This window comes from Dyadobacter diqingensis (genome assembly GCF_024220585.1).
Taxonomy (GTDB): Bacteria; Bacteroidota; Bacteroidia; order Cytophagales; family Spirosomataceae; genus Dyadobacter; species Dyadobacter diqingensis.
Window position 1 is genome coordinate 1 of sequence record NZ_JAMXKF010000007.1, and the last position, 57,671, is coordinate 57,671.

Here is a 57,671-nt window from a genome sequence, read left to right on the forward strand (position 1 = left end):
TCTATAAACCCAAACTCACTTTTCCAGAAATTATTCACATAAAATAAAGAGGGTGCCTCACCATAGTTTTGAGACACCCTCTTTTTTTATTCCAATTTCACTTTCAGCCAAACCAGCCGGTGGTCAGAACTGGATTCTCTTTTTTCGACCAGCTCGGATAATGGCTCGCCCTTGGCCGGCCAGAAAACCCCGTTATCTAAAAATCTGAACCCAAGTTTCGACGGCAGGACATAATCTGCCCGCATCCTCCAGAACGCCGTATGATTTTTGGCAAACGGATTATTCGGTGTATGCTCAGCCCCTCCCTTACTGGCAGGTGCATTTTCGCTATTTATTTTCGGACTGGCCAGCAAAGATTTTATGCCTTCTGCCACAGCGTTTCCTTCAACCGGGGAAGCATTCTGATCCCCCATGATAACAAACGACGCATTTTTGATCAGTCCGCCTTTCTTTCCTTTGTCGTCGTAGATGTATTCATTTCCCGAGTCACTGATATAATCTTTCCAGAACCGGATCTCATCATGATTCCTTTTTCCATTACGGTCTTCTGCTCCGTCAAACGACGGTGGTGTCGGGTGACTGGCCAGAACATGGATCGTTTTACCACCCACAAGTACCGGAACATCCCAATGCGATTTCGAAGACAGGGGGAAACTGGCCCAGGCCTCTGCACTGTACCAGTCGGTCCCGTCGGCTTTAACTGTTTTCAGCGCGCCGGGCATATCCTTCCATTTGAAATGCTGGAAGGTGCGTACATTGGCCAGATCAATCGGGTATTTTGACAATAACATCATCGCATACTGCCCGGGATACAGGCCAAAACCCCAGGCATCTGCACCGGTTTTGCTCGCCACCCCGTTGTTATCCAGATCATAAGGACTTGGCTGCCCGGTGTTCACCGTCCCGTAATAATGATAAGGATAAGTAATTCCTTTGATCCCGTTATCGCCCTTTTCAAGATATCCCTTAATAAATTGCAAGACACCGTCCTTCGGATCCTTGATGTAATCAAATTCGTTTAAAAGGATCACATCCGGCCTCACCGTCTGGATAATTCGGGCTATATTTTTGATCTGCGCATTATTGCCGGAAGCAAGTTCCTTGATCAGCACCTCCTCGGAAATACCCGTCGTACCTTTTTTCACATAATTTTCGGCCTCCATGCTTACGTTATACGTAGCAAAAGTCAACTCCGTTGTTTTGTTTTGCGCCTGCATTTCCATCCCTGAACAAAGTATAGCGAAACCAATCGCGGCCACCTTTATCGTATCAAATTTCATATATCGTTTTATTAATCTGGTGGCAAAGTTAAGACAGGCAAACGACTATCATCGCGATTTGAGGTTACATTTAGGTTAAAAAACAAAACGAGCTGATCCATTACTGAACCAGCTCGTTTCTATATCCTCTTCCTCAACAGATCAATGAAAGAAATCTTTCATTTTGTCGAAAAATCCTTTCTCATTTTTACCTGGTTTTGGCTGGAAATTCGGAGAATTCCGAAGCGATTCCAACGTCTCGCGCTCGTCAGATGACAATTGCTGAGGCGTCCACACGCTGATATGCACCAGCTGATCTCCTTTGCCATAACCGTTAAGATCCTTGATTCCTTTACCTTTCAGACGAAGGATTTTTCCTGCCTGCGTACCAGGTTCAATATTGATCCTTGCTTTTCCGTCAATCGTTGGAATTTCAGTTGAAGTTCCCAAAGCCGCATCGATGAAGCTCATGTGCATGTCAAACACCACATTATTGCCATCCCGTTTAAGATTCGGATCTTCTTCTTCTTCAATCACAATCAGCAAATCGCCGGCAACTCCGCCTCTTGAAGGAACATTTCCTTTGCCTGACATCGAAAGCTGCATACCTTCTGCCACACCACCCGGAATGTTCAGCGTAATCAGATCGTCCTGTAACAAACGCCCTTCTCCCGCACAGGAATCGCAACGTTCGCTGATAATTTTACCATCACCGTTACAAGTCGGACAAGTTGTGGTAGATACCATTTGTCCTAACATTGTACTCACAACTTTACGCACCTGGCCCGTTCCGTTACAACCCGTACAGGTCGTTAACGCCGTACCATGTTTCGCACCATTGCCGCCACAGGTATTACAGCTTACATGACGTTTTACCTTTATTTTTTTCTCAACACCGTTGGCAACTTCTTCAAGATTAAGTTTCAGCTTAATACGTAAATCGGAACCACGACGAACTCTGCGACCATTTCCACCGCCTGCACGGCCAAAAATATCACCGAAAGGACTGCTGTCGCCTCCGAAAATATCGCCGAACTGAGAGAAAATATCATCCATTGAAAATCCTCCGCCAAAACCACCAGCTCCGGCGCCACCGCCTCCGTTGCCCACACCGGCGTGACCAAACTGGTCATAACGCTGACGTTTGTTTTCATCACTCAGGATGCTGTAAGCCTCAGCAGCTTCTTTGAACTTATCCTCCGCCGTCGGATCGTCAGGGTTTTTATCAGGGTGAAACTTAATCGCAAGCTTGCGGTAAGCCTTCTTGATCTCGTCCGCAGCAGCGCCACGATCCACCCCAAGAATTTCGTAATAATCTCTTTTCTTTGCCATTTTTTGATTTACAATGAGTAATGTATGCAGTCTTTACCGCAGTAAAATTTAATAATGGATGTCCGTTACAGCATACATTACCATTATTTATTGATCATTTGATTACGCGCCAACAATTACTTTGGCGTAGCGAATCACTTTATCATTCAGATAATATCCTTTTTCGATTTCGTCGATAACCTTTCCTTTCAGGTCTTCTGTCGGGGCCGGGAACTGAGCGATGGATTCGTGGATTTCAGCATCAAATACTTCACCTTTAGACTGCATCGGTTTCAAACCTTTTGCTTCCAGGGTTTTGTATAATTTGGAATAAATCAGATCCACACCTTCCTTTAATGCTTCGATTTCTGTTGAAGAATCAAATGAAACCTTGGCACGCTCAAAATCATCAACGATTGGCAAAACAGATTTTATTACGTCAGCACTAGCGCCCGAAATCATTTCCAGTTTTTCTTTGGCAGTGCGTCTGCGGAAATTTTCAAAGTCAGCATACAGACGAAGATATTTATCTTTCAATTCTGCAACTTCTGATTTATGTGCTTCTGCCGGATCTGTTTCTTCAATTTCACCGATTACTTCACCAGCATTGTCCATTGGGAGGCCATTTTCTGCAACTTTTTGTTCTTCATTTACCACATTGTCAGTATTTACTGCTTTGGCATCCTCATTTACTTGGTTTTCCATGTCCTTATCTATGTTGTCTTCTGTATTTTTCGGCATAGTTTTCTTTCACCTGCATGAATTTTCATCTACCAGGGTATACTAAATTACTTTGCCAGCGCAAAAAAACTGACAAGATGACATTCCCAAAGCATTTCGTAACTTTGCAGTATGACTACAGAGGATCTCATACGCACGGAACGAAGCCAGTTTATTAAATCGAAAGCAGCCGAAATTGGTTTCGATTTTTGCGGAATTTCCAAAGCCGAGTTTCTCGAAGCAGAAGCGCCCAGACTGGAAAACTGGCTGGATCGTAATTATAACGGAGCGATGGGCTACATGGCCAATCATTTTGACAAAAGGCTCGATCCCCGAAAACTGGTTGACGGAGCGCAATGTGTCATCTCCGTGCTGCTCAATTATTACCCTTCCGAGCGGCTTCCCGAAGGCCCGGAAGATCTGAAACTTTCAAAATACGCTTACGGAAAAGATTACCATTTTGTACTGAAAGAAAAACTTCAGTTATTGCTGGAAGCCATTCAGGAGGAAATCGGTGAGGTCAATGGGCGTATTTTTGTAGATTCTGCTCCCGTAATGGATAAAGTCTGGGCTGCGAAAAGCGGTCTCGGCTGGGTTGGCCGTCATTCCAACTTGTTAAACCGCGATATGGGCAGTTTTTTCTTTATCGGCGAAATCATCTGCGACCTGAAACTTGCTTATGACGGTCCCGTCAAAGACTACTGCGGAACCTGCACCCGTTGTATTGATGCCTGCCCCACCGACGCGATCACAGAACCTTATGTGGTTGATGGCAGCAAGTGCATCAGTTATTATACGATTGAACTAAAAGACGCCATTCCGGAAGATGCCAAAGGAAAATTTAACAACTGGATTTTCGGTTGTGATATCTGCCAGGATGTTTGCCCATGGAACCGATTTTCCCAGCCTTCAAAAACACCCGAGTTCTCTCTGTCTCAGGAGTTAGGCGCATTCAAAAAAAGCGACTGGGAAGAAATTACTGAAGAAGTTTTCCGTGAACTATTCAGGCGCTCGCCTCTCAAGCGGACGAAGTATGAAGGTTTAAAAAGAAATATTGACTTTCTTAAACCGTTACAATAAGAAGACAATTGATTCTCCGGGTATTTATATCTGGCCCCGGGAATCCCTTTTGATGACTGAACAAAACACTCTGACATGAGAAAACAATCCGTCAATCTTTGGGCTGTATTGGTTTGCGTGGTGATTGGACAAATCATACCTGCTTTATGGTACAACTTCTTTTCCGAACAATGGATTGCCCTGAATGGATTCAACAAACAGCAGCTGGAAGCGGCGACAAGTCCTGTCCCCTATCTTGCCAGTATTGTGTCCACTTCCTTTATGGCTTACAGCATAGCCTGGGTTTTTACAAAAATTCCGATCAAATCCGGTTTTACGGGATTTCTGGTTGGGTTACTTTTCGGTATCGTTTTTATTCTCTTTGAAACCATCGTAAAAGATATGTTTTCGATGCGCCCGCTTGAACTTTCACTGATCGACGGAGGGGTAAGCGTTGTCGTATACAGCATTACCGGATTTATTCTGGGCTTCTGGCGCAAATACGAATAAAACATGACTAAAATCATAGCCGTTTGGCACTATTCTTTACAATTTCATCACACGTTGTAAGAACTATTGAAGTAATATTGGAATATTCAAAATGCCAACAAACTGAGACGATTATGAACAGGATATTAATCCCCATCGATTTTTCCGAAAATGCTGAGCGCGCCCTGGCCGCAGCAAAAATCATTGCAGATAAAAAAACAACCGAACTTATCATCCTGCACGCTTACCAGCCTTACATCCCGGATGTGAGTGTGATGCCTGGCAGTGTGTTACCCGGAATCGGCTCGCCGGACTATTCTTCTCTGGCCGGTGATCTGGAAAGCAGTTTCCGCAACCAGCTGGATGAATATGTGTCGACCATTGCTGCCGAAGGTTATAAAACCGAGGCCGTCTGGACGGTAGGTGGTGTTCAGTCGGCCGTTGAAGATGCCATTGAAGATTACAAACCCGACCTGATCGTCACGGGAAGAACCGGGACCGGCGGATTTTTTGATAAACTGATCGGCAGCAGTGCCACGCATATAGCTTTGCATTCACCTTGCCCGGTATTGATTATCCCGCCACAGGCAGAACCAAAAAAATTCAGTGAGGTGGTTTATGCCACACAGCTGGAATACTCAGAAAATGATGTGTTGCGGGAAGTTTTCGTATTGATGAACCGGCTGGGAAGCAAGTTGACATTGTTAAAAGTCGATGCGGCACATCAGCCCAACATACAGCCTGATAACCAGTATCTGAGTGAAATCAAACAGGAATTTGTGATCAGCGATGATACGGTCGTTTTCAGAAGTGCCAAAAATGTGCTGGATGGTATCGAAAGTTATTGCGACGAGATCCACGCGGATTTGTTAATCATGTCAACACGCGAACGTTCCTTCATTGAGGAATTCCTGATCAACCCGAGCCTTACCAAAAAACTTGTCGTGGATACGCATGTTCCGTTACTAATTTACCATCTTAGCGAATAATTTGGTAGAAAAATTGATCATCCAACCAGGTAATATCGTCTGACTTAATCGCATGTCGAAAAGGAAACATCGTCCGAAGCGTGAAAACTTGCTAACATCACCGGGTACACTAACGTACATTGGACCGGATATCCAGTTAAAAACAAAAGTTCGCAAGCTTCAGTATAATGAGAAGTTTTACACAAACGAAGCGGTTACCAGTCTTGCCGAGTGTTCGATTAATACGACACTTGAACCACATATTACCTGGCTGGATGTAGATGGCATCCATGAAACTTCATTAATCGGGAAAATCGGGCAGATCTATCATCTGCACCCGCTTATTCTCGAAGATATTGTCAATACGGAACATAAGCCGAAACTGGAAGTTTATGACTCGAGTTATATCTTTTTAACGCTTAAAATGCTCCATGTGGACTCAGAAGAGCCGCTGGAAATTTCAGCGGAACATGTCAGTTTCGTAGCAGGCAATGATTATCTGATCTCTTTTCAGGAAGAGCGGTCCGATGATATTTTCAACCCTGTTATCGATAGGTTAAAAGCATCCGTTGGTAAAACGCGCAGGAACGGAACGGATTATCTCGTTTTTGCCCTGATGGATATCATCGTTGATAATTATTTTCTGGTACTGGAAAAATTCGGAGAAAAGCTCGACACCATTGAGGAAAGTATTATCAGCGGATCAAAAAAACACTCTCTCAACGACTTATACGGATTAAAACGTGAGCTTACTTTTGTTCGCAGGGCGATCTGGCCGCTGCGGGACATGATCAATCAGCTCATCCGTGAGGATAATTCACTGATCAGCAAGGATGTTGTCCCTTACTACCGCGACTTGTATGATCACACCATGCAGGCGGTGGATACCATCGATTCTTACCGTGAATTGCTGGCCAGCTTGGCGGACGTACACCTCTCTACCATCAGCAACCGTATGAATGCGGTGATGAAAACCCTGACGATTTTTTCAGCGATTTTTATGCCCCTGACTTTTATTGTGGGCGTGTATGGAATGAACTTCGACAATATGCCGGAATTGAGACATCACAACGGATACTTCTACACCTGGGGCGTGATGATTATCGTAACCATCGGTATGATCCTGTATTTTAAATTAAAAAAATGGATGTAGCCCTCGGCCGCTGATTAATTTACTTTACACAGATAAATCGGCAGGCCTTTCAGGTCATTCAGAATATATAAAAATACCTCACAAAAACATCATTCTTTAATACCTTTGCGCTTTGCAAATATTACTGGAATGATTCTGACCGAAAATAGTACCGCATCCATAGAAACCAAAGCGACCTACCTGCTCACCGATAGCCGCCAACTCTCATTTCCTGAACAAAGTATCTTTTTTGCCATCAAAGGGGAACGCCATGACGGGCACCAGTTCCTCAAAGAACTCTATAACAAAGGCGTAAGGGAGTTTGTGATTGAAGAAACTTCACTGAACGATGCACTGCGCGCCGAGATCGAAACCTGGCAAAATGCGACAGTCTGGACGGTTTTTTCCAGTATCAGGGCATTGCAGAAAATTGTAGCGGCGCATCGCAGCCAGTTTTCTATACCGGTTCTGGGTATTGTAGGCAGCAACGGGAAAACAATCATCAAGGAATGGCTGGCGCAGTTAACCGCGCCGGGCGAAAGGGTTATTGCCAGTCCCAAAAGTTATAACTCGCAAATTGGTGTACCGCTTTCGGTCTGGAACTTAAAAAAAGAGCATACACTGGCCATTTTTGAGGCGGGGATTTCCCGTGCGCACGAAATGGAATATCTTCAGACCGTCATCCGTCCTACCGTTGGAATCTTTACCAACATCGGCTCAGCACATGATGACGGTTTCAGGAGCCGTAAACAAAAAATCACGGAAAAACTCCGTCTTTTCACCAAAGTCAAAACCCTGATTTACTGCAAAGACTACACAGAAGTTGATGAAGAAATAAAACTAATACTCCGCCCGGTTAACCCGTTCCTGAAAACCATCAGCTGGGGAAGCAGATCTGACGCGGCAGTCAACGTCTCATATGATTCGCGGAAAGATAAAACACAGATAAAACTGTCCGGATTGTTCGGAGAAATGAGTTTTGAAACCCCGTTCCGCGACGAGGCTTCACTGGAAAACCTTACCAATTGCATTTTGTTTCTGCTGGATTTCGGGCTTGCGGCGCCGGTCATTCAGGAGCGGATTCTGATGCTTCGCCCGGTTTCCATGCGTCTGGAATTGAAGGAAGGTATCAATAACTGTTACGTTATTGACGACACCTACAACAATGACCTTCAGGGGCTCACCATGGCGCTGAACTTCCTGACACAACAGGAGCAAAGAACGCACAAGACTGTTATTTTATCCGACGTCCTTCAGACAGGACAGGTACCGGCAGAACTTTACGGCGTGATCTCCCAGCTCCTGCGAGAAAAGAAAATTGACAGGTTGGTGGGTATAGGACCGGAAATGAGCAGACAAATCGCTCAGTTTGATATGCCGGAGAAAGACTTTTATGAGGACACCAATTCATTCCTGAAAGATTTCCCATTTAATTCCCTGAACAACAGCCTTATCCTTGTCAAAGGCGCCAGACCGTTTTCGTTTGAAAAAATCGTACACCGTCTTCAGCAGAAAGTACACGGGACGGTATTGGAAATTAACCTGGATGCGTTAACCAATAATCTTAATTTTTACAGGACTAAAATTGGTTCTGACACGAAAATTATGGTCATGGTAAAGGCTTTTGCTTATGGCAGCGGAAGTTCGGAAGTCGCGAGTTTACTGCAATACCATCGGGTGGATTATTTGGGTGTGGCCTATGCCGACGAGGGTGTTTCGCTGCGCCAAAGCGGGATCACCTTACCGATTATGGTGATGAATTCCACCGCACCCACTTTCGATACACTTCTTCAATATCATCTGGAGCCGGAAATTTACAGCCGCCGGATGATGACAGACTGGATTGAATTTGTGAACCGTAAAAACAATTCTGCCGACATTCCATCTGTTCATTTGAAACTGGACACCGGCATGCACCGCCTGGGATTTGTGGAGGACGATTATGAATGGCTTACGCAACAGCTGACGAATAACCCGTCCATCCGCGTTTCGACAATTTTCAGTCATTTGGTGGGTGCAGATGAAGGTGTGCACAACAGTTTTTCTCAGCTTCAATACGAGCGTTTTATAAAAGGATCAACCCTTATTCAGGACGTGCTCGGCTATAAGATCACGCGGCATATACTAAATTCGGCCGGCATCGTCCGTTTCCCTGAATTTAAACTCGACATGGTCAGGCTGGGAATTGGCTTGTACGGAGTAGAAGCCACGGGACAGCAGCAAAAATTTTTACAGTCTGTCGGGACACTCAAAACCGTTATCTCGCAGATCAAATACCTGGCAGCAGGTGAAACCGTGGGTTATAGCAGACGTGGTCACATCGAACACGATTCCGCTATTGCGACGCTCGCTATCGGTTATGCCGATGGTTATGACAGAGGCCTCGGGAACGGCGTTGGGCACGTTTGGGTCAATGGCACATTATGCCCGACCATCGGCAATGTCTGTATGGATATGACGATGATTGATGTAACGAATGCAGTGGCCGAAGAAGGCGACGAGGTTATTATCTTCGGGAAAGAGGTCATGATCACCGACCTTGCAGCACGTATCGGCACCATCCCTTATGAACTATTAACCGGAATCGGTGAAAGAGTTAAAAGAGTTTTCTTTAAGGAATAAAGTAAAAAAGCCGTTTGAGATTGTCTCAAACGGCTTTTTTACTTTATTAACTTACTCAGCTACCTGCTGCTCAGGCTCCGCTGACTGTTGTTGTTTGGCTATATCTTCTTCGATTGTGTCGGCCGGTTTCTGATCCGGAACAAACAGTTTTACTTTCAGAACATCTTCCAGCGTCACATCAAAAAATGCTTTGTGAATATTCAGCGGCTCTTCACCAGGCTCTTTGCATTTGACATAACTTCCGTCCTCCTGCATTTCATAGGCATTGACATTGTCCATCAAACTGAAATAGAGAATGTGAATCGCTTCCTGCTTCACACGGATGTCCACAAGCTTAAACAGCGATTCGATACGGCGGTCGAAACTGCGTACCATGGCGTCAGCACTGCCTCCGTACACCAAAGGCTCTCCGTTCTGGTGGAAATAGAATATCCGGGAATGTTCCAAAAAGTCACCAACCAGTGATCGCACCGAAATATTTTCACTTAACCCTTTTCTTCTCGGGCGCAGACAACACATACCACGCACGATCAGCCGCACGGGAACTCCCGCCTGCGACGCAGTGTACAACTCCTGGATTGTCTCCCGATCTTCCAGCGAATTTATTTTAATACAAATTCCGCATGGCAATCCCGCCTTCGCATTTTCGGCCTCATTGCGGATAAGCTCAATAAGCTTGTTACGCATGTAACGCGGTGCGGTGATCAGGTTCTGATATTCAGTAGGACTTGAATGTCCGGTAATTACATTAAAGAACTCCGAGATATCCTGGGTGTATTCTTCATTGGTAGTCAAAAGCCCCGTGTCGGTATATAATCTGGACGTATCCTCATTATAATTCCCACTCGACAAATGCGCATAACGGAGTACTTTATTGCCTTCATTACGAACGATCAGCAAAAGTTTCGTATGCGTTTTTAACTGACCGATACCATAAATTACAAAACAACCTGCTTTTTGAAGGCGTTGCGCTTCACGGATATTATTCTCTTCGTCAAACCGTGCTTTTACTTCAAACAAAACCGCTACGTGTTTGCCATTTTCAGCGGCGCGAAGCAACGCATCCGTCACGCGTGAGTTTTTAGCTAAACGGTAAATTGTCAGTTTTATAGAAAGTACCTTCGGGTCATCCGCAGCTTGTTCCAGCAATTGCAGAACAGGCTCGAAGTTATTGTAAGGATGGTGCAAAAGGATATCCCTTTCTTTCATTGCCTCAAAAACATCGGGAATACGCTCTCTTTCCAGTCCCAACGGTGGCACAGGCGCACGTACCGGCGGAATCTGATCTTTGAATTCAGGATGTTTTACAATGGCCCAAAGTGAAGTATAATCAATAATACCTTCAACGCGGAAAACGTTGTAATCATCAATTTCCCAACGTTTCTTGATCAGGTTCAAAAGATCGGGATTCGTATCCGGCTCAATACAAACACTCACTACACGCCCCAAACGACGATTTTTTATTTTTTGTTTGATTTCATCAATGAAATCAGACTCCATATCATCACTCTCTTCCAATGAGAAATCACCATTTCTGATGATCCTGAAAAGATTTGTAGAAACGATATCCACGTTGCGGTAAAGCTTGTAAATATGCGCTCTTACAATTTTTTCAATTGGAAGGAAAAGAATTTCATTTTCACGCTCAATCACATAAAAACGAGGCAGATTGAGCGGCAACTGTACAAAAGACAGTTTACGGTCTTCCTCGGAAGTAGTCCCTTTCACCTGCGTGATTACCCCCAATACCAATACCTTAGCCAGAAGCACCGGAAAAGCATGGGTATAGTCAAACAACATCGGGGTAAGCATCGGGTACACTGTCCGCTCAAAATATTCCTCAATATCGGCAGTTTCATCCCCAGAAACATCTTCCATCCCCACCACACGAAAACCGTGCTGTGCAAAAAGTGGTTGAAGCTGGTTGGTATAACATTCATTCTGAAGGCGCACAAATTCATGCAGTTCTTTCATGAGCATCTTCCTGAACGGGATTTCCCTTAATCCGGAATAGTCAACACGCTCTTTCCCATAGTCAAGATAATTGTATAAACTCCCCAGCCTGATCGTAAAAAATTCATCAAGATTGGATGACGTGATGGCCAGAAATTTCAGTCGGTCGAAAAGGTTTCTTTCCTCATTTTTTGCCTGATCCAACACCCGGTCGTTAAATTTCAGCCAGCTCAGATCACGACTTATGAAATCGCTCTGCTGGACCAAAGTATTCACCTTTTCCGTGGGACTTACCAGTTTTGCGTCGTCCATAGGGGTTTCTTTTGGGTTTTTAAAGAAGGAAAACAAACTTGAAAGTTTTCCTCTCCTTTCATGATTTGATATTGGATCGGTATGGTCAGGCATAATGAAAATAAAAAATTAGGCAATCCGCGCATTAGTGTGCCACAAAATGCAACGAATCTGATTATATATTGTTTTCAGCAAGATGAAGTTTCTGTTATCATTTAATAAAAAAACGGACAACTGCACATAGTCAGCCATCCGTTTCTATATACTCACTACGGGAGCTGACTCTTACACGTCTACACGAGCGTATTTTGCATTCTTCTCAATAAAATCGCGCCGCGGCCCAACTTCATCACCCATTAACATTGAAAATAAGTGATCTGCCTCAGCTGCTGACTCTACTGAAACTTGTTTAAGGCTTCTTCCATCAGGATTCATGGTTGTGCTCCACAACTGCTCGGCATTCATTTCTCCCAAACCTTTATAACGCTGAATATTTACAAGATCTTCACGTCCATTACCAACTGCTTTAACTGCTTCCTCGCGTTGTTGTTCTGTCCAGCAATATCTTTCTTCTTTTCCTTTTTTAACAAGGTATAAAGGCGGCTGCGCAATGTAGATATAACCGTTGTCGATCAATATCTTCATGTAACGGAAGAAGAATGTCAGGATCAGGGTACGAATGTGACTACCGTCAATATCCGCATCCGTCATGATCACAATTTTGTGATAACGAAGTTTGTCAATATTCAACGCTCTTTCGTCACCGTCTTTTCCGATCTGCACACCCATTGCGGTGAACATATTCTTGATCTCCTCGTTTTCGTAGATACGGTATTCCTGTGCTTTTTCAACATTAAGGATTTTACCTCTCAATGGTAATATCGCCTGGAATGCACGGTTACGGCCTTGCTTAGCCGTTCCACCCGCCGAATCCCCTTCGACAAGGTACAATTCGCAAATTGCCGGATCTGTTTCAGAACAATCTGAAAGTTTTCCTGGCAATCCTGTTCCCGTCAAAATATTCTTACGCTGCACCATTTCACGAGCCTTCTTCGCTGCGATACGGGCTTTGGCTGCAAGAATTACCTTATCAATAATCGTCCTGGCTTCCTTAGGGTGTTCTGCAAGATAGGTGTCAAGCATTTCTGCCACCACCTGACTTACCACACTCACTACTTCGGAGTTACCAAGTTTCGTTTTTGTTTGTCCTTCAAATTGCGGCTCGGCAACTTTAACAGAAATAACCGCTGTCAGACCTTCACGGAAGTCGTCTCCGCTGATCTCGATTTTTTCTTTTGCCAGTACCCCCGACTTATCTGCGTAATTTTTTAGTGTTCTGGTCAATGCAGCCCTGAACCCCTGTACGTGCGTACCACCTTCGATGGTGTTAATGTTGTTTACATAAGAAAAAACATTTTCCCCGTAAGAAGTGTTGTACATCATCGCAATTTCCACAGGCACCGATCCTTTGGTGTTTTCCATGTAAATCGGTTCAGGAATTAATGCCTGACGAGTACCTTCAAGATACAGAACAAATTCGTTCAAACCAATTTGCGAATGGAATTCTTCACCACGAGGAACGCCATTTTCATCCAGTTCACGTTTGTCCTGCAACGTGATACGAATGCCTTTATTCAAAAAGGACAGCTCACGCAAACGGGTCGCAACAGTTTCGTATTTGTATTCTGTTACCGTGAAGATCGTAGCATCAGGCTTGAAATGAATAAACGTTCCCGTTTTTTCAGAATCTCCGATCACACGAACGGGATATAAAGGTTTCCCTTCGCTATATTCCTGTTCGAATATTTTACCCTCTCTGTGAATTTCTACACGGAGATGGATAGATAACGCATTAACGCAGGAAACCCCCACACCATGCAAACCACCTGAAACTTTATAAGTGTCTTTATCAAATTTACCACCAGCGTGCAGTACGGTTAAAACAACCTCAAGTGCTGATTTTTTCTCTTTCGCCATGAGCCCGGTAGGAATCCCCCGGCCATTATCCTGAACAGTAATGGAATTATCTTCTTCTATCGTAACGTTGATGGTGTCGCAGTAGCCAGCCATTGCTTCATCAATGGAGTTATCAACGACTTCCCAAATCAAATGGTGAACTCCCTTAAAACCAGTGTCACCAATGTACATAGCCGGACGTTTACGTACGGCTTCTAACCCTTCAAGAACCTGGATGTTATCGGCTGAATAATTATTTACTTCAATCGCTGTTTCGTTTGCCATATAGTTTGTTTTACTCTACGATAAAAAGAGCCCATTTACGGGCTTTTTAAACATACAAAGATACGATTTTTTCCGTCTTTTTCCTAGTGATGCCTGATATACATTTCTGCACTTTACCCCTTTTTTTATTATTTGAAAAATATTGTAAAACGGATCGGGTATTGAGGTCTTTACGCTGAGTCAAAAATGTAAAACAAGAACAATGTCTATGCGTATCCGGGCACTCAAAAATGCAAAATTTGCAAAAAACGGAACTAATCTACCCGTTATTTTCATATTTGCCTTTCAGAATATAGAAAATCCACCATAATTTAATCTGCTAAAAAAAGCTTCCAAGCCCGGAAATTTACGACATGAGTCTGTCTTACAAGGCGATCAATTTTCTATTTATCGTAACAAAAAAATGCGGATGGCCGAAATATTCAGCCATCCGCATTTTTGCATAAAACCTATATTGCTATTTTTCCATCGGATGCTCCTTAATCAACTGGTCGGGAGAATAGAAATCTACCTTACTCTCAGTGGCCGCTCTCACTTTTTTAACCCTTTCAGGTGAGATCGCACTGGCCTGATTACCAAAGGAATTACGAACGTAAGTCAGCACCGCTGCTACCTCATCATCTTTAAGCAATCCTCCGAAAGGCGTCATTGGTACCTGTCCCGGATATTTCTTGCCACTCACCTCTATCGGCCCAAGCAGACCTTTCAAGGCAAGTTTTATCAACCGGTCTTCGTTGCCCAGGACCCAGTTGTTAGCAGTCAGGGGAGGGAAACCGGAAGCCGTTAAACCTTTTCCGTCAGCCTGATGGCAAGTACTGCAATATCCTTCTTTGGCATAAATCTCCTTACCCATGTTGAATAGTTGAAGTTCTTTACCTTTCAGACCAGATTTCACAACCGTCTCTTTTTCTTTCTTAACCGGCACTCCGTTCAGGTGCGCAACCGCCGTTTGATAGGCATGAATGGACCAGTCATCCAGCGGCTTTTTCTTCGCCTCTGCCAGAATAGGCAAACCTTTTTCCTTCCCAATCCAGGAAGCAGCCACAATTGCCGCCAGACGAACACGGCTGTTCTCATCCATAGCAGCCTGCATAAGCAATGCGGCCTGATCCGGAACCTGATGTCCTGTGTAACGAACAACCGTTACCGCAGCTGCCCGTGCGTGATAATCTTTCGCTTTCAAAACTTGTTTCAAGAGTTTTTGATCTACTTTATCCAACCCCCAGCTTACCCACAAGCCTTCCAGCAAATGATGCTCATATCTCGGATCTTTTTTATCCAGTTTAGCCACCCACAGGTTCAGCTTAGCCAACACCTGGTTTGCATCCCGGCCTCTCAGCTCGCGGCGTGTTCTGTAACGCGTACGGTATTCCGGTAGTTTAAGGTTATCCAAAAGCTCTTCAATACTCGCGCCGTCCACTTTCGCTGGCTTCACCAAAGGTCGTGAAGGATAAGTAATCCTGTAAATTCTTCCATGTGAGTGATCTCTCAATGGGTCGCGTGCGTTGTGCTGCATATGACCAATCAGGATGTTGTGCCAGTCGATCAGATAAAGGGAGCCATCCGGCGCAAACTCCATATCCACCGGACGGAAATTCCTGTCTTCACTTACAACCAGATCCGCGCGATGCTTGCTGATATAACCGGTTCCGTCATCTTTCAGCGTATGTTCTTTCATCCCCAAAAATCCGATCGTGTTGTTGATCAGGAAATCTCCCTGAATATCATCCGGAAAATGGCGGCTTGAAACAAATTCCAGACCGGACGTCGGGCGTACACGATGGGCATCTTCCACGAGCTGCACCGACTTATGGGTATATTCGCCATACCTTGGCAAAACAGATCCAGGCATCATCCAACGCACATCCGGACTTGAAGTTTCTGCAAAAAATGGCTGTCCCCAGTCATCAAAAGCAATACCCCATGGATTTGGAATCGAAAGCTGTGCTGTACGTTCCAGCTTGTGAAGCTGTGGCGCATAGCGATAGAAACCACCATTTGTCGCCCTTACCGGACCATATGAAGTTTCGACATTGGTATGCAAAAACACACCCTCGCCCGAATAAATAGCACCCGAAGGATCCACTGTAAACGCATGGCTGTTGTGGTGCGTATCGTGGTCATCAAATCCGCTTAAAAGGATTTCCTGCTTATCAGCCTTCCCGTCGCCGTCGGTATCCATCAGGATTTTAAAGTTTGTACCCTGCGATACATACACGCCTTCTTTGGCAATTTCAAAACCCAATGGAAGGTGCAAACCGTCAGCAAAAACCGTTTGTTTGTCCGCCTTTCCGTCGTTGTTGGTATCTTCAAAAATGATGATTTTGTCATTTGGTTTTGAATCTCCCGGTTTATAATGCGGGTAACTCGGCATGGTTGCCACCCACAGGCGCCCCTTGTTGTCAAATGACATCTGCATCGGTTTTGCCAAATCAGGAAACTGTTCTTCCGAAGCAAAAAGCTCGATCTTATATCCAGCCGGCACTTTAAGTTTTTTAAGTGCATCCTCACCGTAGAGATATTCCAGACTTCCGTTTTTCTCCGGATTGAAATTCGTTTTTACCGGAGGCAGCTGTTTCGTATTTTTATCAGCAGCAGCGACGTCCATCTTCTCTCCTTTCGAGGCAGCCATCCAGATCGCCTGATCGCGGATTGCCGTCATTTCACGAATTTTTTCAATTTCCGCAGGATAGTTGTCCGGACCGAACGGATTATAACGACGACCATACACGTGTACTCCGTTTGGAATTTTATAGTCATTATGCCACATCCAGTTTTTCTCATTCACAGCCGCACGTACCAGATTTCTGTTGGATTCTGCCTTCGGCTTCACTTTTCCAAAAACATTATCGGAAAGCAGCAAAGCGAGTTTCTTATATCCTTCCTCATTTAACTGAGAGCCGTCTATCGTCAGATCCTGCTTACTTTCAGCATACCATTTTTGCGATGGTGTAAAAGCATCAACGAACAAAACCCGGTCGGTGCCCCGATTGTTTTGCTCGACAACTTCTTTCATACCTTTTGCATAAAGCGCAAGGTTCTCATTTTCCTTCTTGCCATTCGGCAGATCATATTTTGCCGACAAATCTTCGAAGGCGATCGGCGAAACAATAGCCAGCTGTGGCGGTGTTACGCCATTATAATTCTGGCTTAAAGTATGTTTGATAAACGCATCAAGCTCGGCTTTGTAGTTGGCAAGCCCTTCTTTTCCCTGAAATGATTCGTTATATCCAAAAAAGGCAACGATCACATCTGTTTTAAGACGTGTCAGCCATTGATCAGGTGTGTCAAAATGACCTTCACTTGACGAATTTTTGGCATATTCGGTCTGAAACTTCTCAGCACCTGGAAATGCCCAAGGCAGGTTCCGGCTGGCGTGTGGTCTGAAACCGGGGGTATCACCACCGTCACACATGTTCCGTATAAACAACAAACTATCTGGATAACGAACCTGCATCTCTGTTTCGAAATGCCCGTAGTTCATCATCCTTGATCCAAGGTTATTACCCAGTAAAATAATCCTTGATCCTTTACTTATTTTCAGTGATTCGGATGCACTGAACTGGAAAGCACTGAAAGCAATGGCCATGAGTCCAAATGCGATGAGCAATCCGGTGATGCTTCTTTTTGCGGGTTTAGTCATTTTAATTTCAGGTAATTTTATCCATGGTGTAGGAACTAACTAATACTCAACAGACAATAATCCAATAAGTTACCGGATTACTTAGCTTCTCTGTAAGGAACTTTGATATCGATTTTCCCTTTCCAGTTTTTTGGTACTTTTTGTCCCAATTCCCAATGGATCGCGTTAATTACCAGACGTTGAAATGGTTCAAGCTGGAAATCATCCGGATGCCCCATTGTTGTCATGAAAACTTTTCCGCCAAAAGAGTTTGTTCCTGTCCAGGCAACAGGATTTTCTACGTCTTTTTTATCCGGATCGACTGATTTACCCATCAATAACCATGTTGAGCCTTTTGTTGGATAATCCGGCAAAACGCGATACAGCCATGAACGAACATGGAATTTTGGTGAAACACCTGTCAGGATAGGATTTTTCGCCTGATCAGCAATCACAGAAACGTCAGTGCTGCTTTTATGTCCGTAGTGGGTATGTGCGGCTTTGCCACCCCAGCCCGGAGGCGCGTTGAGCGCAAACTCACCGAATGCATTCCATTTTTCATTTTCATCACCTTTCGGATAGTTGAAAGCGTGCGTTGTCGTACGGAAACCCATAACAGGCTTTCCTGATTTCAGATACGCGTCAATGTGCGCAAGCTGCTCTTTGGGAAGCTGGCGCCACCGAAGGTAGAACACGGCGAGGTCAGCATCTTTGAGTGCTTCCAGTCCGGGAATATCTTTTTCAGCATTGTGATCGGGATAGGCTTTCAAAACGATGGTACGCATGCCATAGTTTTTTTCAAGCTCAGCCGCGATCAGGGGCAAAGTCTCCTCGCCACTATATTCGTGATCGCCCGTTACAAAAACCACGAGTGGTTTTTTAGCTTTACCTGCCTGCGCAGAAACAATTGTGTTGGAAGTCAATATGCAGCAGAAGACCGCGCATAGAAATAGGAAGAGATTAGGTTTTAACATTATGCTCCGATTTGTATCCAGTCGTTACACTGGAAATCTCATGAAAGAAAAAGATTAAGGTCTTAGTTCGGTAAGGCAAAAAAACGTCCAATCTACCGTTGAAAAATCCGTTTTTAACCACCCTGACCAAGGTTTCACAAGTAAGACTGATTTGTCCTATTTTTCCCTTACTTTTTCATAAAACAAAACCGGGCATTAGAAAAAGCGAAGACCGAGTGTAATTTCAGCTCTTGACAGATCCTCGAATTTTTCCTTAGACAACTTGATGGTTTCCGTGACACCACCACTCTCTTTCCGGAATTTGTAGGAAGTCCCCAGATAACATGCGCCTGTTAAATTCAGAGCCAAATGATTACTCAATCGCTGTTCCAGACCCAGACTTATCGCCCAGCCCATGGCATTGCCGCGCAGCTTAAAATCCTGCCCATTGGCTTTACCCTTATTCCCATAAGACTGATAACCCATTGCAAAACCGGCGAGTACCGAAGTTGTATTATTCTGAAAAGGATATTGGTAAATAACCGAAGGGCCAACAAACTGGATTTTTATATCATCGGCAGTCTTGGTACCGTAGGTTCCACGACTGTTGTAGAAATTATATTTCAACCCCAAACCAATACGCGACCAAACATAACGATGCAGGTCAGCGCCAACAGAAAGCCCCGACTTCATCTTTTTCATGTGTTTCGAGTACTGTGTGTTCTGTCTCGTTCCTGCGTTGGGAAGCCGGTAACTATAACCGCTATTCAGCCCAAAACTCCATTTCGTTTTGATAGCAAGCATTTTTCCTTCTGCAACTGAATCGGTTTTTTGAACGACTGATCCTGCGTTGACAACAATCGCAGTACGGTTTGAAACGAGCATATTGTCCTGCGCGTGGGCATGACAAACAATCAGACAAAACAAAACGACGAAAGCAGTTAAATATTTATTCATTGATCTTAAAACGCAATTGTATCCTGAACCCACGCCAACAGAAAATAAACGGTCTTTCTATCGTAAGTGGATTCAAAGATACAACTTATACTTTATGCCGATAAAATTTAGTGCGGAATGAATCAGACAATCTGTCTGATAGCTTGATTTTTCTGCACCTTACTTCGCAGCTGCTCCATGAACACCCGCTTTTTTAATTGTTTCTATGATAAACTCACCAATTTTTTTACCCTGTGCCTGCCCGTTTTCAATCGCATCCCGATAATGAATTCCGCCATACAAGCGGGAAATCGCAGCTTCTTCGGCTGCTTGCCTGAAAGATTTAAAATCGCGTGTGGGCAAATCAAATATCACCTCTGTATTGTCCGTGAAAGAAAAATTGTCTCCAAAAAAATAAGTAAGTGTTTCAGCTACGGCAGTAGAAATTACGCTATGTCCGCTCGTGTACTCCGGAAAAGGCGGTGTTTGCAAGAGCGGCTGCCATTTTGGATCAATGTATCGATTAATAACGGTTTCGGGCCGAATTCTGCTGCTCCGGTATTTCTCGTCCCAGCAGCTTATGAACGCATCCATTAAAGTAGCCGCAACCATTCCATGGATCATAATGCCCCGATCCAGATCCACTTTGGCTTTTGTGGTCGCGATGCTCGTTATATTCATCCAGTGCCCGCCCGGACTGATCTTCTTGAAACCAATCGACATGTGCCCGGATGTGTTGATCGCAAAAGGATTACAATCCCAATAAGAGGCAATAAAGCGGGTTTTCTCATTCAGCTTTTTGCCAGCATCGTAAACCTCATAGGCCAGTTTATAAAATGCGCTGGTGCTGTCCTTGCTGAAAAGAACCGGGGGCTCAGGTTTGAACTGCCCGCTGGAATCAATAAGGACCGGACGTATCGTTTTCCAGTGCGGCTCCACCCCTTCCATATAACCCGGAGGCGTCGGAAACCAGTAACCATCACCTTTCAAAGGCCTGTATCTTAATCTTGTACTCAACTTTGAGTAATTATCGGTACTGGAAAAAACGATGATTTTCTTTGCTACTTCCTGAGCGACCGCAACCGATTGCGCCACAAGCTGATCGGCATAACCGTCTTTTTTCAACACCGCCAAAAGTTTTTTCTGATCTTCTTCCAGCATATACCCCGACGGCAAAATGATCCTTCCCGTTTCCAGAATACAATAAAGCGCCGCGATTTTATAATCATAAGCGGCCTTACTTTCAATTTCTATTTTGTTGAGCCCTTTCACATACGCCGACGGTGAAACGATCGACTTATTATTTCGGGCAATGATTTCCTGAGCACCCAACAGGCAATACGTATAAAACCGGCTGGCTGCCGGCGGATTGGCCACATCATGGATCATCACCATCGTCAGCGAAAAAATGGCCGGCTGCAAATGTCTGTCCAGTTCTTTTTTTGATTTTTGGGCATGGGCAAGCTGACAGATCAACAAACTTAACAGCAAAAGTCTTTTCATTATTTTTTCTGTAATTGATAAAATTGAAGCGGTTTATTAAAGGCGCCTATCAACAGATACGGTTCCTTTTTTATGTTGATCTCAACAACGGATTTGACGTCACCCGTCACGGAAAGGCCCGAGCGTGGCTGGCTTACGTAAACGAAATGCCCTTTTCCATCTCCCCGCAGATAACAGCCATAGTTGGCGTCCATGCTTCCAATTTTCAGACGGTTATCAGACTTATTTCCAAATAACAGCAGATCCTTGTTTCCGTCCTTGTCGAAATCTTCATAAAGTATGGAAGTTACCGGCGCAAACTGCGCCTGAAGTGGCAGGATCTGCTTTTCAAATTTTCCGTTTTTATTCATAAAACAAACCGACCGGGCCTCATTAAATTTTAACTTTCCAGCCTTAGCCAACACTTCCGGCGAGAAGATATCCATCATGGTGGCACTGGCATAGTCCTTATAAAAAGCGAATTTTTTACGCATCGGGTAAATCTGGTCATTCAATTCGTCACGACTGACAAACGGATAGGATTTGCCCTGAATATAAAAATTGAAAAAGGGATCGATTGAACCGTTGTTGTCAAAATCGGCAAAATACAGTTCTCCCGGCTCGCTTTGTGAAACTTTGATTTGTGAATTTGTGCCAAAATTTCCGGCAACAATATCCTTCTTTCCGTCACCGTCAATATCTTCGATCAATAACGAAGACCAGAAACCAGATTCTTCCTCCGAGAAATACTGCGCCGTTTTATCAACAAACCCGTCTTTGGTATTGGCATAAATCTTAACCGGCATAAACTCGCCACAGATAATCAGATCCTTTCGTCCGTCATCGTCCAAGTCGGCCCACTGCGCGTCCGTCACCATACCTGCCTTTGAAAAAGGTGCCGGGGTTATCGAAAACTCACCCTTCCCGTTATTGGTCAAAAGAAATGAAGTCGGGGTTTCAGGATAACGTCCTGGAATAATCCGGCCACCCACAAACAAATCAAGATCACCATCACCATCGTAATCACAAGCCCTGACACAGGATTTGCTGCTGGCTTTAAGATTTGGCATCGACAACACGGCCAGATTGAGTTTTCCTTTGCCGTCACTTAAAAAAATTTCATCCTGAAGAGAAAAAGTATTAGGCTCAAAAAGTGAATAACCGCCCTTGGCTACGTATAGGTCATCAAAACCATCTCCATTGGCATCAAAAAATAATGCTGCCGAATTGGCTGAAAGGTTTTCATCACCGATCGCGAATCCTTCCATTTCTTCAAACGTCCCTTTCGAATCCTGTAACCAGATTTTCCCTTTTTTATTCTGATCACCACTCAGGTAAATGTCTTCCAGTCCGTCCTTGTTCACGTCACCTTTGGCAACAATGGGGCCCGTTTGCGAATACATGGACAACATCAAAGGCTGACGTTTGAAATCATTTTCGCTGAACCCATCGTGCTGATACGTTATAATATGATCGGCCCTGGCAAAAACTGTTGATGTTTTTTCAGATACTCTCTGTATTTTTTTTATGTTTTCCGGTTTCTTCTCAACAGTCAGCAACTGGTTGGAAGTTACATTCGTCAGCCATTGCTCCTTTTGGTCTGGCCAGATTATCCTCACTGAATCCACCTGTGTTTCGGCATCAAGTCCAAAATGTAACTTTAATGGCAGACAGGACAGATATCCCCGGTTCGGATTTACTTCCTGGTATTGTTGCTTTCCTTTCGAGAACAAAAACACCTTAGCCCCAACCGCATTTTTGTTTCCTTCGGACTGCTTTAATTTTACCTGAAGATAACCACCCTTCGATTGCTCTCGTCCCATATTCTGGTACACAAAAGCCGGTTCATTGATATTGCTGACCACCAGATCCAGGTCTCCGTCATTATCAAGATCAGCGTACACAGCACCACTTGAAATCGCCGGGTTATTGAGCCCCCAATCTTCCTGTTTTTTCGTAAAAGTCAGGTCCTGGTTATTTTTAAAAATGTAATTCGCCAGCTTGGTTGAAGGCATCGCCTTGATCAGATCCATCAGCAAAAACGGCTCCTTATTAACCGCCTGCCTGATCTTGTAGTCGCCCCAGTATTTCAAAAAATCCTTGTTGGTATAGTCTCTCAGATAACCATTGCTGACAAACAGATCTTTGTATCCGTCGTTATCAAAATCTGCCAGCAGCGGGCACCAGCTCCAATCGGTATTGGATACGCCGGATAGCTGTGCAATTTCACTGAAAGTACCGTTTCCGTTATTGAGCTGCAACATATTCCGCATATACTGGCGGTTTAGATTCTGTTTCATCATCAGCTCAAAAGACTCGTAATTCTCCTGAAGCTGTAACAATTTCTGGCGTCGGTTATCCTCTGGAAGCATGTCCAGCGAAATGATATCCGGCAAACCGTCATTGTTAAAATCGGCGATATCCAGCCCCATCGAAAACTGGGCTAAGTGGCGAAAACACGCCTCTGAGTCTTCGTGGAAAGTTCCATCGCCGTTATTGATGTAAAGATAATCCGGCTCGTTGTAGTCATTCGTAACGTAGATATCCGGCAAGCCATCCAGATTGATATCAGCAATGGCGACACCTAACCCGAACGTTAACGGATACTGATAAATGCCTGCCTTTTTGGTTACCTCAACGAATTTATTATTCTTGTTTTCAAAAAGTTTGTTACCAGCCAGCTCATCCGTTTGGGTCCTGAACTTGGCCAGTTCCATGTTATCAATTTTTTTGACGCTGTGATTAAGCAGGAACATATCCAGATCGCCATCATTGTCGTAGTCGAAAAAAGAAGCCTGCGTGCTGTAACTGATATTGTCAAGACCATATTCCTTCGCCTGTTCGACAAACTTCACGGATCCGTTTTGCGCCCCCTGATTGATAAATAACTGGTTTTTTCTGGTTTCGTCATCTACCTTACCCGAATAACAAATGTGAATATCCAGCCAGCCATCGCCATTAACATCCGCCATGGTTACACCTGTTTTCCAGCCAGCCTTTCTCCCTTCGATGCCTTTTCCCGCCGAACCCGTAATATCCTTAAACCGGATCGGGGCACCTTTTTCCCCTCCCAGATTAAGATACAACTTATTGGATTTCATGTTTGAGGTAAAAAACAAGTCATCAAATCCATCATTATTAACATCACCCACTGCCACACCGCCACCATTGTAGAAATATTCATAAGCCATTACGTTCAGGCTTTCATCCTCGTTGATGTCATTCCTGAAATCGATATTGGTCTGCTTTGGAGTCAATAACTGAAAAAGCGGCTGCTGCGCCTGGGCCATAGAAAAGTGAACCCCGAGCAAAAGAACCAGGGATAAAACACCTGAAATTTTTCTATTCGTCAACATGAAAAAGAGAGTAAAAAATGTAACGAAAGATATGTTATAAAAACTAAAAAAACTTCAACAACCTGTTGAAGTTCGGATTAATTGTTACTGTGATAAAAACGGAGCAAGAAATGAATATCCCTCGCTCCGTTTTTTTGGGTTTATTATTTATCCCACCAGATTCTGGCAGTGAAACTATCTGTACCACCCAGACGGCCAATTGCCTCAGCATAGTTAACCGGATTCTGAGCAGGCTCGTTGGCGCCGTAAGGATTTCTTCTAGGAATTGTTCCGTTTGAGAAACCGCCCGGGTAAACAACCGGTGTTAGTGCAGGATAACCTGATCTTCTCCAGTTACTCCATGTTTCAATGAAGTTGAACAAAGTACCTGTGGTAACCCAGTACTGCTCATTGATTTGTTTCAGAGACTTATCGGTTGACGAAACATCCAATGGGTTAGCTGCCAAAAACGCACCTGTTGCATCAATAGCTGCTTTTACAGAAGCGTCTGCTGCGGCGGCAGTCTTGTTGAACTGAGCCAAAGAAGCGATAGAAGCTGTAACACCATTGTTGAAGTGATCGGCAGCTGTTCCTGAACCTACGTTCCATCCTCTTACTTTTGCTTCTGCAAGCATCAGCTCAACTTCCCCGTAAGTCAGAATAAAGTTTGTGCCGCTTCTGTCAAGGAAAATAGTCGTACGAGGTCTTGAATATTTACCTACACGAGCAACCTTATCGTCTTTGATGCTTGGATCAGCCGGAGAATCCCCAGGAAATTCAGCACTTTTTGAAATATCCGTTGCTCCACCGTTCAGGTCATATCCGTTTGGAAGCCCAATCTGGATCGCCAAAGTATTATCACCAGCCAAATCCTGGTTAGAGTTGTTGGCATAACCTGTTTTTGCAACCTCTGCAATGGCAGTGATACGTGGATCTTTGGTTGCTTTCAGATAATCCATGAAAGTTTTGCTCCATCTAACCTCTCTGTAATCATCTGCCACACGTAGTGCATTGGTGGTAGCATTCGAATTACCTGTGCTGTTATCCGTCACTACTTTCGCATTGTCAGCGATAGCAGTGAAAACACCACCAGCTACTGCTTTTTCAGCCCAGGTTTTCGCCAATGCAGCGTCCACTTTTGTAAGGCGCATTGCCAAACGCAACATCAAAGAGTTACCGAATTTTTTCCATTGTGCGATATTACCCGAATAGAATAAATCCGCCGTTGGGCCAGCTTTCGCCGCGTCAAGGTTTTTGACAGCAGTTTCAAGATCCGTCAGCATTGCCGTATAAATCGCCTGCTGTGTATCATACTTTGGTGCATAAATTCCGGCTTTTGCATTAAGCGCTTCCGAGTAAGGTGCATCTCCGTACGTATCCGAAACACGTGCGATACACAAAACCTTCATGATCGTACCAATGTTGTAAAGGTTCGAAAGTTCCGGTTTGTCTTTCACCAGATTCTGCATTTCAAAAGCACGGGAAGCTGCATTGTAGCTATCGCTGAAAATGCTGCTCTGGTATGATACAAAGCTTCCAGACGCACGGTATTTGTCTCCATTACCGTAATAAGAATAAGTTGACGCCAGAACCTGTGTCCACATACTCTGGAACAAAAGCTGCGAATAACCTGTGTTTGAATAAGAGTACTGCGTTTGCGACAACAAATAATTCGCATTAAATACAGCACCACTGGTTTTGTTTGGATCGGTATTGATATCTTCAAATTTATCCGTACATCCGAAGGAAAGAAGAAATACCGCGACTCCTATATATTTTGATAATCTTTTCATGTTGCTTATTTTTTGAATTTAACGCTCACGTTCAAACCGTACGATCTTGTAGCCGGCAAGCTACCACCTTCAATTCCTGCGTAGTTGATAGCCGCTGAGAATCCTGCTTCCGGATCAATATTATCCGTGTGTTTAACGATTGTAAGCAGGTTACGAGCCACAAAAGAAAGACCGATCGATTCGAAAGGCAACTTACCAAGCATTTTCGAAGTCAGTGTATAACCAAGTGTCACCTGACGAAGTTTGATAAAGCTACCGTCTAAAACGTTCATAGAAGAAATTCTTCTTGCCAGTTCCTGATAGTAGTCCTGAACATCCACCGCTTTCGTGTTTGGCGTTCCGCCTTCAAGCACACCTTTTGCAACAATTGTATTTGCTTCGCGTCCTTCCAGCGTGTTTTTGTTCAAACCACGGAAAGTAGAATAGTAGTTGGTTGCAGACAATAATTTGTTTCCGAATTTATAGTCAAAAAGGAATGCAAGGTTGAATCCGCCATATGCGAATTCGTTATTCCAACCTCCATAAACTTTTGGCAAAACAGAACCCATTGCTTTTTGTTTTGGATCTCTCATCGGAACACCTGTTGCATCGATCACAATGTTTCCGGCAGCGTCACGCATGTAGTCGTATGCATAAACTTGTGGACCAGCCATACCTTTGATCAACGCAGTGTTGGCATTCAAAGGACGATATGTACCTAATACCTTCACCTGGCTTTCATTTCCTGAGCCATCGATTTCGACGATACGGTTTTTGATTGCTGTAAAATTAAAAGTAGATGTCCAGCGGAATTTCTCAGTTTGCAAAGGAACAACCGTCAGCATCGCTTCCAAACCAGAGTTTTTAGTAGATCCTGTTCCAATAAACTGGCTTGTATAACCTGTCGCTTGCGAAAGAGGACCGTCAATGATTTCGTTTTTGGTTTTGCGGTTAAAATAGGCCACATCAAGTCCCAAACGGTTATCATAAAACTTCAATTCCGTACCAACTTCCACCTCTGTCAAAACATAAGGCTGCAATGTCAGGTTAGGCAATTTGTTGTCAAACGAACCGGTTGTTACCCCACCAATCGTCGAACCGATTGTGTAATATTGAGATGTCTGATAAGGATCAGCTTCACCACTAACCTGGGCATAAGATGCTCTTACTTTACCATAATTAAAATTAGGTTTATTAAGCAGATCAGCAAAGTTGTAGCTTGCGGAAACCGACGGCGTGAATACACCATAATTACCTTTTGGCAATGTTGAGAACGCATCGTAACGCCCGGTTGTATTCAGCGTAAAGTTCTTATAACTCAAATCCACTGTGTAGAAACCTGAATGTGCTTCCTTCTTGTTGAAATTGTAGTCACGGTTAAATGACACTACGTTTGACCAGCTATAAAAGAAAGGAAGAACGAAAGGACCACCACCAATTTTCATTGATTCGTAGCTGTTCTTTCTGATCGAACCTCCGATCAATACGTCAAGACTTAATTCCTCAGTTATATTTTTCGATGAACCAAGGAAGGCATCCATGTTAAGCTCGTTAATTTCACTGTTGCGCTGGTCATCCAAAGAACCTTTCTGATCCTGCGAATAAGCAGTTCCGGTTGGTGTGATTTTGAACAAACCATCATTGATACGGTCATAACCTACGCGGCCCATTGCATAAAGCCAGCTGGTGATATCATAACGCGCTGTGATCGCAGTGATAAGACGTTTTCTTTTCAGGTCGTTGTCGTATCTGTTAACCACGAACCAAGGGTTAGTAACATAAATATCATCGTTGTACTGAATTTCAGCACCTACCGGTGAATTGATGTCGTACCCAGGCTGCAAGGCTTTCTGATCTACACTGTTAGCCAAAAAGTTGATATTATTGGCATTCATCGGTCCGTCACTCAACTGAGGTTTGTTATTGAACTTCTCGTTCACATAGTTAACCATCAGATCCACTTTCAACTTTTTACCAAATTTCTGAGAACCTGTAAAGTTGAATGTTTTACGATCCAGACCACTATTTCTTAAAATGGATTTGTTTGAAAGATTTGCAAATGATAACCTGAAAGTACCATTGTCATTGCCGTTTGAAACAGACACCGAATTCGTAAAAGTTGAACCGGTGCGGTAGAACTTTTCAAGGTTGTTTTTCACAGCCGAATAAGCATATTGCTTACCGTCAAATTGCGTAATCATCTGCCCGTCCAGTTTCGCTCCCCAGCTGTACATCCCGCTGTTTAGTGCACTTGTTACGTTCGCCGGTTTCACACCATGTTGTCCCTGACCATATTCATACTGGTAATCAGTGTAATTGATCATCTTATCTGCCACTGCATTGGCATTGTACTCAACAGCCATAGATCCTTTTTTACCACCTTTTGTAGTAATCAGAATCACACCGTTGGCAGCACGTGCACCATATAACGCCGAAGCAGCAGCACCTTTCAAAACAGTCATTGTTTCGATATCGTCCGGGTTGATATTGGAAATACCATCACCCTGATCTGCTCCACCCCATTCACCGGAATTCCCATCTCTTCTCTGGCTATTGTCCATCGGCACCCCGTTGATTACAAAAAGAGGTGTTCCAGCCGAGAAACTGGCCATACCTCTTAATAGAATCCGCGCAGAAGAACCTGGTCCTCCGCTTGTTCCGCTGATATTCAAACCTGCTACACGACCTGCTAATGAATATGCTACGTTTGTTTCACGCGCTTTCGTCATTTGGCCTCCGTCAATGGTTGATACCGCATAACCAATTTTCCTTGCCTCTTTGGAAATACCAAGAGCAGTTACAACAACTTCGTTCAGATTCGCAACGTCCACTACCATTTTCACGGTTATCTCCGACTGGTTGCCCACAGCAATTTCCTGCTTGGCATAGCCAATAGAAGAAAATACAAGTGTTGCACCACTTTTTACCGCAATTCTGAAATCTCCGTTAGCATCGGTGTTCGTACCGCCTGTGGTTCCCTTCACTGTTATCGAGGCACCTGGCAATCCCGCACCATTTTCGTCCAGTACTTTACCCGACACCGTTTTGTCTTGCGCCAAAACGGGTGACATGATAAAGAAAAGACCTAGTAAGATAAAAACCCTGGAACAGGTTTTACGTAATTTTTCTTTCATAGGATAATCAATTTTAAAAAATAAAGAATAGGTTACCTGCCAAATCAGCAAAATAATAAAGATGCAAATCAGCTTATACTGCAAATATCTTAATATAATTCGTAATTAAATAATTTTAAACATTCTCCATATCTTTTATTATTATTTTTTAATAACTCCTTTGCATTAGGCCAAATAATTCCATCATTGCTAAATCAATTTAGCTTGTTTCTTAAAAATGATAAATCACTCCAAATCAGATCAATAAAAAAACGGGTGCCATTTTTGCAAATGGCACCCGTTTTAAGGAAATTTTAATCCCGGTTACTTAAAAAAAACTAATTATCCTCCGGATATGGCACGAATATAAAACCTGAGAAATCTCCGATTAATGCAAACAGGCAGCAATATTCCTCTGGATTTTTATAGTTTTCAGTAAACAATAAAATCGACTCTTCGCCTATCAGTTTGCGGTCGACAAACTCCTGCATATAAGACGCGCGGTAGTTATAACGATTGGTCAATTCTGTGGACCCGATCAATAAGACGCCCAGATCCATTTCCTCGTTTGTAATGACAAAAATCGGGTTGTCAGAAAACCCGCGTTTTCTGATCTGGTACGACGCATCCTTCAATTGATCTGATACCCGTACAAAATCCTGTGATACCATTCCCATTAGTTTACGGTTCAACTCTGGCGAGTTGGCATCGTCCATCAGGGAATTTTCATTGCTGTTGTTAATCATAATTTTCTTAGCTATTGGCTATTAGCTTCTGCCCGCGCGGCGGGCCGCCGTTAGCTTTTCGCCTGTTGCCAGTTTTGTTGATTATTTAGTTTTTGGTACAGAGAAATTAGCTTTCATCATCAACCATTTATTAATCTTCCTCCCGATAAAAACAATTGGAAAGACAATTTTGGCGGCATAGTCATTTAGTTTCTTAACGTCTGGTCAAGCTATCAGCGGCCCGCCGCGCGGCTAAAACCCAATCTACATTCTCGCCGCCAGCAGCAACGTCAGATCCTTGTAACGCATGTTGAAACTCCGTGCGATATGCGAATTCGTCAACGTTCCTTTGTGACAATATACCCCTTTCATAAACCAACGATTGGCATAAATCATTTCCTCAATCCCGCCAATTGTTCCCGTTTGTAGTAAAAAAGGTAAAAATACGTTACTCAAAGCGGTACTGGCCGTATTCGCCACCCGCGACGGAATATTCGGTACACAGTAGTGAATCACGTCATTATATTTAAAAGTCGGGTTTTTATGGGTTGTCATCCGGGAAGTTTCAAACGATCCTCCCTGGTCAATACTTACGTCAATAATCACTGAACCGGCTTTCATTTGGGAAACCATGTCTTTGGTAACCACCATCGGACTCATTCCGTTTTCAGCGCGCATCGTTCCAATCACCACATCGGCGCGACTGATCGCCTCTGCCAAAGTATCCGAATCAATAATAGAAGTGTAAAGATTTTGCCCGATAGAATATTTTAGTCTTTGTAAACGATAAATATGTTTGTCGAAAATTTTCACGTCGGCTCCAAAACCGATGGCAGCGCGTGTTGCATATTCAGCAACGGTTCCTGCTCCCAGGATCACGATTTTTGTTGGCGGCACACCGGTTATCCCTCCCAGTATTATTCCACGCCCGCCGCTTGGGCTCGAAAGATATTCGGCCGCGATCAGCAACACGGTACTCCCGGCAATTTCGCCCATAGCCCTGATGATCGGCTTCCCTCCCACCTGATCTTCTATGAGCTCATAACCAATACCGGTAATTTTCGACTGATTGAGTTTTTCGAAATATTTCTTTTCCAGCGAAGGTAAATTCATGGCCGAAATCACAGTCGTACCTGCCTTGATAAAATTGAACTCTTCTTCAACAAGCGGCTCTACTTTCAGGATCAGATTGGCCTGATATACCTCCTCGGGACTCTGAACAATTTTCGCCCCCGCTTCGCTATACTCGTGATCAGAAAAGTTGGCACCTTTTCCGGCATTTTTTTCAACCCAAACCTCGTGCCCGTTCCTCACCAGAATACTCACGGCATCGGGCGTGAGGGCAATTCTGTTTTCCTGCAAGGAGATTTCCCGGGGTAACCCGATGTTTAAGGAATTCTGATTTTTCCGGGTAGCCAGTAAAGATTCCTGCGGATATAGTGCCGACTGTTTAGCCAATTCTTCAAAACCAGTGATTTGAGGCTGTGCCATGGACTAGGTAAAATATTAAAATTAATAAGAGATGAGTGTAATTTTTTGAGAGGGCCTTATTGCTTTTCTTCCGTCACAACCAAAACCCGGTGCCCGTTTTCATCCATATCCATGGTAATCAGCAAATGAGGATAAGGCCATAACGATTCGATTTTCTCCGGCCATTCGACAAAACAAAAACCGCCTGAATCAAAATATTCCTCGATACCAATATCCAGCGCTTCGATTTCACTCCGGATCCGGTAGAAGTCAAAATGATAAACCAGTACGCCTTTTTGGGTGATATATTCGTTTACGAGAGAGAATGTCGGGCTTTGAACGATCGATTTAACACCAAGCAGTTCACACAATTTCTTGATCAGAGTGGTTTTTCCAACTCCCATGGAACCACTAAACAACCAAACAGGGACATTTTCCCCGATCCGTAGCAAGGAAGCCGCAACAGTATCTAACTCGGACAATTCTTGAAAACGGATTGTAGCAGGCAAAGTATTCATGTTACAAAAATACCATAATTTAAATACACTAATTGCATTTTGTAGCCGACAATTCTTTTGAGCGCCGCAAGAAAATGATAGTCAGTGGTTACACGTATCCCACACAGCTGTCGTGGCCTGGCTAATTTGACGCCGTTTGACATTCAATCTCCGGATTCATAATCTTTAAAATATCACGATCATTGCGGGTAGTAACATTACTTTTTCGTCCTTTACTCGTTATTAATTCCAGTTCCTTTTCCAACCACCTTTCGGATAAACTCTTAAAAATAAATGATGCGAACTGAACTTTCCCGCCGAAAATTCCTGATCAATGCAGCACTTGCAGGCAGCGCTCTTCCATTGCTGAGCAATGAGGCTTTTTCCCACCAATCGGGTCCTGTCGCTGATGTTCCAAAAATCAATATTTTTTCAAAACATTTGCAGTTCCTGAACTACAAGGATATGGCCGAAGCCGCCAAAGAACTGGGTTTTGACGGAATCGATCTGACTGTTCGCCCCAAAGGGCACGTGCTGCCGGAGCGTGTAGAAAACGACCTACCACAGGCTGTTGAAGCGATGAAAAAAGTCGGTTTTGCGCCATTGCTTATGTGTACGGCCGTAGAGGACGCCAATAATCCACTGGATAAAAAAGTATTGGAAACTGCCGCTGCTCAGGGAATAAAGTACTACCGGATGAACTGGTACAAATACAACGATCAGAAAACCATCCCGCAATCACTGGGTGAGTACCGCGATAAGATGACCGGATTAAGCCAGTTGAATAAAAAACTCGGGCTGACGGGCTGTTATCAGAATCATGCCGGGAGAATGGTCGGAGCCTCCATGTTTGAGATATGGGATATATTGCAAAAAGCCGATCTCCACCACATGGGCGCGCAATACGATATCCGCCACGCAACGCTGGAAGGCGGACTTTCGTGGCAAACCGGTTTCAATCTGATCGAGCCAAACATAAAAACGATCGTTTTGAAAGATTTCATGTGGGATAAAAGCGGCGGAAAATGGGCTCCGAAAAGTATGCCGCTGGGCGAAGGCATGGTGGATTTTAAAACCTATTTTAAATTACTAAAACAACATAACGTGCAGGTGCCTATCTGTCTGCATCTTGAATATCCACTCGGTGGAGCAGACCAGGGTGCCGACAAAATAACTGTTGCACCGAAAGTTGTCTTTGACGCGATGAAAAGAGATTTGCAAAGAGTAAAAGAATTATGGCAGGAGGCCTGATACATGACTTTCAAAAAAACCCGGAAGCGGTAAAATTCAGGTTTCTTCTTTAAGAGCAACCTTAATAATAATCACCGTGCCGCTTCCGGGCTGACTGTCAATCAGCAATTCGCCCTGAAGATATTCTTCGACCCGGATTTCCATATTTTTCAACCCCTGCCCTCTTTTGACCCGTTCCGGATCAAAACCAATTCCATTGTCTTCAATAATTACAGTAAGCAGATTTTTCTCCCGTACCAGCTGAATATTAATCTCTGTGGCTTCGGAGTGTTTTATACAATTATTAAGCGCCTCAATAATGATCACATACAACACCCTTTCCGCATAAGCGGGTATTCTTTTTTGCATCCCGATAAAATCGAAATGAAAAACCGGCGTTTTTATATGCCCGTACATTTGCTCTAAAATTCCGGCAAGTCCCAACTTATCAAGAGAAGAATTCCGCATTTTATCAGCGATACTGCTGATATTCTCGCTCAGAAGATTCAATACTTTATAAACCGGCGCCCACCAGTTTTTTTCCGAATCAGGAAAATACTGTTCCTGAATATATTCGACATTCAGTTTGGCTGCCGAAATCTGCGAACCGATCACATCATGAAGATCGGCGGCAATATCGGTGCGCTCCTTTTCCTGTGTGGTGATCTGGGTTAGCAGAATTTCTCTTTGCAAAAGTCTTCTCTGGTCAAAATCCAGCTTAAAACGATAAGCCAGCCCGAACGTCAGCGCAAACATTTCGAAAAGGGTAGCGTAGTAATAATATTCATGTATTTCCTGCACAGCAACCTTATGAAAATCCGAAGAAGTTTCAAGAGCCACGATGGCCGAAATCGGCACCGTTGCCAACAAAAACAGCCAGGCCGGCCTATAACCTCTGCGGATGGCCTGTGTAAGATAAACGAGGGGAATGATACCGAGAATCAGCATAGGCCCATAAAAAAAGCCATGCAGGTGAAACAGCGTGACTCCGCTAAAATACAGGTACGCAAGCGGAGCAAGCTGAAGCAGTACCATACCGCGCGCAATCATCGGCAGCAGGGTCAGTCGCGTCGGGGAAACTCTCAGAAATTTCTCTGCAAAAAGTACATAAAGACAAGGTATCATCGTGCTGAGAATGCCATAGATATCTTTTCGATAAATAATTTTGGGCAAATCATCAAAAAGTAAAAATGTGTAGTCGTTATAAATCAGCATGATAGAAACCGAACACAACACGCAGCCAAAATAATAAGCATACATCCAGTCCCGGAAAAGGCACATCAGGACAATACTAAACAATAACATGATCGTCATACCGCCAATATACAGGCTCTGGAAGAATAACTTTTGCTGTAAATACTGCTTTGCCTCCGACTTCTCATAAAGCGTAAACGGCGACACAGTAAGACGAAAATTAAGATTCCTGACCCGCGTCCAGAGCCTATATTTCTGGCCCGGCAAAACATCGAAAGTCAGGCTAAGATAAGCGTTGGAATTCTCCCGGTAACGCAACGGAATATGACTGCCCGTAACCGGGAAAGTCTTCACGAGAGAATCACCGATCGTAAGATAAGCTTGCAGTGAATCCAGTCCTTTTGTAAGCAAGGTCAGCGTTTTCACTTCTTTGGTATCATTCTGAATTGAGAAACGTAGCCAGTGCGGAAGTGGATTTATGCCAAAATCAGGATTGCTTCCCACGAATAATTTCCAGTCTTTGCTCAGCATAGCCTGTCTCAAACCGTAAGAATCCGTGGAATCAATGAAATATTCTAAGTGCCGACTGAATGCAACAGACTTAAAATCAGGCTTTATAGATACCAAATCCTGGCTTTTTAATTCAGAAACGATAAAGACCAGCACAATTAGCGTAACGTATTTTATCATTCAAGTAGAGGTAGTGTCACTTAAAGATACAATCATTAGCTAAAAAAATTCATTTCAAAAGCGAGTTTTACAAGATGCGCTGCGTTGCGTGCGTTAAATTTCCGGATAAGATTCTGACGGTACTCGTTAATCGTATCTTTTTTAAGCGTCAAAACCTTCATCATATCCTCTGTTGACAGCCCCTCTCCCAACAGACGGAGTATCTCCTTTTCCCTTGGCGTCAGCAGCACACCTCCCGCTCCCAGACAGTTTTCGTCCTTTCTTTTCTCATTCAATATCATCTCGACCTCTTTCTGAAGATATTTCTGTCCTTCCTGAATTTGCTTGATTGCCAGTATTACTTCCTTATAATCGGCACTTTTCAAAACATACCCGTCGGCCCCCAACGCAATGGCTTTTTTAACCAGCTCATAATCACGGTGATTTGATACCACCAGCTTTTTAATATTGATGGCGTGGCTTTTAGTAAATTCAAGAATATCAAAACCTGCCAGTCGAAGCGACGTACTGTTCCGCGTTTCGGGCATACTCAGGTCCAGCAGCAATACATCTGCAAGAACCGCCTGAAGTTTAAAGACGATTTCATGGAAAGTCTCCGCAAACCCAACAACTTCAATATCTTCCCGGCCTTCAAAAAGTTTTTCATAGCCCTGGGCAACTAAAGTGTGGTCTTCTGCAATGAGTATACGAATTGGCATCGGAGGTTAAGGCTTAACAATTAATCAGTTGACAATACTACGAAGAGTAAACACAGAAACAAACCCCCTAAAAATGGGGGTTGCCCGTAAAAATCCATAACCTTAACATTGCAGCCGTGGAGCGAAACCCTTCTCTAACTAAAACTCCAACGGATATGAACGCGGCACTGAAAATTTCAAGTTTTGCCAAAGCAATTGACAAATCGAAAAAAATACCGCTGAGGAACAATGGCAAACTGGAATATCTGCCTATTGATAATGTTGAACACATTGAGGCGGCAAGAAATTATTCCATCATTCACGGGCTTAACGGGAAATTCTGGGTCAGCTCAAAAACGTTACAGGCATTTGAAAAACTGTTAAACCCGACACGTCAGTTTCTCCGTCTGCACAGATCTTACCTGGTCAACCGGGCGTTGATTATTGACTGTTTTTATGAAAATGATGCCTTTGTGGTATTACTGACAAATCAAAAAAAGATCCGTGTGGCACGCCGACATATAAAGCTCGTGCGCATGGAAGTAATGAGCTAAATACAGTCAATTACAAACTCATCCAACAAACTATACACGCTAGCGCCGTTCAATTATATTGTCGGCGTTATTTGTTTTACAGGCGTCCCATCACAGAAATGCGAGCCGGATCGCCCCATCTCCGGCCTTTTTATCAAATTTATATCAGTGGATTATCACCGATATGTCGTCATTATCACAGGTTAGCGAGTTGTCATCCTGCCGGGTCTTCATTTTGTTAAAATTATAACATGGTAATTTCCCGTAACTCTTGACTCTGTATCGGTAAAAGTTAACTTTGCAAACTGCTAACCAGCCAAACAGGGCTGTTCTTTCGGCCTGCTCAAAATTTATCATTCATCTATTCCTTAACATATGTCTTCTAGAATTCTTAACGTCGGTCTTATTGGTTTCGGACTTTCAGGACGCTATTTTCATTCGCCATTCCTTTCCATCAATCCGCGTTTTAAATTAAAAACTGCCGTAGAAAGAAGTAAAAACGAGGCGCAGGAATTTGATCCTACCATTGAAAATGCACGTTCGATCGACGAGCTTTTAAGCGACGAATCCATTGATCTTGTATTTATCTGCACGCCTAATGATACCCATTTTCAATATGCCATGGATGCATTGGAAAATGGGAAACATGTGGTTATTGAAAAGCCCTTTTCGGCTACCGAGGAGGAAGCAAAACAATTGGTTGCGCTGGCCAAAGAAAAAGGACTGATCCTGACAGCCTATCAGAACCGCCGCTGGGATTCTGATTTTTTAACGATCAAAAAACTCCTGGCCGAAGGAAAACTTGGTGATATCGTAGAATATGAATGCCGCTACGACCGTTTCCGCCCTGTTGTTCCGACAGAGTCCTGGAAAGAAAAGAAAGTCGATGTGGGTGGTAATCTTTACAACCTTGGCCCCCATTTACTGGACCAGGCACTTGTTTTGTTCGGAACACCGGAAACCGTCACCGCCGATGTCCGCACGGTAAGACCTAATAGTGAAATTGATGACTATTTCGACGTAAGACTTGGTTATCCCGACAAACTGGTCATTCTGAAATCCAGCTTAATGGTTTACGAAAACTTCCTTCGTTATACATTGCATGGCACAAACGGATCATTCATAAAAGGCGGACTGGATGTTCAGGAAGAAACATTGCGTCAAAATGTCCTGCCAAACCAGGAACCTTGGGGCCACGAACCCAAAAATCGCTGGGGCACCTTGTCAAGCCCTGAATTTACGGGTGTTGTAGAAAGTGAAGCCGGAAATTATATGCCATTTTATGACAATGTTTACGAGGCGATCGTGGAAGGAGCCGAGCTTGCTGTCAAACCCGAAGAAATTCTTAGAACCTGCCGCGTGATTGACTTGGCATTCCAAAGCAGTCAGGAGAAAAAAGTGATGAAGTATTAAGCTTATTCTCAATATTCCGTTTAAAATTTTATGAATTGCCGGAGAAAATTAATTTTCTCCGGCAATTTTTCATTTAGGCCATATACAATTTCAAAATCTACTCTTTATATAGGCTTAATAAGGGATTAGAAAAAAATTAAAAATATGACTATTCCCCTTATTCGGGCATTAAGTAACCATAAGATACAATTAAATAAATCCAATATTACTTAAATTTGCCCAGGTTAAAAAAACACCTGTTTGTGATTGAACTTTAGTAATTAAAATTCGATTACAAGACTAGTTTAAATATAAAAACAGACACATAGTAAGTCAGGACCGTGTTTCTGTTTACATGATACCTCTTCTAATTTTAGCATGAGAAAATTATTACTCGTTAGCATATTTGCTATCCAGGCAGTTACCGGCTTCTCTCAGTCGTACGATTACTTAAAATCACATAATAACAAAGGCAAGATATTTATTTCATGGGGCTGGAACCAAAGCGCCTATACCCATTCGGATATCCGCTTTAAAGGAAACGAATACGACTTCAAATTAAAAGGAGTAGTGGCAAAAGATCGCCAGACACCTTTCACTTTGCGTTATTTGAATCCTTCAAAAATGACAATTCCGCAGTACAATTTCAGAATTGGATATTTTATAAATTCCAAATACAGCATTTCATTCGGCTTTGACCATATGAAATATGTAATGCAGCAGGATCAAACGGTTAACATCAATGGGCACATTGCAGGTTCCGGTACCGATTACGACGGAACTTATAACAATGAGCCAATAAAGCTGACCGGCGATTTTCTAAAATTTGAACATACAAACGGACTGAATTATCTGAACCTGGAACTAAGGAGAATGGATAATCTTTTCGATCAGCGTGCATTGAAGATAAAAAACATTGACATTAACCTGATAGAAGGTGTTGGTGCCGGCTTGCTTTATCCTAAATCAGACGTTACACTGCTAAACTATGAGCGGAACGACCAGTGGCATGTGGCCGGTTATGGGGTCAACCTGGTTGCCGGACTTAATGTTACTTTCTTCAAGCATTTCTTCATTCAGGGTGAAATGAAGGGTGGTTATATCAACATGCCGGATATCCTGACTACCCATTTCGTTGACGACAGGGCTTCTCAGCATTTCTTTTTTGCGCAGGGTAACGTGAACTTCGGGGTGATTTTTAAGCTGTAAGCTGAATTACAAAATCAAAGAATTTAGATGGCGCTTGAACATGATTCAGGCGCCTTTATTTTTTTTCGTGGATTGAAATCCACGGCTACAAGATCGGTCATGCCTACGGCATTTTTTTGTGTGTTGGTTGGTTTGGTGATTTTAGCAACGCATTAGGAAAGATATATCTGACCGGTGGTTCTTTTTCAGAATCTTCAGCCGAAGCTATCCGTACATTTTAGCCGCCTTAATAACCCTAAAATCCATTTACCCCTTAACACCAGACACCCCAGTGCCATCGGCACGACCGATATTGTAGCCGTGGAATTTATTCCATGATCGTGAAATTTATTCCATGATCATGAAATTCGTTTCATAAAAATTGAAATGAATTCCATCATGATGGAATTCATTCAACGATGATGAAATTCGTTCCATGCTAAATTGAATCCATTCCATGATATGGATTCGTTGCATAGGAAATCCAAACCCGTTCCCCGATAACGAAAAAGGAGAACAGCGTTATGCTGTTCTCCTTTTTATATTGTAAGCTGAATTGTTCTGCCGCCCTTATTTTACAGCAGTTACCAAACGTTTTGTTTCAGTAGCAATTACGAAAGGTTTTTCAGTGATCTCAGTTCCATTGTTTACAATGAAAGTGTAGTTACCATCCAAAAGGTTAGACAGGTCAAATACTTTTGAATAATTTTCAGACTTAGGAATAGCAGAGCTGTAAAGCACTGTTCCGTTTTCGTCTTTAATCGTTACAGAAGATTTTTCTTTAACACTGTCAAGTTTCAGTCTGAATGTAAGGTTATCAGCAGAAACCAATTCGATTGCAGCAGCGTTTGTGTTAACTTTTTCGCCAGCGAATGAGAAACTTGCAGTTGATATTCCCACCAAAACTGCGATTGCTAAGATTGTTTTTTTCATGATGTCTTTAATGTTTTATGTTGTTTAATTTTCTGTTAAGAATTGTACTTTACAGATATAACTAAATTGATAATCGAAATCTCACTTAATTTTTCAAAAGCCGCTATTTCCGTTGCTTTTGATAGATCAAAGGTAGGTAACAATCTTAATACAAGTCAATAAGAAAGATTTCATCTTGAAAAGTTCATATTACAGTCCTATGTTAATATTAGAATTATCCTATACTTATAATAAAAGTACAACAAGTAGTTTAAAATTTGACAATAGCATTTTTACCATACTCTCCACACCTATTGCACTATTCCAATAAATAGTAATCTTATAGACTTTAAGCGAAAAAAGACCTGAAAGAGCGCTAAGTTTACACCTTTTGATTAGTGACATTATATCTCCAGAATACACCATTTACTCAACAGCTATTTTCATCTTACACTTCAAGATCAGCCATCTCCCCCATTTTATCCTCTCTGAAACTCAAGAGTATACTGCGCCAAGAAGAATTCTGCTCAGGCAGGTTTAGAAAAAAGCAAATAGTTTTTATTTGATATAAGTCTAAATAGATTACTTTTGATTTTATTATTTAGTATTAGTCTTAATAAATAATAAAATTTCTATCAATAATCCCACTTACCCCTATGAATGTAAAATACTCACTCTCATTATTACTCTTATTATGTTGTTTAACCCTTTCAGCCCAACAAACGCCCATTAGTTTGAAGGGAAAAGTAAAGACAACTAAGAATGAACCCGCAGCCTTTGTCAGTCTTTTAATCAAACACACACAGATTGGCACTGTATCCGATGAAGAAGGGAATTTCAGTATTAAAAATGTACCCGCCGGAAAACACATCCTTGTTGTAAAAGCAATAGGTTTTGATCAGATCGAAAAAGAAATTGATATTGAAGAAAATACTACGTTAAGTCTCGACCTGACCATCAACGCAGCTGCAACCCAACTTCAGGCGGTAGAAGTTACCGGGCGTAAAGAGCAGACATATAAGAACTCCTACGCGTTTTCAGGGACCAAGACGGAAACACCTTTGCGTTACGTGCCGCAGGCAATCAGTTACGTAACCAAGGAAGTGATGCTTGACAGGCAGGCCTTCAAAAACAGCGATGTAGTGAAAAACATCAGCGGCGTTAATCAGTTTTCATATAACAACAATGACTTCGTACTCCGCGGCTTTCGGGCAAGCAACACGATGATCAACGGTTTGCGTGTGAGCAGCAGCGGCTGGAATCAGTCACTTATACCTCACGTTGAGCGCGTAGAGGTCATCAAGGGACCGGCATCCGCTTTGTTCGCTAATACCGATCCGGGTGGAACGGTTAATATCGTTACAAAAAAACCACTGGACGAAAACCGGAAGTCGATCAACTTTACTACCGGAAGTTATAATACTTACCGGCTTGCAACGGACTTCACCGGCCCGATGAACGACTCCAAAACACTGTTGTATCGCCTTAATTTTGCCTATCAGAATGCTGAGTCTTTCCGTGTTTTACAAGGGGGACAGGATGTGGTCGTAGCTCCTTCCATATCTTTTATTCCTGATGAAAAAACCCATGTGAATATCGACCTTGTTTTTATGAGCTCCGTTGGAAAGCTGGATCGCGGGCAGCCGATTTTTGGTGCAACTGCCGGAACACAGCTTAACTCTACTCCGATTTCTTTCGCACTGGGCAAGAAAAGTGATTATATCAAGGAATTGAATATGTATTCCACGCTGTCGTTGACAAGAAAATTAACAGATTGGCTGTCGTTCAATGCTTCGTACATGAAGTTTATGTACAACGAAGATCTGATGGAACACCGCACTTCCAACAGTTATGGCATCGATGCTGACGGAAAAGCCATCCCGACACTGATGCAGATGCAAACCATCAAAAGACAAACCAGAAACTACACGGACAATGTAAGTGCTTATTTTATTTCTGCATTTAACACCGGTAAATTCGAGCACAAGCTGTTGGTCGGTTATGACCATATCCTGTTTCACACTGCCCTTGGCAACTCCAACTATAACGCCGGTGGTTTTATCAATGCGGCTGGTAACGGTATCGTGCTGACAAAAAGCGGCACGCCCGCAGCCTACGATCCGAAAAACAGATCATTGTATATGATCAAGGATAACATGCCTGTGCCGAATGTTCCTTTTTTCAATCTTGAAAACCCGGATTACAACATCACCGATATCTCGAGATACTACAATATCAGTTCGGCAGTTACACCTTCAAGATATTATGCCGATGGCGTGTACATTCAGGAGCAGTTCAAATTTGGAAAATGGAACGGTTTGCTGGGATTACGCATGGAGCACTATACCGATATGCTGGATTACACGCTAAAAACTGAGAAAAAAGTCAAACAAAAGGCCTTGATTCCAAGAGTTGGGCTTGTTTACACACCGATGCAATGGGTAAGTTTATATGGAACTTATACCGAAGGTTATCAGCCGCAGTCTGCCGGAACAATCGGGGCGCCGGAAATTTATGGAGGTCCGTTTGACCCGTTGATCAGCAACATGATTGAAGGTGGCGCCAAAATGGAATATTTCAAAAAACGGCTTGCTGTCAACCTTGCGATTTATCGTATTGAACAAAACAATGTATTGGTAAATGCCGGCGCTCCCGACAACCTTAACCTGCTTCGCCAGATAGGCCAACAGCGCGCTACCGGATTGGAACTGGATGCCTATGGTCAGATCACACCAGAACTTAGTCTTACAGCCAATATCGCATTCAATAAAGCAGAAATAACAAAAAGTACCAATGAGGCTGAGATTGGAAAGATCTTCCCGAATGCTCCCCGTAAACAAGGTGGTTTCTGGGCAAAATACAAGTTCCCTCAAAAAGCACTTTCCGGTCTGGCAGTGGGTGTGGGCAGTAATTTCGTGACGGAGAGAACAACCAATGATACCAAGAATAACCTTAAACTTCCCGGATACACCTTGCTCGATGCCGCGGTTTATTACAACGTCGATAAGTTCCGCATATCGTTCAATTTGAACAATGCATTTAATAAGACGCACTGGGTTGGCGGGTTCGATTACAATCGTTTGTTTCCCGGTGCTCCGCGCAATTTCCTGATCGGCATCGGTTACTCGTTCTGATCAGCCATGAATATTTACTAAAACTTTTGATCTCATGAAAAAACTGTCCGGAGTAATTCATTTATGGCTTGGTATGGCGTCGGGACTAATCGTCCTCATCGTTTCGCTTACCGGATGTATCTTCGTTTTTGAGGAAGAAATATTCAATCTCACGCATTCCGAAATTGTCTATATTGAAAAGCCCGCTGCCAAAGTAAAACCTTTATCCCAGCTGCTTTCAACTGCACAGAAAACTCTTGGCGACAAGAAAAAAATCGGAAGTATTCAAGTTTTCAGAGATCCGGAACGCGCCTATATCTTTTCAGCATCAAAGTCTGACAAGAAAGCAAGAAATGTATGGACTTATTTTCAACAAGTAAAATATTATGAAGAAGTCTACATCAATCCTTACACCGGGACTTATCTGGGGAGAGTCGACCGCAAATATGAATTCTTCAATATTATACGCCGAATTCATCAGAATTTATTGCTCCCTTATGAGACCGGAAGTCTGATTGTAGGAAGTTCTTGCCTTATGTTTCTGGTGTTGCTGATCACTGGTTTTGTCCTCTGGATACCTAAAACAAAAAGTGGCTGGAAACAAAGATTCACCATCAAATGGAATGCAAAATGGCGTCGTGTAAATTACGATACCCATAATGTTGGAGGTTTCTACGTGCTACCTATCGCGATGTTGCTGGTTATAACCGGGCTTGTCTGGTCGTTTGACTGGTGGGAGGATGGAATTTACAGAATGCTTGGTTCAAAACAGCGACCGGTATTTAACATCGAACAACCTGAAACAGCAGTTAAGGTAAAACCTACCGGAAATCTTTTGGACAAAGTTTTCCAGGCCAGTCTTGACAAGAAACTCTCATTTGAACAAATGAGCATTTCAGTGCCCGAAAAGAGTACAACGCCTTATCGTGTGTTCGTTGGCATAAACCGTGGTGCCGGTTGGTACAAATCCAATTATTACTACTATCACGGCACATCAGGTGAGCAATACGGACAGCTTCTTCAGGAAGAAAAATCGTTGGGACAAAAATGGCGGAATACCAATTATGATATTCATACCGGTGGGGTTTATGGCCTGTCCACCAAAATCCTGGCATTTCTGGTGAGTTTGTTCTGCGCGACTTTACCTGTAACCGGGTTTTATATCTGGTGGGGAAAACGGAACAAAACTAAAAAACCGGTAGCAAAAACCTCCGGTCAAAGAAGCAAAACAGAGGCGAAGAAAAAACCTCAGTACGTTAGCTCCAAAACAATGCAAAATATTTGATTTATACTTTAAAAACAGAAAGAGCAATCATTTGCGTGATTGCTCTTTCTGTTTTTATCTGAAATGATTTTATTTCACTTTTCGCTTGGTGCCTTTTGAATCAATAACCTCTGCACTCAAAACATAATTTGGCAAGAGCAGCTCATGAGCAGACTGCGATAAGAACGACGAGCCGTAATTTATTTCTTCTCTCCTGGTTTTACCATTTTTCAGTTTGAGTAACGCCGTAGTTTCAGTGGTTGACAATTTCACCGGTTTAACAACCGGGTGCATCTGATGAAACCTTAACGAATCCCTGTTCTGTGAAGTGATGGTAACTATCTTTTCATTTGCTCCCGACAATTTCACCATTGCTTTGGCATTTCCGGTAACAGAATAACCACCTTTCTCACAGGATAAGGATGTAAAACCACCTTTTCCATTTCCTTTCAAAACCAGACCATTGAACGCGTCGTACCTGCCTACCGATACATCAGAACCAAAATCATTACCGCATAACATCACATCCAGATTACCATCTCCGTCGACATCCTCGGCAACTATTCCAAAAAGCGGCGCAAATTGTGCTTCGATTGGCAACTCACGCATCTTGAATTTACCATCGCCCAGGTTTTCAACATAACTGCTTTTTAACCAGTTTGCCTTCAAAACCAGTGCATCTTTCAATTCTTCCGGTTTAAAAATATCGGTAATTCCGGCATCAGAGAATTTTCCGTATTCTTGGAAACGCTGCCTTACCTGAATGATCTGTTTTCCCATTTCATCGCGGGTGTTATATGGAAACTCTTTGTAGGTGTCATCTTTTCCCCGGTAAAAAACAGTAGGAATGGCGTCATAAAATCCATCCTTATTGATATCCTTGGCATAAATACCGATTGGCTGCTTGTCATTAGCCCGGTTAAGCGAATTCAAACCCAGATTTCCTGCCAGATAATCCATATCTCCGTCATTATCAAAATCACCGGTGACCAAAGTCCCCCACAACCCTTTTTGATTTTCCAGACCAGAAATATGTTTCTTAAACTTACCTTTTTCGTTTTTGAAGAAGGTAAGCGGCATCCATTCGCCGGCAGCAAGCAAATCAATCCAGCCGTCGTTATCAAAATCTGTCCAGAGCACATCGCAAACCAAACCGATATTAACCAGCTCCGGCGCAACATCTGCTGTTACATCCTTAAATTTCGGTTGTCCGTTTGAAGAATCATTCCTTAAAATATAACTGGTAACGGCTTTTGGATAGGCACCTGGCTCTACTCTTCCACCGATAAAAAGATCAAGATCTCCATCTTTATCATAATCAGCCGCTTTTACACAGGATCCGCTTTTTAGAAATTTGGGAATTGCAGTTGTGTTCCGGGTAAATTTTCCTTTGCCGTCATTGACATAAAAACGGTCCTGCAACGCGTCAGACCCGGCCTGCATTTCATAACTTCCGCTGACAATGTACAGGTCAAGATCGCCATCAAGGTCAGCGTCAAAAAGCAGAACACCCATATCTTCCGAATTCTTGGCAGGGCCATCCGCATCCGGAAGCAAATCTACTTTTGAAAATTTGCCACCCGGCTGCTGAATCAGGAAATTTCCTTTATGAAACATCGCACCGCCAATGAAAACGTCATCCAGCTTATCACCGTTCACGTCACCAACAGCCAATGCCGGACCGTACTGCGAGAGTTTATGCGGCAGTAATTTCTGCACGTTAAAGTCAATATTATCCTGCTCTTCATGTTTGTAATCCACCCGAAGCACAGAGGTTATATCATTTAATAAACCATCAGCAGCAGGTGTTTCCGGATTTACAACAGGATTTTTCGCATCTTTCTCAAAAACTGTCAGCACCTGATTGGCTTTGATATTTTTCAAAACCTGGCTTTTACCGCAAGGCCATGTAATAACCAGCTTTTCAATAGTTTTTACTTTACCCAAACCAAAATGAGTTACAGGCTCCACAGTTGACAAATAACCCCGATAAGGTGAGTTCTCCGCGTATTGCTTCTGATCACGACCATAGGTAATCTCGGTTATCGCCCCGATGCCATTTCTGTTGTACCCTTCACCTTTAAACTGAATTCGGAGATAATTACTTTCTTCCGGTTTCAACTGAATTGAGTTATTGCGGTAAACAAATGACGAGTCATTGATGTTGTTGACGACGTAATCCAGGTCTCCGTCGTTGTCAAGATCGGCATAGGCTGCTCCATTTGAAAAACCTGGCAACTCAATCCCCCAGTCATCCGTGACGTCTTCGAAGCGCAGGTTACCTTTATTTTTATAGGCAAAATTCTTGATCTTGACCGAAGGAATGTAATCCAGCATCATCATTTTGGTCATCACGTTTCCGACTTCGTTACGATAGGCAACAAAATCCAGATCGGTGATATCCCTAGGGAAACCATTGGTGATGATCATATCCCGCAGGCCATCATTATCAAAATCCGTCACCATCGGCGTCCAGCTCCAATCGGTTTCAGCGATACCGCTTAACAAACCAATTTCACTGAAAACCGGCGCTTTATTGGTCTTCTTCGTTTTTCCCAGATTCAATTGAAGTGTATTGCGCGCCACCTGGTATTGATAATGATACAATTCGTAGTTCTGATACGTGATATAACTACTGGCAGGTGTCATCATTTTCTTCCTGAAATTCGTAGCCGGCATCATATCCAGCGCCACAATATCCGGCAGACCGTCATTATTAATGTCGGCGACATCGTTACCCATCGCCGAATGAGAAGTATGTTTGAAAGAAACGTCAGCCATGTCGGTAAAGCCTAAGTGTTTCCCGCTGGCATCTTTGCCATTGTTGATATACAAAAGATCATTGGTCAGATAGTCGTTTGTAACATAAATATCCTTCCAGCCATCCTGATTTACGTCTGTCACGTTCACGCCAAGACCATATCCCTCAATTAAAATACCAGCTTCTCTGGAAACATTGGTGAAGACCGGATGGCCCAGCGCCTTATCCCAGTCATTGCGGTAAAGGCGGTCTGTTCTTTTGGATGATCCATCTTTTATTTTTTCATGAAACTTATTGGGAAAATTATTGTCATCCATTTCATTTACGACCAGAAAAAGATCAAGATCTCCGTCGTTATCATAATCCAAAAAGGCAGCGTTGGTTGTATGCGTCGTGTCGGCAACGCCGTATTCTTTACCCATTTCCTTAAAAACAGGAACCTTATCCTTATCAACTCCCTGATTTACATACAATAAATTCTCACGTTCTTTGGCCACTTTACGCACCGTCGAACATACATAAATATCCAGCAGTCCGTCATTATTAATGTCAATCAGCGCAACACCCGAAGACCACTTGTTTTCAGCAGCAACGCCTGCTTTCTTAGTAACATCCTCAAAGCGCAGGGAGCCGTTGTCCGATGTCCCCTTATTCAGATAAAGTTTGTTATCGACCGAATTTCCGGTGAAATAAATATCCGCCAGGCTGTCATTATTGAAATCCCCAAGGGCTACTCCCCCGCCGTTATACACGTATTCAAACGCAAGAATATTCATCGTATCATTCTCAGCGATACGGTTAGAAAAGTTGATACCTGTTTCTTCACTGTCCAGCATGGTAAAAGTTTTCAGCTTTTTCTTGCAGGAGTTTAACAGCAGGACGGCAAAAAGCAGTAGGAGTAAATATCTGTTTGACATAGAGAAAATTTGCAGGTGAGCACTAGCTGAAATTAACAAAAGGAGATGGTACTTATGCACCATCTCCTTTAATTTATTTTAGATTTTCAGTTCTGATCAATAACCGGGATTTTGAGTAAGAACATCTTTACCCAACAAGTCTATCTGGCCTTGTGGAATTGGCAGATACTCGTTTTTATTTGGCGTAAATTTGGCACCTCCCAAGGCTCCTGACAATTTTTTACTTTCATAAGTCAGGTAAGCATTAACGTCTGCTCCTGCTGTTCCCCATCTTACCAGGTCAAAGAATCTGTGTCCTTCGCCTGAAAGTTCAAGTTTTCTTTCAAAACGAACCGCTGTACGTGCAGTTTCTTTACTTGTCCACGCAGTTTTGTAAATATCGATCACATAATTTGCAGCGTTTTCGCCCGATGCTCTTTTTACAAAACTTGCAGGATTGGCAGCGCGTGAACGTACCAGGTTAACATATTCTCTCGCTTTTTCAAGAGAACCTACTTCAACCTCAGCCTCCGCAGCCATCAAAAGCACATCGGCAAAGCGAATGATATTCACGTTGATAGCAGTGTAACCCGGTGTCCAGGAACTGTTGTCCTGAAGGGATCCTACGTCGGTTCTGTAATAAGCATATTTCTTGCTTGAATAAGGGCCTGCGTTGGATTGGTTACGGATCCAGTCATTACCCGGGTGATCGATCCAGTCAAGATACGGAATTCCTCTGCGACCGATCGAGTGGTCAAGGCGAGGATCCACCGGACCGGCGTCAGGCGTAAAGGCATCAGAAGATTTTAATCCCATATCCGTTTTCAATTCTTTGCCGGCAGTGTTGTAAGAACCATCCAACAATGGAAGACCGGTTGCGTCAACACGGAAAGAGTTACCCAGCTCAAAACTTGGCGCGAAGAAACCGCAACAGTTACCTGGACCGTTCGGCCCTGTATTGTATGGCCAGTTAAGGTCAAAATCAGGGTTGGCATTATTCACACTCCCGGTATTTGCAGCAGCCTGAATTGCGAAAACCGATTCTGAATTGTTATCATTTGCCGCTTTAAAAGCATCCTGAAATTTTGGAACCAGCGCATATTGTTTGCCATTGGTTGTTTTACCGCTTTTAATGATCACGTCGTAAAGTGCTTTCGCTTCGGCAAATTTCTTTTCATACATATATACCTTCGCCAGATAAGCACCTGCAGCCCATTTGTTAACACGACCAGCCGCATCCTGCGTTTCAGGAAGATTGTCATAAGCAAATTTAATATCTGCTTCGATCTTTGGCCATAAGTCTGCATTGTTAGGTACTTTTTCGATACCCGTTCCATAATCCACAGATTCGTCAACGTAAGGCGTATTATTAAATCCTCTTTTCAATTCGAAATAATAATGTCCCCTTAAAAAACGAGCTTCACCGCTGATTCTCTTTTTGTCGGCATCTGTCACGTCAGCTTTTGCAACTCCGATCAGCTTCATCACCAAATTGGCACGAGCCACGCCTTCATACAAACCTTCCCATTTGTCTTTAGTAACACCTTGTGTAGTGATGTATTCAAAACGTTGGATCGGGTTAATATCACTGAAGTCACCGGGGTCAGTACCTTTGTTGGCGTCTCCACCACGGATACTTCCCCACACCCAATTACTCGCACTGGCCATCCGATTCGCACGTCCGTTCAGTTGCCCATATACGGACACCAGAACTCCTTCAATCCCTTTTTTATTAGAAAGCTGATCTTCGTCCAGCTGCCCTGTCGCAGGAATCTCTAAAAAACTCTCTTTACAGGAATACCCTATGAGCATCAATACGAATATGAATGCAAATAGCCCCTTTGATTTAATCTTTTCCATTTTATAAATATTTTGAGTCTAATCTTTCGATACCAGTTTCTTCTTTAAACTTTCAGGATAAAATGGTCTTAAAAGCCAAGATTCAATCCGAATGTCCAGCTTCTTGTAATCGGATAGTTTCCAACGTCAATACCGAAGTTCGTATCAGCATTTCCACCTACACCCGGATCCAGCCCCTTGTATTTGGTTGCTGTAAACAAGTTGTTGGTTGAAGCATATATTCTCAACTTCTGCATTTTTAGTCTGCCTAATATATGCGTGGGAAGTGTGTACCCCAGCGTAATATTCTGCATACGGAAATAGGTACCATTCTCAATATAGAAGGAATTGGATTGCGTATTGGTACTGAAATTAGACGCTGTTTCAAAAATTGGGGTTTCCGTGTTCATGTTGGTTGGCAACCATGAATCTTTCACACGTGAACTTACAGCCGCGCCGGTAAACGAAGGATAGAAGTCTGTAAACCATTTGGAAACGTTGAAAATTTTGTTTCCAATTGAAGCATACATATAGGTTGCAAGGTCAAATCCTTTGTACATCAGTTTAATGTTGATACCTGTTGTATATTTTGGAACCGGACTACCCAGATAAGTTCTGTCATCCGAATCGATTTTACCATCGTTATTCAAGTCAGCATAGCGGAAACGACCCGGGCCGGCACCATCCTGCGTTGCGGCCTGATCCACTTCTGTCTTATCTTTAAACAACCCTACCACTTTGTAGCCATAGAAAGAAGAAATAGAGTGTCCGATCTGGTTTCTGATCGGGTTAATGCCACGGAATCCGGGGTCAACTGAGGTAAGGTATTTTAAACCAGGAGCGAGTGACTCAATATTGTTTTTCAAAGCACCAGCCGTAAAGTTCAGCTCATAAGTCAGTTCATCCGTCAGGCGGCCACGATTGATAATCTGAAGGTCAATCCCTTTGTTCGACATTTTACCTACGTTAACAGAAGGTGCAGATGCCTTATAACCGGCAGTTGAAGTAATTGGAACCTGGAACAAAAGATCCTTGGTATCTTTTTGCCACAAATCAAGAATCACATCCAGTTTACCTTTGAAGAATGTTCCGTCGATACCGATGTTTTTCGTGATACTGGTTTCCCATTTCGCATTTTTGTTACCGATACGCGTACGATAATAACCTTCCATCGCACTGGTGTTGGTTCCGTTAAGGTCATAAGAAGACTCTCCGATATTGGCACCGTACAAGCTGTACTGGTTGTTTGGATCTACGTTGTTTGAGTTACCCATCAAACCGTAACCTCCACGAATTTTAAGTTCTGTAATGAAAGGAATATCTCTCATGAAACTTTCGGAAGATAGACGCCATGCTGCCGAGAATGCAGGAAATACTCCATAACGGTTATTAGAACCAAATCTTGAAGATCCGTCACGTCTCACAACCCCTGTAACAATGTATTTATCATTGAAGATATAATTAACGCGGGCGAACAATGAATAAAAATTAACCCCTTTGTAGAAGTCACTATTTACGATTTTCGAACCCACATTCGTCATGTTGATGTAGTTGAAATCAGTCGAGAACGGGTTCAATCCGGATGAAGACTGGTTTTTCCCTGCACCACTGTTTAAAGCTTCCTGCCCGATCAATACATCGATATTATGTAATCCCAGCAGTTTTTTATAGTTCAATGTGTTTGTTAATGTCCAAGATAAACGATGTCCTGAACCTTCGTTATAACCGAAAGCTGAGTTATTTTCAGAGTTTTCATACTGTAATCTGCTGAACCCTCTGTTGCTGTAATTGCTATACTGCGCACCAACGCTTGAGCGTAAGGTCAAGCCCGGAATGATGTCAAGTTCTGCGTAGAAATTACCAAAACCTTGCCCTGCAAAACCTTTGTTGTTTGCAAGTCCATCCCTGCTCGCCACCGGGTTTCTCGGATTGTTAAAACCCTTTGCCGCAGTACCCGCATAACCTCCAAATTCATCATAAACAGGGATGATCGATGGCATACGGAATGCTGAAAGGATATCGTTTTCATCTGCTGAAACACCTTGTCCGCCGCTTCCTCCACTCTGACCAAGCACCTGAAGGAAAGTAAACTGCGCATTTTGGCCAATACGAAGATTTTTCAATACGTCAAACTCCGTATTTACACGAAATGCATAACGTTTGAAACTGTTGTTTTCAAGGATACCTTGCTGGTCCTGAACGCTGAATCCTGCATAATATCTGCTGCTTTCACCACCACCTGAAAAACCAAGTGAATGTCTCTGCATCGGGGCCAAACGGGTTATCGCATCATACCAGTCAGTACCTTGTTTGTTAGCCTTTACAACCTGATAAATAGATCCTCGCGATGGGTCTACATTATATTTCAATTTTTCAGCAGCAAGGTCAACCGTTCCGATTACACCGGTTTTGCCACCTACGTTAATATAGTCAGGTAAAACAGGTTTGTCACCAGAACCATACTGGCCGCTGGCAACGTTTGAGAAATCAGGGGTAGTTCCTGCCTGAAATGCATTGTTTCTGATCGCCTGCCAGGTCCAGTCAGCCTGTTCCTGCGGATTTAACATACTTTGTCCTTTACCGGGACTTGTAACGCCAAATAAACCATCGTAAGTAACGCTCAGTTTTTTAGCTTTTCTTGTTCCTTTTTTAGTAGTATAAACAATGACACCGTTTGCAGCCCGGGCTCCATAGATGGAAGCCGCCGCGGCGTCCTTAAGTACAGTGGTTGTTTCAATATCATCCGGATTTAAAAAATCAGTAGAACCTGTTGGCACCCCATCTACAATGTACAATGGTTCGTTACCGCCAAAAGCCCCGAAACCCCGAACGCGGATCTGGCTGGTTGTTCCAGGCTGCCCGTTTGTGATAACGGTCACCCCTGCTACCTTGCCCTGAAGCTGTTGTTCCACGTTTCCTGAAGGTGTTGCTGTCAAATCTTTTGATTTAACAGTGGACACGGCACCGGTTGTTTCCCGGCGGCTATCGATGGTGTAACCTGTGACGATAACTTCTTCCAGAGAGGACACATCATCGTCCATCTTGATATCGAGCACACTCTGTGTCCCAACCGCAATTTCCTTGGTTTTGTAACCTACGAAACTGATAACCAGGATGTCGTTGTTGGATCTTACGTTAATGGAATAATCTCCTTCACCATTGGTGTTTGTACCCATTTGGGTACCCTTGATAACTACCGTAGCGCCGGGAATGCCGGATCCTCCGATATCGGTAATTCGACCGCTTACCTTGCGTTCCTGGGCCATAGCAACCATGGTCGAAAAACAGAGTAGAACGCAGCAAAATAAACTCCGGACGGAGTTCACGTAGATTTGTTTCATAATTTAGATTAGGTTAATTAATACAGAACTATCAAATTTATAATTATTAAGTCATTTATTTTACCTATTTCAATTTTTATTTTTATTAGTATATTTAATTGTATTATAAAAAGATAAAATAATGTCACTATTGGACATTATTTAGTTACAATTTACTTATAGTTACAAATAATATTTAAATAATTATATCTATACTTACCATTAAGAAATCTAAGAATGCCAGAAGCTTTCAGGAAGCTCATTTCAACTATGAACTATAACAAGATTTACTACTACTTTTTCAACATAACCATCTTATTATTTCTTGCTTTGCTGGGCTCATGCGGAGGAAACGTTTCGGACACTACGCTTGCAAAAGAAGAAGCTCTTGTCAGGGCTCAGTGCAGTAGCTGCCACTTATTGCCGTCTCCCAACCTGCTTGATAAAAGAACCTGGCGTGACGGCGTCTTGCCGGCAATGGCAGAGCAATTCGGGATTGAAGTTTTGCAGGGAAATGTATACCTGCCCAGCAAAAATTCGAGGCTATCCAGCCGCGACTGGCAGGCGATTGTTCACTACTATGAAACGCTGGCGCCGGATACGCTTAATCAGAATAAAACCTCAAATCTGCTACATGACTCCGGAATGTTTAAGATCGTAAAACCGATGACTGATACCGCGCAAACTGCCGCGACCCTCATGATCGGAATACATCCTAAAACAGGAGAAATTTATACGAGCGACCTCAACAATCCGGGATTATATGTTTGGAACCAGAAACTGGAATCAAAACTTGTTGCAACACTATCCACATCCGCGGTCGATATTTCATTTAATCGTGAAAACATGGTGATCACGTGTATGGGTGGCATGCGTGCGCTGGACGCAACAAAGGGAGATATAACAGCCATAAGTCAGGCAAAAAATGGTTCTGCTGTCAAAAATAAAATTGGGGACAATTTCATACGCCCCATTCAGAGCCGGCCCATCGATTACAATAAGGATGGATTGACGGATTACATCGTTTGCAGTTTTGGCCATAATCAGGGCGGTCTTTACATCCTTGAACAATTACCCGACAAGACTTTCAAAAGAGTTTCCCTCCGGGAAATTCCGGGAGCAACTCAGACCCTCACGGGGGACTTTAACCAGGACGGCTGGCCCGATATCATGGCATTATTTGCTCATGCAGATGAAGGGATCTGGCTATTTCTGAATGATCAGAAGGGTGGATTTAAAACCGAAAACATCCTGCGTTTTCCTTCGGTTTATGGATCAAGCAGCTTTCAGCTGATTGATATGAACCATGACAACAAATTGGATATTGTTTATACCGCAGGAGATAACAGCGACTATTCCAGAATATTAAAACCATACCATGGACTGTATGTGTACATCAACAAAGGTGATTTGAAAAGCGGTAATATTCACTTTGAAAAAGCTTTCTTTTACGCTATTCACGGCGCTACGAAGGTAATCGCAAACGATTTTGATATGGACGGTGATGTCGATCTGGCTACCATTGCGTTCTTTGCTGACCTGAAAAATATGCCGTCCGAGGGTTTTCTTTATTTTGAACAAAATAAAGAAAAAAATTTCCCTTCGTTCGCTGTACACGCCGTGCCTGTACATCACTCCGGCCGATGGATCTGCATGGATGCGGGCGACTACGACAGCGATGGTGACGTGGATATTGTTCTGGGAAATTTTTCAAAAGGTTTCATGAATCAGGATAATTTTAAGCCCGACTGGGACACTCATTTACCCTTCGTAATTCTGAAAAACGATAAGGTCAAAAAATGATGATTAAGCGTAGAAAAGTTGCTTTACAGCTCTGTAAAAAAAATATCAGGCAGAGACACAGTTATGAATATCAAAATTTGTAACTAGTATTAATTTATCAATATCTGACAGAAAAATGATAATATTCAGGAACTAGCTGAACTAAAATTGTTCTATTCTTATAAATTTTAATACTTTTGAGAAAAAATAAATAACCTAACTATTTGATACCAAGCACTACATATCACGATGACAAAGTACTGTGGCTGGCCTTCAAGCAAGGCGATGAGAATGCCTTTACGGTACTTTATCATAAGTATGTGCGGGTACTTTACAGTTATGGAAAGAAAATTCTCGCGGATGAAGAAGCCGTGGAAGACATTGTTCAGGAATTATTTATCGACCTCTGGCAATGCCGAAGCCGACTCGCCGATGTTGAATCTCCAAAATTCTATTTATTCCGTGCACTCCGCCGCCGGATTCACAAATCGCTGAACGAAACGCACAATCTTAATCAGCGCTGGGACCATATCGACGAAGGTATTCATCCTGTTTCACTTCCGAAAGAGTACGAAATTATTGAGGCTGAAAGTTCTCAAAAACAAAAAGATGAGCTGAACGTGTGGTTGAAAAACCTACCGGTTCGTCAGTATGAAGTGCTTATGCTCCGTTATTATCAGGATTTCAGCTATGCTGAAATTTCTGAAATCCTTACCATCAACGAACAATCCGTTCGAAATTTAATCCAGAGAGCAGTTTTAAAACTGCGTCAGCTTACCATTTCAGCACTATTCACAGGATTATTTTTATTTTTTTTAAAATAATCCTGACCAAGTGAGTTAAACGCGCCGGATAGCTCCTCTTGCTATATAAAGGACAAGTTTAATTTTTACACAGAATAGTTCTATCTATATGAGTTACTACAATTATGAGGTAACCGACTTTCTTGAAGATGCGAATTTCAAAGAATGGGTTTACAATCCTGATACTGAAACCGATAACTTCTGGAATGAATTTTCAATAAAATATCCGGAAAAATCAGAAATGATCGCGAGCGCAAAGTCAATTCTTTTGCAGCTCAAAACCGACATGGAAACAGATTTTCCTTCGGACGAAAAAGTAGAAAGCATTCTTTTCACAATTCACGAAAATAAAAACAAAACCACTGCCCGCCCGTCCCGAATATTATCGCACTGGATGGCGATTTCTTTTGCCAGCGCCGCGATGCTGATACTTCTGGTCGGCTGGCTTGTCAGAAGCGGAAAAAGTGATACCACCGTGACCTACGAAGAACTCATTTCAGCTGTTGATGTACCATTAATCGAAAAGACAAATGATACGTCGCGGCCTCACGTGGTGATTCTACCCGATAGCAGCACGGTTCTCCTGCACCCAAACAGCAGTATTAGTTACCGCAAAGATTTCGACAAAGATGGGAGACGGGAAGTATATCTATCCGGACAGGCATTTTTTAACGTTACCAAAAACCCTGACCTGCCCTTTTTTGTATACTCAAACGAGTTGATCACCAAAGTACTTGGTACCAGCTTCCTGGTTAAATCCTTCGACGATCAGAAACACCTGGAAGTCGAAGTAAAAACGGGAAAAGTATCCGTTTATACCCGAATGGATCATGACGCCGAAACAACCCGCACCAATACAGACCTTGGCGGAGTTATTATTACGCCGAACCAGAAAGTGCTGTTTTCGAGAGATGAAATCAGAATAAAAAAGTCACTCGTGGACTCTCCTGAAATTATTGCTTCCACGGTATTGCCCGCCCCCATGCTGAAATTTCAGGATGCCAGCGTTTCGCAGATTTTCACAAATCTGGAACAGACCTATGGAATTGATATCGTGTATGATGAAGAGTTATTTGGTAACTGCCTGCTGACGGCATCATTCTCGAATGAAAATCTTTATGAAAAAATTGACCTGATCTGTAAAGGCATCGAGGCGAAATTTGAAGTTGTGGAGGCGCGGGTAGTCATTACCGGCAGGGGTTGTCATCAGGATTAAAATTGCTTTTAATACCCTAGTTTATATTCACCAATTAACCCTTTTTACACATTTGTTATATATGACCTAACCAAAAAAAGAAGGTTGATGATGTTTGCACCATCACCAACCTGATCCATTATCCCCAACACGAATGTCATCCGCTTCCAACGGATGGAGGATTTGTTTTGCCCATTTTTCCATGTTAAACAAAACTTAAAGTAAAGTTATGAAAAAAATGTATCCTAACTATGCTCATTGGCAGATCATTATGAGATTCAGTTGTACGCAACTCATCATTGCAGCACTGCTTTCAACTATTTCCATGGCACGCGTCAGCGAAGCCCAGGAGGTGTTGAACAACCGTGTTACAATACAAATGCAGAATCAGGATGTACGTAAAGTGCTGACTACGATCGAGGAACAGGCAAAAGTAAAATTCCTGTACAGTTCAAGTCTTATTAAGGCGGAGAGAAAAATATCGGTCAACCTTCAGCAGCAACAGCTTGGTGAGGCATTAAAAATAATTCTGAATCCGCTTAACCTTTCTTATGAAGTTTCCGGCAAACAAATTGTACTGAAACGCATTAAGCTGGAAACGGAAAATCTGGAACCTCAGAAATTCAAAAACCCGGCCGTTGACCGTACCATTTCAGGAACTGTTACGGATGGCTCCGGTGCGGGCCTGCCAGGTGTTTCCGTTATTGTAAAAGGAACTTCACGCGGGACCAATACCGGCGCTGATGGGAATTACAAAATCGACACGCCAGATGGTAACATTATCTTGACGTTCAGCTTTGTAGGTTTCAGTTCAAAAGATGTGGAGATCTCCGCAGGCCAAACCACGGCGAACGTAACACTAACGACCGATGAAAAACTGCTGAGCGAGGTAGTCGTTGTAGGTTATGGTACGGCCAGAAAAAAGGATTTGA

Annotated in this window: 36 protein-coding genes (1 of these 36 running past the window's edge); 15 read left to right on the forward strand and 21 right to left on the reverse strand. The window is 43.0% G+C overall.

The features are described from left to right. Positions 1-86: 86 nt before the first annotated feature. The 3 genes from M1L62_RS18615 to M1L62_RS18625 all read right to left on the reverse strand — a co-directional run bounded on the left by M1L62_RS18615 (position 87) and on the right by M1L62_RS18625 (position 3,275). Entirely contained in the window at positions 87-1,280 is a 1,194-nt protein-coding gene (locus M1L62_RS18615) for an endonuclease/exonuclease/phosphatase family protein (protein ID WP_254561128.1), read from the reverse strand. A gap of 141 nt (positions 1,281-1,421) precedes the next feature. Continuing rightward, positions 1,422-2,591, reverse strand: coding sequence for a molecular chaperone DnaJ (gene dnaJ, locus M1L62_RS18620; RefSeq protein ID WP_254561129.1), 1,170 nt, complete (start codon positions 2,589-2,591; stop codon positions 1,422-1,424). 102 nt (positions 2,592-2,693) lie between these two features. Beyond that, complete coding sequence (locus tag M1L62_RS18625) at positions 2,694-3,275, reverse strand: nucleotide exchange factor GrpE (protein ID WP_254561130.1); 582 nt, start codon at positions 3,273-3,275, stop codon at positions 2,694-2,696. Positions 3,276-3,422: 147 nt separating this feature from the next. Between M1L62_RS18625 and queG the strand changes: the two genes are divergently transcribed. The 5 genes from queG to M1L62_RS18650 all read left to right on the forward strand — a co-directional run bounded on the left by queG (position 3,423) and on the right by M1L62_RS18650 (position 9,560). Further along, the gene (gene queG / locus M1L62_RS18630; protein WP_254561131.1) at positions 3,423-4,370 is read left to right on the forward strand and encodes a tRNA epoxyqueuosine(34) reductase QueG; all 948 of its coding nucleotides are present in this window, start codon (positions 3,423-3,425) and stop codon (positions 4,368-4,370) included. Positions 4,371-4,445: 75 nt separating this feature from the next. After that, positions 4,446-4,859: a DUF1761 domain-containing protein gene (locus tag M1L62_RS18635; protein WP_254561132.1), complete on the forward strand. Its 414-nt coding sequence runs from the start codon at positions 4,446-4,448 to the stop codon at positions 4,857-4,859. A 113-nt stretch (positions 4,860-4,972) separates the two neighbouring features. Next, positions 4,973-5,827: a universal stress protein gene (locus tag M1L62_RS18640; RefSeq protein WP_254561133.1), complete on the forward strand. Its 855-nt coding sequence runs from the start codon at positions 4,973-4,975 to the stop codon at positions 5,825-5,827. A gap of 52 nt (positions 5,828-5,879) precedes the next feature. Further along, positions 5,880-6,959, forward strand: a complete 1,080-nt coding sequence (corA, locus tag M1L62_RS18645; RefSeq protein ID WP_254561134.1) for a magnesium/cobalt transporter CorA — start codon at positions 5,880-5,882, stop codon at positions 6,957-6,959. Positions 6,960-7,079: 120 nt separating this feature from the next. Then, entirely contained in the window at positions 7,080-9,560 is a 2,481-nt protein-coding gene (locus tag M1L62_RS18650) for a bifunctional UDP-N-acetylmuramoyl-tripeptide:D-alanyl-D-alanine ligase/alanine racemase (protein WP_310589991.1), read from the forward strand. 51 nt (positions 9,561-9,611) lie between these two features. Here the strand turns inward: M1L62_RS18650 and ppk1 are convergent, their stop codons facing one another. From ppk1 to tsaE, 12 genes are all read right to left on the reverse strand, one after another. Next, positions 9,612-11,825 (reverse strand): polyphosphate kinase 1, encoded by a 2,214-nt coding sequence (gene ppk1, locus M1L62_RS18655; RefSeq protein ID WP_254561136.1) that lies wholly within the window; start codon positions 11,823-11,825, stop codon positions 9,612-9,614. 264 nt (positions 11,826-12,089) lie between these two features. Further along, complete coding sequence (gene gyrB / locus M1L62_RS18660) at positions 12,090-14,045, reverse strand: DNA topoisomerase (ATP-hydrolyzing) subunit B (RefSeq protein WP_254561137.1); 1,956 nt, start codon at positions 14,043-14,045, stop codon at positions 12,090-12,092. 457 nt (positions 14,046-14,502) lie between these two features. Beyond that, entirely contained in the window at positions 14,503-17,688 is a 3,186-nt protein-coding gene (locus M1L62_RS18665) for a PVC-type heme-binding CxxCH protein (protein WP_254561138.1), read from the reverse strand. 77 nt (positions 17,689-17,765) lie between these two features. Continuing rightward, positions 17,766-18,644 (reverse strand): ThuA domain-containing protein, encoded by an 879-nt coding sequence (locus M1L62_RS18670; RefSeq protein WP_374760311.1) that lies wholly within the window; start codon positions 18,642-18,644, stop codon positions 17,766-17,768. A gap of 192 nt (positions 18,645-18,836) precedes the next feature. Then, positions 18,837-19,577 carry an outer membrane beta-barrel protein gene (locus tag M1L62_RS18675; RefSeq protein WP_254561140.1) on the reverse strand — a complete coding sequence of 247 codons (741 nt, stop codon included), beginning with the start codon at positions 19,575-19,577 and terminating at the stop codon, positions 18,837-18,839. A gap of 159 nt (positions 19,578-19,736) precedes the next feature. Further along, positions 19,737-21,059 carry a vanadium-dependent haloperoxidase gene (locus tag M1L62_RS18680; protein ID WP_254561141.1) on the reverse strand — a complete coding sequence of 441 codons (1,323 nt, stop codon included), beginning with the start codon at positions 21,057-21,059 and terminating at the stop codon, positions 19,737-19,739. Beyond that, positions 21,059-24,328: a VCBS repeat-containing protein gene (locus M1L62_RS18685; RefSeq protein WP_254561383.1), complete on the reverse strand. Its 3,270-nt coding sequence runs from the start codon at positions 24,326-24,328 to the stop codon at positions 21,059-21,061. The genes M1L62_RS18680 and M1L62_RS18685 overlap by 1 nt, the downstream gene beginning before the upstream one ends. A gap of 209 nt (positions 24,329-24,537) precedes the next feature. Continuing rightward, complete coding sequence (locus M1L62_RS18690) at positions 24,538-26,166, reverse strand: SusD/RagB family nutrient-binding outer membrane lipoprotein (RefSeq protein WP_254561142.1); 1,629 nt, start codon at positions 26,164-26,166, stop codon at positions 24,538-24,540. A gap of 5 nt (positions 26,167-26,171) precedes the next feature. Continuing rightward, positions 26,172-29,279, reverse strand: a complete 3,108-nt coding sequence (locus M1L62_RS18695) for a SusC/RagA family TonB-linked outer membrane protein (RefSeq protein WP_254561143.1) — start codon at positions 29,277-29,279, stop codon at positions 26,172-26,174. A 317-nt stretch (positions 29,280-29,596) separates the two neighbouring features. Then, complete coding sequence (locus M1L62_RS18700) at positions 29,597-30,004, reverse strand: hypothetical protein (protein ID WP_254561144.1); 408 nt, start codon at positions 30,002-30,004, stop codon at positions 29,597-29,599. A 243-nt stretch (positions 30,005-30,247) separates the two neighbouring features. Beyond that, positions 30,248-31,474: an alanine dehydrogenase gene (locus M1L62_RS18705; RefSeq protein WP_254561145.1), complete on the reverse strand. Its 1,227-nt coding sequence runs from the start codon at positions 31,472-31,474 to the stop codon at positions 30,248-30,250. A gap of 56 nt (positions 31,475-31,530) precedes the next feature. Beyond that, complete coding sequence (gene tsaE, locus M1L62_RS18710; RefSeq protein WP_310589987.1) at positions 31,531-31,935, reverse strand: tRNA (adenosine(37)-N6)-threonylcarbamoyltransferase complex ATPase subunit type 1 TsaE; 405 nt, start codon at positions 31,933-31,935, stop codon at positions 31,531-31,533. Between the two features lie 309 nt (positions 31,936-32,244). On the opposite strand from tsaE, the gene M1L62_RS18715 reads away from it, so the two are divergent. After that, on the forward strand, positions 32,245-33,201 hold the full coding sequence (locus M1L62_RS18715) for a sugar phosphate isomerase/epimerase family protein (RefSeq protein ID WP_310589988.1): 957 nt from the start codon (positions 32,245-32,247) through the stop codon (positions 33,199-33,201). 36 nt (positions 33,202-33,237) lie between these two features. Here M1L62_RS18715 and M1L62_RS18720 read toward each other — a convergent pair whose 3' ends face one another. Continuing rightward, on the reverse strand, positions 33,238-35,064 hold the full coding sequence (locus M1L62_RS18720; RefSeq protein ID WP_254561147.1) for a sensor histidine kinase: 1,827 nt from the start codon (positions 35,062-35,064) through the stop codon (positions 33,238-33,240). Positions 35,065-35,099: 35 nt separating this feature from the next. After that, a complete protein-coding gene (locus M1L62_RS18725) occupies positions 35,100-35,762 on the reverse strand; it encodes a response regulator (RefSeq protein WP_254561148.1) in 663 nt (220 codons plus the stop codon). 155 nt (positions 35,763-35,917) lie between these two features. Between M1L62_RS18725 and M1L62_RS18730 the strand changes: the two genes are divergently transcribed. From M1L62_RS18730 to M1L62_RS18740, 3 genes are all read left to right on the forward strand, one after another. Then, positions 35,918-36,295, forward strand: coding sequence for a LytR/AlgR family response regulator transcription factor (locus tag M1L62_RS18730; protein WP_254561149.1), 378 nt, complete (start codon positions 35,918-35,920; stop codon positions 36,293-36,295). Positions 36,296-36,649: 354 nt separating this feature from the next. Next, complete coding sequence (locus tag M1L62_RS18735) at positions 36,650-37,687, forward strand: Gfo/Idh/MocA family oxidoreductase (protein ID WP_254561150.1); 1,038 nt, start codon at positions 36,650-36,652, stop codon at positions 37,685-37,687. A gap of 357 nt (positions 37,688-38,044) precedes the next feature. Next, positions 38,045-38,875, forward strand: a complete 831-nt coding sequence (locus M1L62_RS18740; protein WP_254561151.1) for a hypothetical protein — start codon at positions 38,045-38,047, stop codon at positions 38,873-38,875. A gap of 549 nt (positions 38,876-39,424) precedes the next feature. On the opposite strand, the gene M1L62_RS18745 is transcribed toward M1L62_RS18740, so the two are convergent. Then, a complete protein-coding gene (locus M1L62_RS18745; RefSeq protein WP_254561152.1) occupies positions 39,425-39,787 on the reverse strand; it encodes a T9SS type A sorting domain-containing protein in 363 nt (120 codons plus the stop codon). Between the two features lie 713 nt (positions 39,788-40,500). Here M1L62_RS18745 and M1L62_RS18750 point away from each other — a divergent pair. Both M1L62_RS18750 and M1L62_RS18755 read left to right on the forward strand, forming a co-directional pair. Then, positions 40,501-42,900 (forward strand): TonB-dependent receptor, encoded by a 2,400-nt coding sequence (locus tag M1L62_RS18750; protein ID WP_254561153.1) that lies wholly within the window; start codon positions 40,501-40,503, stop codon positions 42,898-42,900. Between the two features lie 34 nt (positions 42,901-42,934). Then, positions 42,935-44,164, forward strand: a complete 1,230-nt coding sequence (locus tag M1L62_RS18755; RefSeq protein WP_254561154.1) for a PepSY-associated TM helix domain-containing protein — start codon at positions 42,935-42,937, stop codon at positions 44,162-44,164. 69 nt (positions 44,165-44,233) lie between these two features. On the opposite strand, the gene M1L62_RS18760 is transcribed toward M1L62_RS18755, so the two are convergent. The 3 genes from M1L62_RS18760 to M1L62_RS18770 all read right to left on the reverse strand — a co-directional run bounded on the left by M1L62_RS18760 (position 44,234) and on the right by M1L62_RS18770 (position 52,980). Further along, the gene (locus tag M1L62_RS18760; protein ID WP_254561155.1) at positions 44,234-47,821 is read right to left on the reverse strand and encodes a VCBS repeat-containing protein; all 3,588 of its coding nucleotides are present in this window, start codon (positions 47,819-47,821) and stop codon (positions 44,234-44,236) included. A 96-nt stretch (positions 47,822-47,917) separates the two neighbouring features. Continuing rightward, positions 47,918-49,660 (reverse strand): RagB/SusD family nutrient uptake outer membrane protein, encoded by a 1,743-nt coding sequence (locus tag M1L62_RS18765; protein ID WP_254561156.1) that lies wholly within the window; start codon positions 49,658-49,660, stop codon positions 47,918-47,920. Between the two features lie 68 nt (positions 49,661-49,728). Continuing rightward, entirely contained in the window at positions 49,729-52,980 is a 3,252-nt protein-coding gene (locus M1L62_RS18770) for a SusC/RagA family TonB-linked outer membrane protein (RefSeq protein ID WP_254561157.1), read from the reverse strand. 249 nt (positions 52,981-53,229) lie between these two features. Between M1L62_RS18770 and M1L62_RS18775 the strand changes: the two genes are divergently transcribed. From M1L62_RS18775 to M1L62_RS18790, 4 genes are all read left to right on the forward strand, one after another. Next, positions 53,230-54,762, forward strand: a complete 1,533-nt coding sequence (locus tag M1L62_RS18775; protein WP_254561158.1) for an FG-GAP-like repeat-containing protein — start codon at positions 53,230-53,232, stop codon at positions 54,760-54,762. Positions 54,763-54,965: 203 nt separating this feature from the next. Then, the gene (locus M1L62_RS18780; protein ID WP_254561159.1) at positions 54,966-55,565 is read left to right on the forward strand and encodes an RNA polymerase sigma factor; all 600 of its coding nucleotides are present in this window, start codon (positions 54,966-54,968) and stop codon (positions 55,563-55,565) included. A gap of 88 nt (positions 55,566-55,653) precedes the next feature. Beyond that, positions 55,654-56,760, forward strand: a complete 1,107-nt coding sequence (locus tag M1L62_RS18785) for a FecR family protein (RefSeq protein ID WP_254561160.1) — start codon at positions 55,654-55,656, stop codon at positions 56,758-56,760. Between the two features lie 208 nt (positions 56,761-56,968). Beyond that, positions 56,969-57,671, forward strand: partial view of a TonB-dependent receptor gene (locus tag M1L62_RS18790; protein ID WP_254561161.1) — the start only. The gene runs 2,867 nt beyond the window's last position; 703 of the gene's 3,570 nt are visible here — the first part of the coding sequence; its start codon is at positions 56,969-56,971; its stop codon lies off the right edge, out of view.

What these genes read in the sequence shown, in the direction of transcription:
- M1L62_RS18615 (WP_254561128.1), bottom strand. Translation starts at nt 1,280, where the DNA reads ATGAAATTTGATACGATAAAGGTGGCCGCGATTGGTTTCGCTATACTT.
- dnaJ (WP_254561129.1), bottom strand. Translation starts at nt 2,591, where the DNA reads ATGGCAAAGAAAAGAGATTATTACGAAATTCTTGGGGTGGATCGTGGC.
- M1L62_RS18625 (WP_254561130.1), bottom strand. Translation starts at nt 3,275, where the DNA reads ATGGAAAACCAAGTAAATGAGGATGCCAAAGCAGTAAATACTGACAAT.
- queG (WP_254561131.1), top strand. Translation starts at nt 3,423, where the DNA reads ATGACTACAGAGGATCTCATACGCACGGAACGAAGCCAGTTTATTAAA.
- M1L62_RS18635 (WP_254561132.1), top strand. Translation starts at nt 4,446, where the DNA reads ATGAGAAAACAATCCGTCAATCTTTGGGCTGTATTGGTTTGCGTGGTG.
- M1L62_RS18640 (WP_254561133.1), top strand. Translation starts at nt 4,973, where the DNA reads ATGAACAGGATATTAATCCCCATCGATTTTTCCGAAAATGCTGAGCGC.
- corA (WP_254561134.1), top strand. Translation starts at nt 5,880, where the DNA reads ATGTCGAAAAGGAAACATCGTCCGAAGCGTGAAAACTTGCTAACATCA.
- ppk1 (WP_254561136.1), bottom strand. Translation starts at nt 11,825, where the DNA reads ATGGACGACGCAAAACTGGTAAGTCCCACGGAAAAGGTGAATACTTTG.
- gyrB (WP_254561137.1), bottom strand. Translation starts at nt 14,045, where the DNA reads ATGGCAAACGAAACAGCGATTGAAGTAAATAATTATTCAGCCGATAAC.
- M1L62_RS18665 (WP_254561138.1), bottom strand. Translation starts at nt 17,688, where the DNA reads ATGACTAAACCCGCAAAAAGAAGCATCACCGGATTGCTCATCGCATTT.
- M1L62_RS18675 (WP_254561140.1), bottom strand. Translation starts at nt 19,577, where the DNA reads ATGAATAAATATTTAACTGCTTTCGTCGTTTTGTTTTGTCTGATTGTT.
- M1L62_RS18680 (WP_254561141.1), bottom strand. Translation starts at nt 21,059, where the DNA reads ATGAAAAGACTTTTGCTGTTAAGTTTGTTGATCTGTCAGCTTGCCCAT.
- M1L62_RS18685 (WP_254561383.1), bottom strand. Translation starts at nt 24,328, where the DNA reads ATGGCCCAGGCGCAGCAGCCGCTTTTTCAGTTATTGACTCCAAAGCAG.
- M1L62_RS18690 (WP_254561142.1), bottom strand. Translation starts at nt 26,166, where the DNA reads ATGAAAAGATTATCAAAATATATAGGAGTCGCGGTATTTCTTCTTTCC.
- M1L62_RS18695 (WP_254561143.1), bottom strand. Translation starts at nt 29,279, where the DNA reads ATGAAAGAAAAATTACGTAAAACCTGTTCCAGGGTTTTTATCTTACTA.
- M1L62_RS18700 (WP_254561144.1), bottom strand. Translation starts at nt 30,004, where the DNA reads ATGATTAACAACAGCAATGAAAATTCCCTGATGGACGATGCCAACTCG.
- M1L62_RS18705 (WP_254561145.1), bottom strand. Translation starts at nt 31,474, where the DNA reads ATGGCACAGCCTCAAATCACTGGTTTTGAAGAATTGGCTAAACAGTCG.
- M1L62_RS18715 (WP_310589988.1), top strand. Translation starts at nt 32,245, where the DNA reads ATGATGCGAACTGAACTTTCCCGCCGAAAATTCCTGATCAATGCAGCA.
- M1L62_RS18720 (WP_254561147.1), bottom strand. Translation starts at nt 35,064, where the DNA reads ATGATAAAATACGTTACGCTAATTGTGCTGGTCTTTATCGTTTCTGAA.
- M1L62_RS18725 (WP_254561148.1), bottom strand. Translation starts at nt 35,762, where the DNA reads ATGCCAATTCGTATACTCATTGCAGAAGACCACACTTTAGTTGCCCAG.
- M1L62_RS18730 (WP_254561149.1), top strand. Translation starts at nt 35,918, where the DNA reads ATGAACGCGGCACTGAAAATTTCAAGTTTTGCCAAAGCAATTGACAAA.
- M1L62_RS18735 (WP_254561150.1), top strand. Translation starts at nt 36,650, where the DNA reads ATGTCTTCTAGAATTCTTAACGTCGGTCTTATTGGTTTCGGACTTTCA.
- M1L62_RS18740 (WP_254561151.1), top strand. Translation starts at nt 38,045, where the DNA reads ATGAGAAAATTATTACTCGTTAGCATATTTGCTATCCAGGCAGTTACC.
- M1L62_RS18745 (WP_254561152.1), bottom strand. Translation starts at nt 39,787, where the DNA reads ATGAAAAAAACAATCTTAGCAATCGCAGTTTTGGTGGGAATATCAACT.
- M1L62_RS18755 (WP_254561154.1), top strand. Translation starts at nt 42,935, where the DNA reads ATGAAAAAACTGTCCGGAGTAATTCATTTATGGCTTGGTATGGCGTCG.
- M1L62_RS18760 (WP_254561155.1), bottom strand. Translation starts at nt 47,821, where the DNA reads ATGTCAAACAGATATTTACTCCTACTGCTTTTTGCCGTCCTGCTGTTA.
- M1L62_RS18765 (WP_254561156.1), bottom strand. Translation starts at nt 49,660, where the DNA reads ATGGAAAAGATTAAATCAAAGGGGCTATTTGCATTCATATTCGTATTG.
- M1L62_RS18770 (WP_254561157.1), bottom strand. Translation starts at nt 52,980, where the DNA reads ATGAAACAAATCTACGTGAACTCCGTCCGGAGTTTATTTTGCTGCGTT.
- M1L62_RS18775 (WP_254561158.1), top strand. Translation starts at nt 53,230, where the DNA reads ATGAACTATAACAAGATTTACTACTACTTTTTCAACATAACCATCTTA.
- M1L62_RS18785 (WP_254561160.1), top strand. Translation starts at nt 55,654, where the DNA reads ATGAGTTACTACAATTATGAGGTAACCGACTTTCTTGAAGATGCGAAT.